At 63.1% G+C, this 57671-nt stretch carries 49 protein-coding genes and 3 pseudogenes (2 of these 52 cut by a window edge); 22 read left to right on the top strand and 30 right to left on the bottom strand.

The window, feature by feature from the left end; genetic code table 11:
- A protein-coding gene (locus tag P9220_RS21260; protein WP_309767455.1) for a Gfo/Idh/MocA family oxidoreductase crosses the window boundary here: on the bottom strand, positions 1-778 show its 5' portion. 161 nt of this gene lie to the left of the window's left edge; the window shows 778 of its 939 coding nt (coding positions 1-778); it begins with the start codon at positions 776-778; its stop codon lies off the left edge, out of view.
- Positions 779-800: 22 nt separating this feature from the next.
- Positions 801-2534: an IlvD/Edd family dehydratase gene (locus P9220_RS21255; protein ID WP_309767453.1), complete on the bottom strand. Its 1734-nt coding sequence runs from the start codon at positions 2532-2534 to the stop codon at positions 801-803.
- A gap of 122 nt (positions 2535-2656) precedes the next feature.
- Between P9220_RS21255 and P9220_RS21250 the strand changes: the two genes are divergently transcribed.
- Positions 2657-3610: a LysR substrate-binding domain-containing protein gene (locus P9220_RS21250; RefSeq protein WP_309768216.1), complete on the top strand. Its 954-nt coding sequence runs from the start codon at positions 2657-2659 to the stop codon at positions 3608-3610.
- Here P9220_RS21250 and ampC read toward each other — a convergent pair.
- Entirely contained in the window at positions 3589-4785 is a 1197-nt protein-coding gene (ampC, locus tag P9220_RS21245; protein ID WP_404980298.1) for a class C beta-lactamase, read from the bottom strand. The two genes, P9220_RS21250 and ampC, sit on opposite strands and share 22 nt — an antisense overlap.
- Positions 4786-4867: 82 nt before the next feature.
- On the bottom strand, positions 4868-5623 hold the full coding sequence (locus tag P9220_RS21240) for a YoaK family protein (protein WP_309767452.1): 756 nt from the start codon (positions 5621-5623) through the stop codon (positions 4868-4870).
- Between the two features lie 146 nt (positions 5624-5769).
- Here P9220_RS21240 and P9220_RS21235 point away from each other — a divergent pair, with 146 nt between their 5' ends.
- Genes P9220_RS21235 through P9220_RS21215 form a run of 5 tightly spaced genes read left to right on the top strand, consistent with a single transcriptional unit; the run spans position 5770 to position 11041 of the window.
- Positions 5770-6237 (top strand): MarR family transcriptional regulator, encoded by a 468-nt coding sequence (locus tag P9220_RS21235; protein ID WP_309767450.1) that lies wholly within the window; start codon positions 5770-5772, stop codon positions 6235-6237.
- Positions 6234-8351, top strand: a complete 2118-nt coding sequence (locus P9220_RS21230) for an FUSC family protein (protein WP_309767449.1) — start codon at positions 6234-6236, stop codon at positions 8349-8351. Before P9220_RS21235 ends, P9220_RS21230 begins: the two co-directional genes overlap by 4 nt.
- 34 nt (positions 8352-8385) lie before the next feature.
- Positions 8386-8595: a DUF1656 domain-containing protein gene (locus tag P9220_RS21225; RefSeq protein WP_309767448.1), complete on the top strand. Its 210-nt coding sequence runs from the start codon at positions 8386-8388 to the stop codon at positions 8593-8595.
- Entirely contained in the window at positions 8592-9575 is a 984-nt protein-coding gene (locus tag P9220_RS21220; protein ID WP_309767447.1) for an HlyD family secretion protein, read from the top strand. The genes P9220_RS21225 and P9220_RS21220 overlap by 4 nt, the downstream gene beginning before the upstream one ends.
- Before the next feature lie 14 nt (positions 9576-9589).
- Positions 9590-11041 carry an efflux transporter outer membrane subunit gene (locus P9220_RS21215; RefSeq protein ID WP_309767446.1) on the top strand — a complete coding sequence of 484 codons (1452 nt, stop codon included), beginning with the start codon at positions 9590-9592 and terminating at the stop codon, positions 11039-11041.
- Between the two features lie 5 nt (positions 11042-11046).
- Here P9220_RS21215 and P9220_RS21210 read toward each other — a convergent pair whose 3' ends face one another.
- Positions 11047-11904, bottom strand: coding sequence for an NmrA family NAD(P)-binding protein (locus P9220_RS21210; protein ID WP_309767445.1), 858 nt, complete (start codon positions 11902-11904; stop codon positions 11047-11049).
- A gap of 92 nt (positions 11905-11996) precedes the next feature.
- Positions 11997-13235, bottom strand: a complete 1239-nt coding sequence (locus tag P9220_RS21205) for a Zn-dependent hydrolase (RefSeq protein ID WP_309767444.1) — start codon at positions 13233-13235, stop codon at positions 11997-11999.
- Positions 13236-13569: 334 nt separating this feature from the next.
- On the opposite strand from P9220_RS21205, the gene P9220_RS21200 reads away from it, so the two are divergent.
- The 4 genes from P9220_RS21200 to P9220_RS21185 are packed head-to-tail and all read left to right on the top strand — an operon-like array spanning position 13570 to position 19043.
- Positions 13570-16269, top strand: a complete 2700-nt coding sequence (locus P9220_RS21200; protein ID WP_309767442.1) for a type VI secretion system tip protein TssI/VgrG — start codon at positions 13570-13572, stop codon at positions 16267-16269.
- 2 nt (positions 16270-16271) lie between these two features.
- Positions 16272-17774 (top strand): hypothetical protein, encoded by a 1503-nt coding sequence (locus tag P9220_RS21195; RefSeq protein ID WP_309767441.1) that lies wholly within the window; start codon positions 16272-16274, stop codon positions 17772-17774.
- Positions 17775-17801: 27 nt separating this feature from the next.
- On the top strand, positions 17802-18782 hold the full coding sequence (locus P9220_RS21190; RefSeq protein ID WP_309767440.1) for a PoNe immunity protein domain-containing protein: 981 nt from the start codon (positions 17802-17804) through the stop codon (positions 18780-18782).
- A 9-nt stretch (positions 18783-18791) separates the two neighbouring features.
- A complete protein-coding gene (locus P9220_RS21185) occupies positions 18792-19043 on the top strand; it encodes a PAAR domain-containing protein (protein WP_309767439.1) in 252 nt (83 codons plus the stop codon).
- Between the two features lie 64 nt (positions 19044-19107).
- Here the strand turns inward: P9220_RS21185 and garD are convergent, their stop codons facing one another.
- Entirely contained in the window at positions 19108-20697 is a 1590-nt protein-coding gene (garD, locus tag P9220_RS21180; protein ID WP_309767438.1) for a galactarate dehydratase, read from the bottom strand.
- Positions 20698-20891: 194 nt separating this feature from the next.
- Between garD and kdgD the strand changes: the two genes are divergently transcribed.
- Positions 20892-21809, top strand: a complete 918-nt coding sequence (gene kdgD / locus P9220_RS21175) for a 5-dehydro-4-deoxyglucarate dehydratase (RefSeq protein WP_309767437.1) — start codon at positions 20892-20894, stop codon at positions 21807-21809.
- 114 nt (positions 21810-21923) lie between these two features.
- Entirely contained in the window at positions 21924-23276 is a 1353-nt protein-coding gene (locus P9220_RS21170; protein ID WP_309767435.1) for an MFS transporter, read from the top strand.
- Positions 23277-23337: 61 nt separating this feature from the next.
- On the opposite strand, the gene P9220_RS21165 is transcribed toward P9220_RS21170, so the two are convergent.
- Positions 23338-23670 (bottom strand): DUF2322 family protein, encoded by a 333-nt coding sequence (locus P9220_RS21165; protein WP_309767434.1) that lies wholly within the window; start codon positions 23668-23670, stop codon positions 23338-23340.
- A gap of 264 nt (positions 23671-23934) precedes the next feature.
- On the opposite strand from P9220_RS21165, the gene P9220_RS21160 reads away from it, so the two are divergent.
- The gene (locus tag P9220_RS21160) at positions 23935-25416 is read left to right on the top strand and encodes a SulP family inorganic anion transporter (protein WP_309767432.1); all 1482 of its coding nucleotides are present in this window, start codon (positions 23935-23937) and stop codon (positions 25414-25416) included.
- 4 nt (positions 25417-25420) lie between these two features.
- Here P9220_RS21160 and P9220_RS21155 read toward each other — a convergent pair whose 3' ends face one another.
- The 3 genes from P9220_RS21155 to P9220_RS21145 all read right to left on the bottom strand — a co-directional run bounded on the left by P9220_RS21155 (position 25421) and on the right by P9220_RS21145 (position 29684).
- On the bottom strand, positions 25421-27694 hold the full coding sequence (locus P9220_RS21155; protein WP_309767431.1) for an EAL domain-containing protein: 2274 nt from the start codon (positions 27692-27694) through the stop codon (positions 25421-25423).
- 87 nt (positions 27695-27781) lie between these two features.
- Positions 27782-28417, bottom strand: coding sequence for a DUF5074 domain-containing protein (locus P9220_RS21150; protein WP_309767430.1), 636 nt, complete (start codon positions 28415-28417; stop codon positions 27782-27784).
- Positions 28418-28463: 46 nt separating this feature from the next.
- Positions 28464-29684 carry a helix-turn-helix domain-containing protein gene (locus P9220_RS21145; RefSeq protein ID WP_309767429.1) on the bottom strand — a complete coding sequence of 407 codons (1221 nt, stop codon included), beginning with the start codon at positions 29682-29684 and terminating at the stop codon, positions 28464-28466.
- Positions 29685-29788: 104 nt separating this feature from the next.
- Here P9220_RS21145 and P9220_RS21140 point away from each other — a divergent pair, with 104 nt between their 5' ends.
- Positions 29789-30550 carry a DUF899 domain-containing protein gene (locus P9220_RS21140; RefSeq protein ID WP_309767428.1) on the top strand — a complete coding sequence of 254 codons (762 nt, stop codon included), beginning with the start codon at positions 29789-29791 and terminating at the stop codon, positions 30548-30550.
- 160 nt (positions 30551-30710) lie between these two features.
- Entirely contained in the window at positions 30711-32249 is a 1539-nt protein-coding gene (locus P9220_RS21135) for a methyl-accepting chemotaxis protein (protein WP_309767426.1), read from the top strand.
- On the opposite strand, the gene P9220_RS21130 is transcribed toward P9220_RS21135, so the two are convergent.
- Genes P9220_RS21130 through P9220_RS21110 form a run of 5 tightly spaced genes read right to left on the bottom strand, consistent with a single transcriptional unit; the run spans position 32230 to position 37342 of the window.
- The gene (locus tag P9220_RS21130) at positions 32230-32925 is read right to left on the bottom strand and encodes a substrate-binding domain-containing protein (protein WP_309767424.1); all 696 of its coding nucleotides are present in this window, start codon (positions 32923-32925) and stop codon (positions 32230-32232) included. The genes P9220_RS21135 and P9220_RS21130 overlap by 20 nt on opposite strands.
- 14 nt (positions 32926-32939) lie before the next feature.
- Positions 32940-33623: a 4-carboxy-4-hydroxy-2-oxoadipate aldolase/oxaloacetate decarboxylase gene (ligK, locus tag P9220_RS21125; RefSeq protein WP_309767423.1), complete on the bottom strand. Its 684-nt coding sequence runs from the start codon at positions 33621-33623 to the stop codon at positions 32940-32942.
- A gap of 2 nt (positions 33624-33625) precedes the next feature.
- Positions 33626-34651, bottom strand: a complete 1026-nt coding sequence (locus P9220_RS21120; RefSeq protein WP_309767421.1) for an amidohydrolase family protein — start codon at positions 34649-34651, stop codon at positions 33626-33628.
- Positions 34652-34663: 12 nt separating this feature from the next.
- Complete coding sequence (locus tag P9220_RS21115) at positions 34664-36013, bottom strand: aromatic acid/H+ symport family MFS transporter (RefSeq protein WP_309767419.1); 1350 nt, start codon at positions 36011-36013, stop codon at positions 34664-34666.
- A 27-nt stretch (positions 36014-36040) separates the two neighbouring features.
- A complete protein-coding gene (locus tag P9220_RS21110) occupies positions 36041-37342 on the bottom strand; it encodes a gallate dioxygenase (protein ID WP_309767418.1) in 1302 nt (433 codons plus the stop codon).
- Between the two features lie 342 nt (positions 37343-37684).
- Here P9220_RS21110 and P9220_RS21105 point away from each other — a divergent pair, with 342 nt between their 5' ends.
- Positions 37685-37990 (top strand): high-potential iron-sulfur protein, encoded by a 306-nt coding sequence (locus tag P9220_RS21105; RefSeq protein WP_309767416.1) that lies wholly within the window; start codon positions 37685-37687, stop codon positions 37988-37990.
- 21 nt (positions 37991-38011) lie between these two features.
- Here the strand turns inward: P9220_RS21105 and P9220_RS21100 are convergent, their stop codons facing one another.
- Positions 38012-38521 (bottom strand): DUF4019 domain-containing protein, encoded by a 510-nt coding sequence (locus tag P9220_RS21100; protein ID WP_309767415.1) that lies wholly within the window; start codon positions 38519-38521, stop codon positions 38012-38014.
- A gap of 120 nt (positions 38522-38641) precedes the next feature.
- Here P9220_RS21100 and P9220_RS21095 point away from each other — a divergent pair, with 120 nt between their 5' ends.
- Entirely contained in the window at positions 38642-39514 is an 873-nt protein-coding gene (locus P9220_RS21095) for an endonuclease/exonuclease/phosphatase family protein (RefSeq protein ID WP_309767414.1), read from the top strand.
- On the opposite strand, the gene P9220_RS21090 is transcribed toward P9220_RS21095, so the two are convergent.
- From P9220_RS21090 to P9220_RS21060, 7 genes and pseudogenes are all read right to left on the bottom strand, one after another.
- Positions 39511-40179 carry a tetratricopeptide repeat protein gene (locus tag P9220_RS21090; protein WP_309767413.1) on the bottom strand — a complete coding sequence of 223 codons (669 nt, stop codon included), beginning with the start codon at positions 40177-40179 and terminating at the stop codon, positions 39511-39513. The genes P9220_RS21095 and P9220_RS21090 overlap by 4 nt on opposite strands.
- Entirely contained in the window at positions 40176-40547 is a 372-nt protein-coding gene (locus P9220_RS21085; RefSeq protein ID WP_309767412.1) for a cytochrome c-type biogenesis protein, read from the bottom strand. The genes P9220_RS21090 and P9220_RS21085 overlap by 4 nt, the downstream gene beginning before the upstream one ends.
- Positions 40540-41079 (bottom strand): DsbE family thiol:disulfide interchange protein, encoded by a 540-nt coding sequence (locus tag P9220_RS21080; protein ID WP_309768214.1) that lies wholly within the window; start codon positions 41077-41079, stop codon positions 40540-40542. Before P9220_RS21080 ends, P9220_RS21085 begins: the two co-directional genes overlap by 8 nt.
- Positions 41080-41082: 3 nt before the next feature.
- Positions 41083-42129, bottom strand: a pseudogene (locus tag P9220_RS21075) (molybdopterin-dependent oxidoreductase); the annotation flags it as partial.
- A complete protein-coding gene (locus P9220_RS21070; protein ID WP_309768213.1) occupies positions 42101-42379 on the bottom strand; it encodes a chaperone NapD in 279 nt (92 codons plus the stop codon). The pseudogene P9220_RS21075 and the gene P9220_RS21070, both read right to left, overlap by 29 nt.
- An 82-nt stretch (positions 42380-42461) precedes the next feature.
- Positions 42462-42620: a periplasmic nitrate reductase, NapE protein gene (napE, locus tag P9220_RS21065; protein ID WP_309767410.1), complete on the bottom strand. Its 159-nt coding sequence runs from the start codon at positions 42618-42620 to the stop codon at positions 42462-42464.
- Positions 42621-43113: 493 nt separating this feature from the next.
- Positions 43114-43812 (bottom strand): nitroreductase, encoded by a 699-nt coding sequence (locus P9220_RS21060; protein ID WP_309767408.1) that lies wholly within the window; start codon positions 43810-43812, stop codon positions 43114-43116.
- 243 nt (positions 43813-44055) lie between these two features.
- Here P9220_RS21060 and P9220_RS21055 point away from each other — a divergent pair, with 243 nt between their 5' ends.
- The 4 genes and pseudogenes from P9220_RS21055 to P9220_RS21040 form a co-directional block, all read left to right on the top strand.
- A complete protein-coding gene (locus tag P9220_RS21055) occupies positions 44056-44676 on the top strand; it encodes a 2Fe-2S iron-sulfur cluster-binding protein (protein WP_309767406.1) in 621 nt (206 codons plus the stop codon).
- A gap of 12 nt (positions 44677-44688) precedes the next feature.
- Positions 44689-45693 (top strand): xanthine dehydrogenase family protein subunit M, encoded by a 1005-nt coding sequence (locus P9220_RS21050; RefSeq protein ID WP_309767404.1) that lies wholly within the window; start codon positions 44689-44691, stop codon positions 45691-45693.
- A 23-nt stretch (positions 45694-45716) separates the two neighbouring features.
- Positions 45717-47954, top strand: coding sequence for a xanthine dehydrogenase family protein molybdopterin-binding subunit (locus P9220_RS21045; RefSeq protein WP_309767403.1), 2238 nt, complete (start codon positions 45717-45719; stop codon positions 47952-47954).
- Between the two features lie 581 nt (positions 47955-48535).
- Positions 48536-48744, top strand: a pseudogene (locus P9220_RS21040) (IS3 family transposase); the annotation flags it as partial.
- 983 nt (positions 48745-49727) lie between these two features.
- Here the strand turns inward: P9220_RS21040 and P9220_RS21035 are convergent.
- The 6 genes and pseudogenes from P9220_RS21035 to tssF form a co-directional block, all read right to left on the bottom strand.
- Positions 49728-49991 (bottom strand): hypothetical protein, encoded by a 264-nt coding sequence (locus P9220_RS21035; RefSeq protein ID WP_309767402.1) that lies wholly within the window; start codon positions 49989-49991, stop codon positions 49728-49730.
- A 403-nt stretch (positions 49992-50394) separates the two neighbouring features.
- Positions 50395-51036: a hypothetical protein gene (locus tag P9220_RS21030; protein WP_309767400.1), complete on the bottom strand. Its 642-nt coding sequence runs from the start codon at positions 51034-51036 to the stop codon at positions 50395-50397.
- Between the two features lie 13 nt (positions 51037-51049).
- The gene (locus P9220_RS21025; protein WP_309767399.1) at positions 51050-51940 is read right to left on the bottom strand and encodes a glycine zipper family protein; all 891 of its coding nucleotides are present in this window, start codon (positions 51938-51940) and stop codon (positions 51050-51052) included.
- Positions 51940-52638, bottom strand: coding sequence for a DUF2345 domain-containing protein (locus tag P9220_RS21020; protein WP_309768212.1), 699 nt, complete (start codon positions 52636-52638; stop codon positions 51940-51942). Before P9220_RS21020 ends, P9220_RS21025 begins: the two co-directional genes overlap by 1 nt.
- 87 nt (positions 52639-52725) lie before the next feature.
- Positions 52726-54630: pseudogene (locus tag P9220_RS21015) on the bottom strand (type VI secretion system Vgr family protein); the annotation flags it as partial.
- Between the two features lie 38 nt (positions 54631-54668).
- Positions 54669-56543, bottom strand: coding sequence for a type VI secretion system baseplate subunit TssF (gene tssF, locus P9220_RS21010; RefSeq protein WP_309767398.1), 1875 nt, complete (start codon positions 56541-56543; stop codon positions 54669-54671).
- A gap of 367 nt (positions 56544-56910) precedes the next feature.
- On the opposite strand from tssF, the gene P9220_RS21005 reads away from it, so the two are divergent.
- A protein-coding gene (locus tag P9220_RS21005; RefSeq protein ID WP_309767396.1) for a malate synthase G crosses the window boundary here: on the top strand, positions 56911-57671 show its 5' portion. 1414 nt of this gene lie beyond the right edge of the window; only the first 761 of its 2175 coding nucleotides appear in the window; its start codon is at positions 56911-56913; the stop codon falls past the right edge of the window.

Genomic DNA, 57671 nt, shown 5'->3' with positions numbered 1-57671 from the left:
CCTCGCCCTCAATCGACAGGCGCTTGCCGCCTTCGCGAATCGACAGGCGGCCCGCATCGGTATCCACGTCGATGGCCCATTCCTCGACCGGGCCGTGACGCCAGTCGAACATCGCGCGCACCGGTGCGCCGTTCGTATCGATGCAATCGAGTTCGGCGGCGATCGGCGTCGCGGTATCGCGCGGAATGGTCAGCGTTGCCGCACGCAAGGCAATCTCGCGCGGGAGGATGCGCGTCACGATCGACAACGCGTTGATGCCCGGATCGAACACGCCCAGCCCGCCCGGCTCCCAGATCCACTGCTGACCCGGATGCCAGCGGCGCACGTCCTCCTTCCAGCGGACTTCGACCGCGCGCACCTTGCCCGCTTCCTTCGACGCGAGCCACGCGCGCGCCGGCTCCACCGCGCTCGCCGCACGCGAATGCCAGCTCGCGAAGAGCGTGCAGCCGTTGGCTCGCGCGATATCGCGCAACGCTTCGACTTCGCTGACGCTCGCGCCGGGCGGCTTTTCGAGCATCACGTGCTTGCCCGCTTTGAGCGCTGCGCGCGCCTGGGCGAAGCGCACTTGCGGCGGCGCGCAAAGCGACACCGCATCGAGCGACGCTTCCCCGGCGAGCAGCGCGTCGATGTCGGCGTAGTTGCGCACGCCATCGACGGTCGCATTGCGGCTCGCGCACGCGACGAGTTCGAAGCCCGGCTGCGCGGCGATCGCCGGAAGATGCTGATCCCGTGCGATCTTGCCGACGCCCACGACGCCCAGCGTATAACGCGATGTCATACCGATGGTCTCCGCGCCCGGGTCAGTGCGAGTGACGCGGCACTTCCGCGCCACGCTTGCCGACGAGGAAGTCCAGGTCGCAGCCCTCGTCCGCCTGCAGCACGTGATCGACATACAGCCGCTGATAGCCGCCATCGCCCCAGACCTTGGGCGGCACGTGGCCCTCCATGCGGCGCGCCAGTTCTTCGTCGCTGATGTCGAGATGCAGCGTGCCGGCGTCGCAATCGAGTTCGATCCAGTCGCCGTCGCGCACCGCGGCAAGCGGCCCGCCCGCCGCCGCTTCGGGCGCGACGTGCAGCACCACGGTGCCGTAAGCGGTGCCGCTCATGCGTGCATCGGAGATGCGGACCATGTCCTTCACGCCTTCGCGCAGGAGCTTCGGCGGCAAGCCCATGTTGCCGACTTCGGCCATGCCCGGATAACCCTTCGGCCCGCAATTCTTCATCACGAGCACGCAGTCCTTGTCGACGTCGAGCGTTTCGTCGACGATGCGTTCCTTGTAGTGCTCGAGGTTCTCGAACACGACCGCCCGCCCGCGGTGCTTCAGCAACTCCGGGCTCGCCGCCGACGGCTTCAGCACCGCGCCGCGCGGCGCGAGATTGCCGCGCAACACGCGAATGCCGCCATCAGCGATCAGCGGATTGCCGAGTTCGCGGATGACTTCATCGTTCGTATTGGGCGCGGTCTTCACGTTCTCCCACAGCGTCTTGCCGTTGACCGTCAGCGCGTCCGGATGCGGCAGCAGGTTCGCTTCGCCCAGACGCCGCAGCACGGCCGGCAGACCGCCCGCGTAATAGAACTCTTCCATGAGGAAGCGGCCCGACGGCATCAGATCGACGATGGTCGGCGTATCGCGACCGATGCGCGTCCAGTCTTCCAGTTCCAGCGGCACGCCGATGCGTCCCGCAATCGCCTTCAGGTGGATGACGGCGTTGGTCGAGCCGCCGATTGCGGCGTTGGTGCGGATCGCGTTCTCGAAGGCTTCGCGCGTGAGAATCTTCGAGAGCGTCAGTCCTTCGAGCGCCATTTCCACGATGCGAATGCCCGACATGTGCGCGAGCACGTAGCGGCGCGCATCGACGGCGGGAATCGCAGCGTTGTGCGGCAACGACGTGCCGAGCGCTTCGGCCATGCACGCCATCGTCGATGCGGTGCCCATCGTGTTGCACGTGCCCGCCGAGCGCGACATGCCCCCTTCCGCCGACAGGAACTGATGCAGGTCGATCTCGCCCGCCTTCAGCGACTCATGCAGTTGCCACACAGCCGTGCCGGAGCCGATGTTCTTGCCGTCGAGCTTGCCGTTCAGCATCGGGCCGCCCGTCACGACGATGGCCGGCGCATCGCAGCTCGCCGCGCCCATCAGAAGCGCGGGCGTGGTCTTGTCGCAGCCGGTGAGCAGCACGACGGCATCGATGGGATTGCCGCGAATGGCTTCTTCCACGTCCATCGCCGCGAGATTGCGCGTGAGCATCGCGGTCGGACGCAGATTCGATTCGCCATTGGAAAACACGGGGAATTCGACAGGAAAGCCGCCGGCCTCATATACGCCGCGCTTCACGTGCTCGGCGATCTTGCGAAAATGCGCGTTGCATGGCGTGAGTTCCGACCAGGTGTTGCAGATGCCGATGACGGGACGGCCATCGAATTCATGATCGGGAATGCCCTGGTTCTTCATCCAGCTTCGATACATGAAGCCGTTCTTGTCGGCGGTGCCGAACCATTGTTGTGAGCGCAGCCTGGGTTTCGATGCCGACATGTATCCGTTCCATTTTCAGAAGTCGATTCGGCGAAGGATAGGAGAGCGCGTGATAATCTGCCAATGAAATGTTCGACCTTCCCCATATACAAATCAGCATTCGTGCAAACCCTTAGATGTTGATGCTGAATTCGAGTCCCTGGTATATCCGCAATCGGCTGAAGACGCGACAGTTGATGCTCGTCGTCGCGCTCGCGGAAGAAGGCAACATTCATCGCGCGGCCACGGTGCTGCACATGACGCAGCCCGCCGCGTCGAAGCTGCTGCGGGAACTGGAAGATGCGCTCGGCGTGACGCTTTTCGAGCGCGAGCCGCGCGGCATGCGTCCCACACGGTACGGCGATGCGATGGTCCGCCATGCGCGTTCCGTGCTCGGCACTCTCGACCAGGCGCAGGAAGAGCTGATCGCATTGAAGTCCGGGCGGCTCGGACACGTGGCCGTCGGCGCGATCACATCGCCCGGCGTGCGGCTCCTGCCCGCCGCGGTCGCCGCCGTGAAGCGCGCCCATGCGGACATTCGCGTGTCCGTCGAGATCGATGCGAGCAACGTGCTGCTCGAACGGCTCGCGCAGGAGAAGCTCGACGTGGTGATCGGCAGGCTTTCCGCGGAGCATGACAAGCTCAGGCTGCGCTACGAGCCGTTGAGCGGGGAGCCGGTGCGCGCGGTCGTGCGCGCCGGGCATCCGTTGCTGCAGAGCGCCGCGCTGACGCTCGCCGACGTCCAGCCGTGCGCGTGGCTCGTGCCGCCTGCGGGCAGCGTGCTTCGGCATCGTTTCGAATTGATGTTCCAGCGTGCGAGTCTCACGCCGCCGTCGAATGTCGTCGAGACAGCGGCGATTCTCTTCATCACGCGCCTCCTGGAGCAAAGCGACATGATCGCCGTGCTCGCCGAGGATGTCGCGCTCTACTATGCGCGTCACGGCGTCACGCAGATGCTGCCGCTGCCGATGGATTGTCAGATGGACGACTTCGGCATCGTCACGCGGGCGGACGGTCTGCTCTCGCCGGCCGCGAGCGTGATGATCGACGCATTGCGAACGACCGCGCTCGACGTCTATCGCGAGGAAAGCCGCTGACGGCTCGCCCCTGCATCGAGCAGGGCGGTGACGATCGCATACGCCGCGGCGACGCGCTCGCTGTTCGGGATGTTCCGGTTGGCCAGCATCACGATTCCGACATGCTCGCCCGGCACGAAGGCAACATACGCACCGAAGCCGTTCGTCGATCCGGTCTTGTTGATCCACACATCGTCGCGAGGCGCTTGCGGCGGCTCCATGCGCTCGACCGGTCGCGCGTCGAGCGCCATCGCCGGGGAGTTACCGTCGAGCAGAACCCGCAATCGTGAAGGATACGGATACTGTTCCCAGATGAGGTCTTGCGTCATCGGTCCGGCCGCGAAGTAGCCGGTGTGGGTCGCAACGATCGCGCGCTGCAGGGTCGCGTCGATGTTCGCGGCGTCGCGCATGTTGGCCCGAACGAATCGCATCATGTCCGTCACCGACGCCTTCACGCCGTACGCTTCCGACGACAGCACGCCCGGGTTCACACGGACCGGCGCGCCGTCCTTCGCATAACCCTGCGCGTAGTCCTTCATGCGGGCGGCCGGCACCTGAATATAGGTGCTCGTCATGCCGAGCGCGGGAAAGAGCCGCTGCTGCATGAGCGTGTCGAAGTCCTGTCGTATCGCCTTTGCGGTGATGACACCCAGCATGCCGATGCCCGGATTCGCGTACGTCCGGTACGTGCCCGCCGGATAGCGCGGCTTCCACGTTTTGAAATACTGCATCAGTTGCGCGTTGTCGTGAACGGCTTCGGGCACCTGCAAGGGCAGGCCGCCGGGCGTGTGCGTCGCGAGGTCGAGAAGCGTCACGTCGTCGCCGAACGGCGTGCCTTGCAACTCGGAAACGTGTTTGCTGACCGGATCGCTCAGTGAAAGAACGCCCTGCAACTGCGCGTATGAAGCAAGCGTCGCGGTGAACGTCTTGCTGACGGAGCCGAGTTCGAAGAGCGTATCGGCTGTGACGGCCTTGCCCGTTTCCTTCGACGCCACGCCGTAGGTGAACACATGCGTCTTCCCGTGAGCGATGACGCCGACCGCCATGCCCGCGATGTCATCGCGCTTCATGAGCGGCGCGATGGTCGTATCGACGATGTGCTCGATGGAATCGGGAGTCGTGCTCTGACTGAACACCGAGAGCGGGCATGCGGAGAGAACGGCTGCTGCGAAAAAGCGCAGCACAGTGGGCTTCATGACCTGAATCCTTCGATTGAATGATCGACGCGAAGGATTCTATGCGACGAGGAATCACGCTTGCAGAAGCACGACGCAACCTTCACTTGCGCCGCCGCACCGCCGACAGATCATCCACCACCGGTACCGATGAAAACAGCAGCAGGAGCACCGCGAGCGGCGCCGTCGCCATGAAGCCGAGATGCGCGAAGCCCACCGCGCCCGCCAAACCGCCCGCCACGAACATGCCGAGCAGCGAACTCAGCAGCGCGAGCCGGGCATGATTCGCGCGCACATAGCGGGCGTCGCCGCGCGGCACGCCACGGTTCCAGTAGAGACTCTTGCCGAGCTCGATCCCGATATCCGTCACGAGCCCCGTCACATGCGTGGTCCGGATTTCCGCCTTCGATATCTTCGTGATCATTGCGTTCTGCAGGCCCATCACGAAGCACAGCAGCGCGACCGTCGCCGGCACGTCCCACACGCGATGCGTCTCCAGGTTCGCGCCGAGCATCCCGAACAGAAGCAGCAGGCAGGCTTCCAGCAGCAACGGTGTCGCGAACACGCTCTGTGCGGCGCGCTGCCGTCCCCAGTTGATGAGCAGCGCGGACGTCACCGCGCCCGACAGGAAGGCGAGCACCGCGCCGATCGCGGAGAACACGAGCGCGATCTGACCGAGCACGAGGTTATCCGCGACCGACGACACCAGCCCGGACATATGCGACGTGTACTGCCCCACCGCCAGAAAACCGCCCGCGTTAGCCGCCCCGGCCACGAACGCCAGCGCGCAGCCGAGCCGGCGATTGGCGGAATCCGTGCGGGTCGGAGACGTGAGACCCCTGAGGTAACTGATCGGCATGGCTGGCGCTGCGGGTGGTCGAATCGGCAACATAACACGAGATATTTTCGATGCGCGGCGCAGCGCCGAACGCAGGACGAACACACTCGGGAAATCCCCAATCGATAGTACGCTAACGAAGGAAACAGCCGCTATAATCCCGGCCCATGACTCCCATCGATCTCCTGCGCCGTTCCGTCAGCAGTACGCTCGTACTGGCGGCGCGCCGCTGGCGGCGCACGAGCCACGGCGTCCTCGCTTCATACAGCGTATCGGAGGCGTGCGCGGTGCCCCTGCTCGCCGCGAACCGGCTCGGGCAAGCGGTGCGTCAGGTCACGCTCGCCGAGCATATCGGCATCGAAGGGCCATCGCTCGTGCGCCTGCTCGACCAGTTATGCGCGGCGGGCCTCGTGCGGCGCGACGAAGATCCTCAGGACAAGCGCGCCAAGAGCATCTCGCTCACCGACGAAGGCCGCGCCGTCACCGCACACATGGAAGAGCGGCTCGTTTCACTGCGCGAACAGCTTCTGAAGGACGTGAGCCGCGAAGACCTGGAAACGACGCTGCGGGTGCTCAGCGTGTTCAATGCATCGGTCGATGCAACCAGCGGCAAGCCTTATACCCCCGCACCATGAATTTCCCGTCCGCACGCGAATGGCTGTTCTCCACGCGGACCTTCGCAGCCGCGATGATCGCGCTTTACATCGCGCTTGCACTCGAATTGCCGCGTCCTTACTGGGCGATGGCCACCTGCTATATCGTCTCCAATCCGTTCGTCGGCGCGACGCGATCGAAGGCGCTGTATCGCGCGCTCGGCACGGTGATCGGCGCGGCGGGCGCGGTGCTGATCGTGCCGCCTTTCGTCGAATCGCCGTTTCTGTTCAGCGTGCTCGTTGCGTTATGGACGGGCACGCTGCTGCTTCTTTCGATGTTCGACCGCACCGCGCGCAGCTACGTGTTTCTGCTCGCGGGCTATACGCTGCCGCTGATCGCGCTGCCCGCCGTCACGAACCCGACCGCCGTGTTCGATCTCGCGATCGCGCGCACCGAAGAGATCACGCTCGGCATCGTGGTGGCGAGCATAGTCGGCACGGTGTTCTTTCCGAGCCGTCTCGCGCCGACGCTGATCGAGCGCACCGACGCGTGGTTCCGCGACGCCGCCTTCTATGCAAGCGAAACGCTCTCGGGGCGGCTGGCGGGCGCGCCCGTTTCCGCCGCGCGCCAACGGCTTGCGGCCACGGTCAACGGCCTTGAGATGCTGCTGAGCCAGCTGACCTACGATCACACGCGCCCCGATATCGTGCGCCGCGCGCGGGCGCTGCAAGGGCGCATGCAAATCTTTCTGCCGCTCATCTCTTCCCTCGCCGATCCGCTCATCGAACTGATCGCGCGGCGCGGCAGGCATCCGGAAGGCCTCGAAGCGCTGCTCGCCGACGTCGCCAAATGGACGTCGCTGCCCGCCCCGAAAGAACACGATCCCGCCGAATCCGACCGCGAACCGGATGCGTTCCGCGAGCGCATTGCGGCGATGCGGCCATCGGCTGAAGCGCTCGCGAGCGAAGACGGCGCGCTGTTGTCGAGCGCGTTGTGGCGGCTCGGTCAGGTCATCGACGTATGGCGCGACATTCGCACGCTGCGCGCCGCGATCCTGCACGACGAACATCGCTGGCGTCCGCGCTTCCGTCACTGGCGCCTCGGCGGCACCGCGCGTTTCTTCGACCTCGGCATGATGCTTTTTTCGACGGCGGTCGCGGTCGGCGCGATCATCGTCGCGTGCGTGCTGTGGATCGAATCGGGCTGGGCCGATGGCGCGAGCGGCGTGGCGCTCGCCGCCGTGGCGTGCTGCTTCTTCGCCGCGCTCGACGAGCCCGCGCCGCAAGTGTTCAAGTTCTTTCTCGCGACGTGCATCAGCGTCGCGCTGGCCGGGCTGTATGTGTTCGCGGTGCTGCCGCACGTGCACGACTTCGCGATGCTCGTCGTGATCTTCTCGGCGCCGTTCATCATCATCGGCACATTGATCCCGCGCCCGCGCTTCACGCTCATCACCATGCTCGTCGCAGTCAACACGGCGACGTTTCTCAGCATCCAGAGCGCTTACGAAGCCAATATCTTCGTCTTTCTCAACGGCAACCTCGCGGGGCTCGCGGGGCTTCTCTTCGCGTTCGTCTGGACACGCATCACGCGGCCGTTCGGCTCCGAACTCGCGGTTGCGCGCCTCACGCGTTCGGCATGGCGCGATATCGTCGTCAGCGCATCGACGGCGACGATTTCGGATCAGCGCGACCTGTACTCGCGCATGCTCGACCGCCTGATGCAGGTGCTGCCGCGACACGCGAGCACGGACTCGCACCGGCATCCGTCCATTGAGAGCTTCCGGGACTTTCGCGTCGCTCTGAATGCGCTCGATCTGCGCCGCGCGCGCCGCAAGCTCACCGCCGACGTGCAGTCGTCCATCGACGATGTGCTCGCAGGCGTTCACGCGTACTTTCAGTCATGCATCGACCGGCGCGATCGTCTGCCGGTGCCGGCCACGCTCGTGCGAACCATCGATGCCGCGGTCGCGCGCGTGACGGCGCATACCATCGAAGAAGCCGGCAGGCATCGCGAAGCCGCGCTGCCAGGGGAACGCCTCTTGCGCGATACGCTGCACGCGCTCATCGGCGTGCGTCTGTCGCTGCATCCGCCCGCGGCCGGAAGCCAGGCGGACCCGAACGCACACGGCGATGCGCCGCGCGAAGAGCCGGCATGATGCTCACTAAACTCTTGTCACTGAACAGGTTCGCATGATCGGCGAAATCGACATTCTCGGCGTCTTCGTGCCCGCCGTGCTCGTGCTGATGTTCATCGCCTATCTGCTGAATCTGGCGATCCGCACCGTGCTCGCGCGCGCGGGCTTCTATCGCTTCGTGTGGCATCGCTCCGTTTTCGATCTCGGCATCTATGTGCTGGTGCTGGGGTTTGTCGTCGTCGTTTCGCATCGGCTCATCACGTGAAAAAAACCTGGTTCTCCGTCGGGCAGATCCTGCTCACGCTCATCGTCGTCGCCATTGCAGCCGTCGTGCTGTGGAAGCTGGTCGATTACTACATGTTCGCGCCGTGGACACGCGATGGCCACGTCCGCGCCGATGTCATCCAGGTCGCGCCCGACGTGTCGGGCCTCATCACCGATGTGAAGGTAGCCGACAACCAGCAGGTCAAACGCGGGGACGTGCTTTTCGTAATCGATCAGGCGCGCTACACGCTCGCGCTGCGCAACGCCGAAGCGACCGCGCAGCAGCGCCGCGCGACGCTCGATCAGGCGCGTCGCGAAGACGCGCGCAACCGTTCGCTCGGCAATCTCGTCGCGCGTGAAGTGGTGGAAGAAACGCAGGCGCGGGTTCAGCAGGCCACCGCCGCGCTCGCCGATGCGCAAGTCGCCATCGATACCGCGCGTCTCAATCTGCAGCGCACGGAGATCGTGAGTCCCGTCGACGGCTATCTGAACGATCGGGCGCCGCGTGCGGGCGAGTTCGTATCGGCGGGGCGCGCGGTGCTGTCGGTGGTCGATCTGCATTCCTTCCGCGTCGATGGCTATTTCGAAGAAACGAAGCTGCATGGCATCGACATCGGCCAGCCGGTCGACATCAAGGTGATGGGCGAGCCGAACATCCTGCGCGGTCATGTGCAGAGCATCGTCGCGGCGATCGAGGACCGCGATCGTCAGCAAAGCCCGAGTCTCTTGCCGAACGTGAACCCCGCGTTCAGCTGGGTGCGGCTCGCGCAGCGTATTCCGGTGCGCGTCACGCTCGATGAGATTCCCGCCGATTTCCGCATGATCGCGGGCCGCACCGCCACCGTGTCCGTTCGCGGCATCGGTCCGTCGATCGGGCGTCGTGCGCCGGCGGGCAACGTGCCGGCATCGGCGACGGCGCCTCAATCGCCGGTGCCTGCGCATAGGCCGGCCGGCGCAACTGCTTCGGGCGCATCGCAATGAAAAGCGTCGCACGCATGAAGACGCGATGCCTCGGCCTGACGCTGATGGCGTCGATGCTCGCGCTCGGCGGCTGCATGACCGTCGGCCCCGACTACAAGGTGCCCGAAGGCGCGGCCGTCAACGCGCCGTATGCGAACGCGGCGATCGAAGGCGCCGCCGATGCGCCCGTCACGCAAGGCGCCGCGCCCTCGAAATGGTGGCGTCTCTACGACGATCCCGCGCTCGATCAACTCGTCAGCGAAGCGCTCGCATCGAACGCGGACTTGCGTGTGGCTGCGGCGAATCTCGCGCGTTCCCGCGCCGAAGTCGAGTTCGCGAACCGGCAAGGCGGCTTCTCGGGCAAAAGCTCGGCCGCGTTCCAGCGCGCGCAGGAATCGGCGGAGCAGTACTTGCTGATGGAGAAGCTCCCCGTTGTAAACGAAGGCGCGCTGGAATTGAGCGTCTCTTACGAATTCGATCTCTTCGGCAAGCTGAAGCGTGGCATCGAGGCCGCCGTCGCCGACGACGAGGCGGTCGAAGCCGCCGCCGATCTCGCACGCATCACGGTCGTCGCCGATGTCGTGCGCGCGTACGTCGAATCCTGTTCGGCGGCGGAAGAGCTGGCTATCGCACAGAAGTCGCTGGAACTGCAGCGCGAACGCGTGCGGCTGACGACGCGGCTGCGCAATGCGGGGCGCGGCAATCAGTCGGAAGTCACGCGCGGACAGACGCAGTCCGAAACGCTCGCCGCCGATATCCCGCGTTACGTCGCGCGCCGTCGCGTGGCGCAGTATCGGCTGGCGATGCTGCTCGCGCGTGCGCCGTCCGCGCTGCCGCCCGCCGCGCTCGCGTGCAAGAGGCTGCCGAAGCTGCGGCAGCCGATCCCCGTCGGCGATGGCGCCGCGCTGCTCAAACGCCGTCCCGATGTGCGGCAGGCCGAGCGGCAACTGGCGGCGTCGACGGCGCGCATCGGCGTGGCGACGGCGGCGCTGTATCCGTCGGTCAGCTTCGGCGCGTCGGTGGGATCGGTCGGTATCGCGGAAGACCTGCTGGGCGCGACGACGAATCGCTGGGCGTTCGGGCCGCTCATCAACTGGAGCTTCCCGATCAACGGCCAGCGCGCCCGCGTGCAGCAGGCGGAAGCGGCATCGGGCGGCGCGCTCGCGCACTTCGACGGCGTGGTGCTGAACGCGCTGCGCGAAACGCAGAGCAGTCTCGCGACGTATGCATCCGATACGACGCGCGCCGACACCCTGCGCACGGCGTATCGCTCGGCGGTGCAATCGGCGGACGAGACGCATCGGCTGTATTCGGCGGGCCGTGAATCGTTCATTGCCGATCTCGATGCGACTCGCACGCTCACGAGCGTCGCCGCGCAAGTTGCGGCGGCCGAGGGCCAGGTCGCGGTGGATCAGGTGAACCTGTTCCTCGCGCTGGGCGGCGGCTGGGAGCGTGACGAGAACGTAGCCGAAGCTGCAGGAAAGTAATCGCCTCAGGCCACGAGCTTGCGGATCACCGATTCCAGCGATTCATCGCCCTTGATGATTTCGCCGTGCGGCTTCTCGAAGTCGATCCAGCCTTCGTTGAAGCCGTCGAGCATGCGGATGCGCGGCATCGGATGCTTCATGCCTTGCTTGTCGAACAACGCTTGCCAGCTCTCGCGCGGCACGGCGCGTGCGCGCACCGGCTTGCCGAGCGCTGCCGAGAACGCGCGGGCGATATCGTCAGGACTCACGCGTTTCGGGCCTTCGAGTTCGACGATGCGATTGCCCCGCCACGCTTCCGTTAGCAGTCTGGCCGCGACTTTACCGATATCGCTCGTTGCGACCATCGGTATCGCCCGATCGAGCGGCTGCAAAAACGAATGCACGATGCCTTCCTCACGCGCCGATTGCACGTCCCATGCGCTGTTTTCCATGAACCAGCCGGGGCGCAGAAAGGTGACGGGAATCGGCTGACCGGCGAGCGCTTCCTGAAGCATCGTGTGCTGCGTCAGCAGGTTCTCCTGCGCAGCCTGCGCACCGATGGTCGAGAGACACACAATGCTGCGTGGTTGTGCGCGGGCGAGCGCCGCGACGATTGCATCGATGACTTCGCGGGCTTCCGGGAAACCCGGCGCGGGGTCGAACATCGGCGGCAGCAGAATGAAGACGCCTTGTGCGCCTTCGAAGGCTTGCGCGAGCGCGCCGGCATCGGTCATCGCGGCGATGGCGACTTCGCAGCCGCGTGCGGACCAGGCGTCGCCCTTTCTCGCATCGCGCACGACGGCGCGCACGGGTTCTCCCGCTTCGAGCAGTGCATTGGCGAGCGCGCCGCCAACTTGTCCGGTGATTCCTGTGATGGCGTACATCGTTGATTCCTCCGTGTGCAGAAGCCTCGCATGGTAGGACGACGCCTTCTCTGGACCAATGCCGCACGCGTCACTTCATTGATGACGCGCGGTCAGGAATCCCGATGCAGTTCGTGCAGGATGCTTGCCGCCGCCCGCGCCGCCACTTCGCAGCCGAGCACGATATGCGCTTCCTCCGTATCTTCGATGAAGTCGTGGCTGACCCCGCCGATGCTCGGCACGAACAGCATGCACGCCGGGAGATGATGCGCGATGACCTGTGCATCGTGCGATGCGCCGCTCGGCATGCGCTCCCACTGGCCCGGCGCGAGCGCTTCGGCGGCATCGGCGAGATGCGCCTGCAATGCGTCGTTCATCATGACGGGTTGCTCGGGCGGCTCGCTCGTCATGATTTCGACGCGCGCGCCGTTCTCTGCGTTGAACGCGTCGATCAAGCCGGCGAGCGCGCGTTCCATCGCATGGAGTCGGGCGGCGTCGGCATCGCGGAATTGCAGGTACATGTCCGCCCGTCCCGGCACGACGCTGAATGAACCCGGATCGAGTTCGATACGGCCGACGGTCCACACCGTGTCGGCATCGGCCAATTGCCTGAAGGCATCGTCCATGCGCGAAATGAACGCGACGAGCGCTGCGCCCGCGTCGCGGCGGATGTGCATCGGCGTCGTGCCGGCGTGATTGCGCTGGCCGGTGAAGCGCAGCGCGAGTTCGCGTATGCCGACGATGGTCGTCACCACGCCGAGCGACTTGCCGCCCGTCTCCAGCCGCCCGCCTTGCTCGATATGCGGTTCGAGGTAGGCGCGGTGCCGCGTCCTGTCGATACGGACGCGCGGTGCGTCGGCGACGCCGGCTTGCGCGAGCGCATCGGCGAGCAAGACGCCTTCGCGACTGCGCGCGCGACGGATCGCTTCGTCCACGTTGTCGCCGACGAAGCTGCGGCTGCCGAGAAAGCCCGAGAACGTGCCTTCTTCGTCGATCCACGATGCGACATCCACGGCTAGATGCTTCGTCGCTTCGCATTCGGCGAGCGCGCGTGCGATCTCGATGCCGTAGATCACGCCCAGTGCGCCATCGAGCCAGCCGCCTGTCGGTTGGGTGTCGGTGTGCGAGCCGATCAGCAGCGCGGGGCCGGCGTTGCGCGAGCGGCCATACACGGTGCCGACGCCATCGATCGATGCGTCGAGGCCCGCATCGCGCATCCGGTCGACGAGCCAGCGGCGGGCAGTCATGTCGATGGGCGATAGCGACAGGCGGACGACGCCGGGACCGGTGGCGCCGAAGGTGCGCAAATGGCGAAGGTCGGCGAGGAGGCGAGCGGGGTTGATTTTGGGCATGGTGGTGGCGCGTGGTCGAGATGCGTAGCTTACAGGGGCGGCAGCGCAGGGGCTGGGGAGGCCTCAGATGGAAGGCTGTGTCGAACGCAGACGGCGCTCTACTGTGAAGGCGCGCCGCTTCAGTGAAATTTCGTCTTGGAGATCCAGTCGGCGAGCAGTGCTGCGGTATCCTCAACATGCCTTAACTCCAAGGCATCCCTGAACTTGCCTCGCATTGAGCGAGGCATTTTTTTCGATGCAAACGGCTTGCATGCGTGCACTAGAGCATCCCCGAACCCTCGGTTTTCGCTGCGACGCACTTCCCGGAGCGGACCACCTGGGAGTGCCGTGCCTCGTGCCAATCCGCCTGCGCGGAACCGATGCCATCGGCGAGCTATTCGAATACGTCATTACGCTCAAAGCAAGCGCGGACTATCGCGGAAGGACCGCCGACATTGCAAGCCTGGACCTGGACAAGCTGCTCGGCGTCGAAGCAACTGTTTTCGTGCAAGTGCGCGGCAAGTACGAGTTCATTCCCGGCATGCCCGGCAACACTGGCGCAGGCAACGTCGGCGGCTATACGCGTGAGATCAGCGGCATCATCTCGACGGCGCGCATCGCAGGCAGTGATGGCCGCTCGATTGTCTATGAGTTGACGCTACGCCCAGCCTTATACTTAGCCACCCAGAACCTCAATTCACGTGGGTTTTATGGTCTCGATGTCATTGAGATCACGCGCGAAGTCATGCACGACTACCCGGTTGAGGTTGTCTATCGCATCGGCGGGCCAGCGGGTAGCGGCAAAGGCTACTATCCAAAGCGCGACTATCAGCGACAAGCATTTGAAAGCGACTACTCTCTGCTGCGTCGGCTATGGGAGGAGTGGGGCATCATATTTTGGTGGGAGCACTCCGACGGCTTCCATCGGCTCGTGTTAGCTGATGGCTATGGCGGATACAGTGAGCACGGTCCTGCGCACGCCACGCTGACCTACAACCCTTCGAAAGCGCGCATCGACGAGGAATACATCGATACCTTGTCGATCACCAACGTTCTCGCCACCGGCGCGGTGACGTTGCGCGACCACGACTATACCGCACCGTCGTGGGGGCGCAACGGACAGAAATCTTCCGGCATGCAAGGTGAGTATGAGCATCCGCGCGATGTAGAGCACCCTCGGCCCGAAATCTACGATTGGGGCAACTTCGTACAGCCGCAGGAAGCCGGAATAAGCCATGAGCGAAACAACCCGCTTGAAGAAGCGCGTTACCTTGCCAGCGTGCGAATGGACTCCATCCGATGCAGGACGCATCGCGGCAAGGGTCACGGTCATCTGACGGGGCTGCTACCGGGTCACACGTTCAAGCTCAAAGGCTACCCGCAAGCGAAGGCAAACGATGAATATGTCGTCGTCTCCTGCACGCTTGATATTCAGGGTATCGATATTGAGGCGAAGGATTCGCCCCCTTTCCGTTGCGATACAGACTCCGAAATCCAGCCGACGAACGAGTATTACCGGCTCGAACAGAAGACACCGAAGCCGCGCATTCACGGACCTGAATACGCCGTCGTCGTCGGCTACAAGGACGCCGAGCAATGGCTCGACGCAATGGGCCGCGCCCTCGTCCAGTTCCGCTGGGATCGTGAAGGCACGTTCGACGAGAAGCGCTCGGTTTGGCTGCGCGTCGCCCTGCCGTGGCAAGGCAACGCACGCGGCGTGGCGATGCCGCTGCGCATCGGCGATGAGGTCATCGTTTCCTACATCAACGGCGACCCGGACTTAGCAATCATCGTCGGCAGTGTGACGAACCGGAACAACGTACCGGCGTGGGACTTGCCGAAGAACAAGGCGCTGTCAGGCATTCGAACGCGCAGCCTGGGCAACGAGCAGGGAACCAATCATCTCGCGCTCGATGACACGAAAGGCGAGCTGCAGGCGCAGCTCTCAAGCGATCAGGGATCATCCATTCTGAGCCTTGGCTTCATCCGCCGCATCTTCGGCAAAGCAGGCCGACAAGAGGCGCGGGGCCAAGGCTTCGAACTGCGCACCGACATGTGGGGCGTGCTGCGCGCTGCCTTGGGAATGCTCGTCACGACCGAGGCCCGCACCGGGGCAAAAGGTCATGCGAAAGACATGGCCGAGACGGTCGCCCGGCTTGCGCAGGCGCGTCAACAACACAAGGACACGGCGCAGCTCGCGCAGCGGCACGGTGCGCAAGAGACGGCCACGCAGGACGACATCAACGCCGCCATCAAAGAGCAAAACGCGGCAGTCAAAGGCGGCGCGCAGGCATCGGAAGTCGGACCCGAGATGACCCGCCCGGACCTGCTTCTTTCCAGCAGTGCGGGGATTGCATCCACTGCCGCCGATGGTACGCACTTCGCAAGCGTCAACGGCCATGCGGTCACGGCGGGCGGCGATGTCAGCTTTTCGTCCGGTCGCTCTTTGCTCGCGTCCGTGCGTGGCGCGATCTCGATGTTCGCCTACCAGCTCGGCATCAAGCTCGTCGCTGCGCGCGGCAAGGTCGAGATTCAGGCATTGAGCAACGAGGCGTCGCTATCCGCGCTGAAGGACATCACTATCACCAGCACCGACGGAAAGATCGTCATCACGGCGTCCAAGGAGGTGTGGATCGGCGCGGGTGGTTCTTACATCCAGATCAACGGCAGCGGCATCGTGAACGGTTCCCCGGGGCCGATTCTTGAGAAAGGCGCATCGTGGGATGTGCCGGGGGCCGACTCGCAGAAGCGCATGCCGGCGCTCAACGGCGTGGTTGGCGAGACGCCGAACTTTATCGAGTTCAATCACGCCTACGACGACCTTGAGCCGGTCAAGAACGCACCTTACACCGTGCATTTCGCGGACGGCACGACCGTCACAGGAAAGTTCGATGCACAAGGCTTCGCCCGCCTAGAAGGCGTGCCGCCCGGCACGGCCAGGGTCGAATGGGGTGAGGACACCCGCCAGTGGAACGCCGAAAGCAAGAAACCGAATAGCCATCTCAGCGCCGCCTCGGACACTGAATCGGCCATTGCTCTTGTCAGGAACCTGTAGTAGTGGTTGCTCGCACTTCAAACACGACTATCCCCATCATTCAGGTCAAGCCGAATCTCAAAGATGCAGTTCGCATGGCGGTAGCCGAGATCAGGCGGTTTCTGGAGATGTGCTACCCCGCGCAGGCCATCACGCAGACCGAGGCCGACAAAGCCATCGCCGGGCTATGGCTGTCGCGCATCAAAGGCTTTCATGATGACGATGACTTTCTGCATCTGACACGTGACTTCATCGCATACCTGTTGAGTGGCGGCGCGCGATCCCAAATCTCCGACCAGCTCGGTTACTACTTCTCGGGTTTCATGCCGAGCTACGGCGCGTCGTGCATCTTCGTGCAGACAGTCGCCGAAGGCGGGACGTGGGACGATGTTCGCGCCTTCATGCACAGTCAGGCATACGGCAATGCTCGTGAGTATGTGGAGTCCTTCGATTGGGACTCGGGCCGGAAGAAAGCCGACGAAGAGGTTAAAGCGTGGGCGGCTATTGTCAGGCAGCAAGATAGCCGCTTGGAAGCCGCAAGCCGCAGCGCGGTCATGTATGCGCAGGCGCAGCCCATGCCGAACACTCCCGTCACGGATTTTCCGGCGAACGATCCGATTTTTCCCAAGCCACCGCCACAGTTGGAGGTGGTTAGAGGCGGAGGCGCAGCGGCTGAAGCGGCGGCAGGTCGCGGACTCGCGACGCTGGCGCTTGAAATAGGCACGATGACGCTGTTAGCCGTCGTACTGATCGCCATACCTGGAAATGCGTTCGAAGAACATTCTGAAGAAGAGGAAATGCGGCGCATACAAGCAAAGTATGCTCCGCAAGGAAAGCTCCCGATACCGGATACTCAGTCTCAGACGCAAGCGCAAACCAATGCGACCAACAACGAATGCAAGGCACAGGCTGAACTGAGGAAGCAGAACGGCGAGGTCTGCGAAAACGATGGCTATACGATCATGGAAGACACCATGAAGTATCGCCGTCTGATCGACCCGCCCAAGGGCAGAGGACTGGATGGGCTATTTGAAAAGGTACCGCCAATGAATCTGCCTCAGCCTTTACCGGATACGGTCGTGAAGCCAAAGCCCGGAACGTTGATGTTCATTCCGAAGGACAAAGCGCCACCGTCGCCCGCTTATGCTTTTACCGCAGCCGCGACGGGAAGTTCAATCGGCGCGACCTACCCCAAGTTCGTGGTGTTCGAAGCCAAGAATATGGAGCAGCGGGTCAACACTGATAACGTCGAAAGCGTCAAGAAGGCGGCGAAGCGAAGGCTAGGTGAGACCTGCGACGGGACCCAGATGAGCGAGCCGTGGACGGAAGAACGAATTCCGCAAGCGCTCAAGCGTGACAGCCGGATGTCACCTGGGGATCAAGCGCGAAAGAGGACGGAAATAGGAATTGAGCGCTATGCACGCTGGATCTTTGTCTGCCTTCCTGGTCCTTTCGGCGGAGAACCATCGAAAGTCTTCGTCTTCATTGACGTTGTAGAGGCGAACCTAGACATCGACCCTAAATAACACGGCATATCACAGTCGAGGCAACCAATGACAATACAAAATACCAGAAGACAAAGATACTTGGACGAGTCCAGTTTTAGCGACAATAGCGAGATCCTGGGTGTTGGAATCACTTTGGCCTTGGAGAACTTGGCAAGGAAAAACCTGATTCCTTCGGCTCCGTCCAGTCTTTGCTGGCAGGCTGCGTCTAACACTCTGCAAATCGTGCTCCTCGATTACACGGCCGGGCGACCTATCTCAGACCTTCGAGCGCAAATGCCCGCGCTCATTGAGCGCTTCGACACCTATCTTGCACAAGAAAAGTCGCCACGTAGCGAAGACCCGCCGCGCAATGTGGCCGATACGCTGGAAATCACGCAGATCGATGCCTATGTCTACGTGCTCTGGCTGCTCGCCCTGTGCAAGTTGCTCAAGCACGAGGAGTTCGCTTCGAAGGTCATGAACTGGGTCGACAAAACCTTCCAGTACAACCGGGGACGTGACAAGCTCTTCGAGAACGTGGTACAGGCGCTAACCGGCAAGCATGTAGGAGGCGCGAACCGGCTGTTTCACGAGAACCCCTACAAGCCACTTGCCGAAGCAACCGATGCATTGCCAGAAGATCGAGCCGCACTCGTTAAGCAGTTCGTCACCAGCTGGTACAAGGGCATGAAAAACACGTACTGGCACGGGGCGCACACAGGTGGCATCTACTTCGGCTACTGGTGCCTCGAAGCCGCCCTCGTGACGATCCTGTTCGACATCGACGACAGCAGCTATCGCGATCACCTGGTCTATCCGAAAGACCTTGTGGACTGGTATCGCGCCAACACTGAGCCGTCGCACAAGAACGCAGCGCCTTTCCGTGCGCCGTTGCGGGCTGAGCCCGGTCAGCCTTGTCCGCGCAGCGGCGAATGGTTCAGCCCATTCCTGAAGAAAACCGTCCATGTGAACAAAGGCGAGCCGATGCCGGGACCGGACAAGGACAAGACCGGAAACAGCGTCATCTGGTATCTGCGCGACGAATAAGGGAACAGCATGTCCATCAAACTGATCCGCTTAGGGGATACGACGGATCACGGCGGGGCCGTCATCACTGCATTGGAAACCATGCGCTATGGTGGTCGCCGGGTCGCGCGCAAGGGGGATGAAGTGGAATGCCCGCTTCATCCCGAGGTGAAGCCGAACGTCATCATCGAGTGTGACGCCAGGATCAGCGATCACGGCGTGCCGGTAGCGCGTGAGGGGCATCACGCACTGTGTGGTTGCCGCCTGATCTCCACCATGTAGCTGCCACCACGCAAAAAAAGCCCCAAACCATCGGGGCTTTTGTCACGGACAACAACCTTGCAGCTCAGGTCACCGGCGCCGGATTGAACAGCACAAGCGCGTTATGCAGCTTCAGCGCTTCGGCCTTCGTCTGCTTCTTCCCGCTCGCGATATCCAGCATCAGCCGGAACAGCTCCCAGCCCACATCGCCGATCGTCGCTTCGCCCGTCGCGATGGTGCCCGCGTTCACATCCATCAAATCGTGCCAGCGGCGCGCCAGATCCGAACGCGTCGCCACCTTGATGACCGGCACTTCCGCCAGGCTATACGGCGTGCCGCGCCCCGTCGTGAACACGTGCAGGTTGATGCCCGCCGCGAGTTGCAGCGTGCCGCAGATGAAATCGCTCGCAGGCGTCGCCGCGTAGATCAGGCCCTTCTGCTTCACCTTCTCGCCCGGCGACAGCACGCCCGATATCGTCGATGAACCGGACTTCACGATCGATCCCATCGCCTTCTCGACGATGTTCGACAGCCCGCCCTTCTTGTTGCCCGGCGTCGTGTTCGCGCTGCGATCCGCGCCGCCGCGCTTCAGATAATCGTCGTACCACTGCATCTCGCGGATGATCGCCGCCGCCACTTCGCCATTCGCGGCCCGCGCCGTGAGCTGCGCGACGCCATCGCGCACTTCGGTCACTTCCGAGAACATGACCGTCGCGCCGGCGCGCACCAGCAGGTCCGTCGCGAAACCCACCGCCGGATTCGCCGTGAGACCCGAGAACGCATCGCTGCCGCCGCACTGCACGCCGACCACCAGATCCGACGCCGGGCAAGTCTCGCGACGGCGATTGTTGAGCCGCTTCAGATGCGTCTCGGCCATGCGCATGATGGAATCGATCATCGACTGGAAGCCGACGTGTCCCTCGTCCTGCAACACGACTGCCGCGCCGTTGTCCTCGCTCTCCATGTCGCCGATATCCGCAATCGCGTCATCGACGGCGGCCGCCGCGATCGGGATCGTGCCCGGCGGCATCAGGCGCTCGGGCTGCAGCTTCTCGCAGCCGAGACTCACCATCATGACTTCGCCGCCGAAGTTCGGATTCAGCGCGATATTGCGCACCGTGCGGATCGGGACCATCGCGTCCGGCGCTTCGATGGCCACGCCGCAACCGTATGTATGGCCGAGGCTCACGACGTCATCGACATTCGGATAACGCGGCAGCAACTCCGCCTTGATGCGGTCGACCGCGTGCTGCACGACATCCGCGACACATTGCACGGTCGTCGTGATCGCCAGGATGTTGCGGGTGCCGACCGTGCCGTCCGCATTCCGATACCCCTCGAACGTGAAGCCTTCGAGCGGCGACGTGTCGGGCGCCTGAATGGTCGCGATCGGCAAGTCGTGCAACTCGGGCGGCGTCGGCATGCGCAGCACGTGTTCGTTGATCCAGCTGCCCTTCGGCAGCGCCTTCAACGCATAGCCGATCACCACGTTATAGCGGATGACCGCCTCGCCTTCCGCGAGATCCTTCAGCGCGACCTTGTGGCCTTGCGGCACGCGCTCCCGCAGCACGAGGCCATCGGAGAAAGTAGCGCCTTCCCCGAGGCCGCCGTCGTTCACGACGATCGCCACGTTGTCCTCGGGATGCACGCGAATATAAAGCGGGGGCTGATTCATTCTGATGATCCTTGGCGCGTTTGAGCCGACTTCTAGAGTTATGTCATCCTACAACATAACGGACGGCCGTTGCTCAGTATTTACCCTTGATTTTACAGCGAAGCTCGCGTTCTGCTTGTCCGTCGCAAAGTCATGTTGTACGATGACCTATAAGCGCTGCATCTGCCGCACGCTCCTCACCGAGACATCAAATCATGACGACACCGCAAGAACTCAAGCAAATCGTTTCCGAAGGCCTGCTTTCGTTCCCCGTGACCGACTTCGACGCGCAAGGCAACTTCCGCGCCGATACCTACGCCGAGCGCCTCGAATGGCTGGCTCCCTACGGCGCGTCGGCGCTCTTCGTGGCGGGCGGCACGGGCGAGTTCTTTTCGCTGACGCAACCTGAATATTCGCAGATCGTCCGCACGGCTACCGAAGTGTGCCGAGGCAAGGTGCCGATTCTTGCCGGTGCGGGCGGCCCGACGCGCACGGCCATCGCCTTCGCGCAGGAAGCCGAGAAGAACGGCGCGCAAGGCATCTTGCTGATGCCGCATTACCTGACCGAAGCATCGCAGGAAGGCATCGCGGCGCACGCCGAGGAAGTCTGCAAGGCCGTGCCGAAGATGGGCGTCATCATCTATAACCGCGCGAATTCCAAGCTCAACGCCGACATGCTCGAGCGACTCGCGGACCGCTGCCCGAACCTGATCGGCTTCAAGGACGGCGTCGGTGAAATCGAGGCGATGGTCACCGTCCGCCGCCGCCTGGGCGACCGCTTCTCGTACCTCGGCGGCCTGCCGACGGCGGAAGTCTATGCCGCCGCCTACGAGGCGCTCGGCGTGCCGGTCTATTCGTCGGCGGTTTTCAACTTCATCCCGAAGACGGCGATGGACTTCTATCGCGCGATCGCCGCGAACGATCACGAGACCACCGGCAAGCTGATCGACGAATTTTTCCTGCCGTACCTCGCGATCCGCAACCGCCGTGCGGGCTATGCGGTGAGCATCGTCAAGGCGGGCGCGAAGCTCGTCGGCCACGACGCAGGTCCGGTGCGCGCGCCGCTGACCGACCTGACCGAAGAAGAGATGGGCCAGCTCGACGCGCTCATCAAGAAGCTCGGCTCGCAATAAGCGCGCTTCGCATCGAGCACCGCAACAGGCGCGCAGACAGTCACGCGCGCCCGCAACGAAAGGGCCGCTCATGCGGCCCTTCGTGCAGGAAGCACTGGAGACGAGGAGAAGTTGATGTCGCTCTACCGCACCGCCAATCCCGCCGACGTCATGAAGCGCACGAAGGTGCGCTACGTCATTCTGTTGCTGATCTTCGCCATTACGACGTTCAACTACGCGGACCGCGCCACCTTGTCGGTGACGGGCGCGGCCATGCGCGCCGAGTTCGGCTTCGACGCTATCCGCATGGGTTATATTTTCTCGGCGTTTAGCTGGGCGTACGTACTATCGCAGGTTCCGGCGGGCTGGCTGCTCGACCGCTTCGGCGCACGCCGCGTGTATGCGGCCAGCATCTTTCTGTGGTCGCTTTTCACGCTGCTGCAAAGTGCGATCGGCTTGCTCGGCAGCGCAGCCGCGGCCGTCACTGCATTGTTCGTCCTGCGCTTCATGATGGGCGCGGCCGAAGCGCCGGCTTTTCCCGCCAACGCGAAGGTCGTGGCAAGCTGGTTCCCGACGAAGGAACGCGGCACGGCATCGGCCATTTTCAATTCGGCGCAATACTTCGCTGCTGTGGTCTTCACGCCATTGATGGCGTGGCTCACGCATGCGTTCGGCTGGCATCATGTGTATATCGTGATGGGCGTGGCCGGCCTGATGCTCGCGATCGTCTGGCTCTCGGTGATGAAGAATCCCGCCGATCATCCGCGCGTCAATCGCAACGAGCTCGACTACATCGAGCAAGGCGGCGGCCTCGTGCGCGGACACCAGCGTGCGCGCAGTGCGGGCAACACCGACAAAGGCAATCCGGTCGGCTGGCCGGTTGTGAAGCAACTGCTCACGAATCGCATGCTGCTCGGCGTGTATCTCGCGCAGTACTGCATCAACGTGCTGACGTACTTCTTCCTCACGTGGTTCCCGATCTATCTCGTGCAGGCGCGTCACATGACGATCCTCCAGGCGGGGCTGATCGCATCCCTGCCCGCCATTTGCGGCTTCACGGGCGGCGTGCTCGGCGGCGTGCTGTCGGACTCGCTGATTCGGCGCGGCTTCTCGCTCACCGTCGCGCGCAAGGCGCCGATCGTCGGCGGCATGCTGCTGTCGTCGTGCATCATCGGCTGCAACTACGTGAACACCGACTGGATCGTAGTCGCGCTGATGTCGCTCGCGTTCTTCGGCAAGGGTATCGGCGCGTTGGGCTGGGCCGTGGTCGGGGATACATCGCCGAAGGAAGCCATCGGTCTCTCGGGCTCGATCTTCAACATGTTCGGCAATATCGCGGGCATCGTGACGCCGATCGTGATCGGCTATCTCGTTGCAAAGACCGGTTCGTTCAACGGGGCGCTCGCGTTCGTCGGCGTCAATGCGTTGATCACCGTGTTCAGCTATCTCGTCATCGTGAAGAAGATCGAGCGGGTGCAGTTGCGATAAGGCTTCTGTAGCCCGATGTCGAAGGCGGCCGCAACGGGCCGCCGTTTTTTTGTCGACAGGTTCAGGCAGCGCCGACTACATCGATCTTCAACGCCTCGCCGCCCGCTGCGATCTCCAGCAGACGATCGACATTCGGATGCGCCCCCGGGCGGTTGCGCGCATCCGACGTATGTTCGGCGAACACCGCGAGGCCATGCTCGGCGGCCTTTGAATCCAGCGTGCCGAATGCCTGCTTCAGATAGTGATCCACCGCAAGCGAGCCCTGCTTGCCCGGCTTGTTCTCGATGCTGGCGAGCACCGCGCCTTCGCCATCGACGAGATCGATGCGCTGGATGCCTTCGATCGGGGGCAGTTGAGCGAGGTTATCCTTGAATACGTTGCCGGGCTGAATCATGAGCACACTCCGCGTTTGACAGGTCGATCAGTGAGGCGGGGTATCTTAAACGATCAGAAGATGTGGGGCTCGTGCCGGCATCCGTGTGACGCGAGAACATGCGGTCGCCTCGCGTCCCGCCATTCATGGTCTTCTGCGCCGTTCCTGTCGGGGGAAACGTTTGCGGCAGCCGCCCGCGCACGGCCTCAGGGTTTGCACCGATCGGTTAAAATCACGCCTCTTCCGCTTTCCCTTCGTTTCGGCCGTCTCGCCGGACTCATCCCTATGAAAACTCATACGCTGCGCGAGGAATGGTTCTCGAACATTCGCGGCGACGTGCTGGCCGGCACCGTCGTCGCGCTTGCGCTCATTCCCGAGGCGCTCGCTTTCTCGATCATCGCGGGCGTCGATCCGAAGGTCGGTCTGTATGCGGCGTCGGTCATCGCAATCGTGTCGGCCATCGCGGGCGGCCGGCCCGGCATGATCTCCGCGGCGACGGGGGCGGTCGCGCTCCTGCTCTCATCGCTCGTGAAGGCGCATGGCGTCGAATACGTGCTCGCTGCGGGCATCCTCGCGGGCATCCTGCAGATCGGCGCGGGCATGCTCCGGCTCGGCGCGCTGATGCGCTTCGTGTCGCGCTCCGTCATCACGGGCTTCGTCAACGCGCTTGCCATCCTGATCTTTCTTGCGCAACTGCCGCAATTGCAGAGCGCGCCGTGGTACGTCTACGCAATGGTCGCCGGCGGCCTCGCGATCATTTACCTGCTGCCGCGCGTGACCAAGGCAGTGCCGTCGCCGCTTGTGTGCATCATCGTGTTGACGGCCATATCGATGGCATTGCACCTGCAATTGGGCACCGTCGGCGACATGGGCGCGTTCCCCGACCGGCTGCCGGTTTTCGGGCTGCCCCAGGTGCCCTTCTCGCTCGACACGCTGCGCATCGTCTTTCCGTATTCCGTGGCGATCGCTATCGTCGGCCTGCTCGAATCGCTGATGACGGCGGCCATCGTCGACGATTACACCGATACGCCGAGCGACAAGGATCGCGAATGCCGTGGCCAGGGCTGCGCGAACATCGCCGCAGGCTTTCTCGGCGGCATGCCCGGTTGCGCGATGATCGGCCAGACGGTCATCAACATGAAGTCGGGCGGACGCGGGCGCTTGTCGACCTTCGTCGCGGGCGCGTTGCTGCTCGTGCTCGTCGTGTTTCTCGGGCCGTGGGTCAAGCAGATTCCGATGGCCGCGCTCGTCGCCGTGATGATCATGGTATCGATCAGCACGTTCAGCTGGCGCTCGATTGCGAACCTGCGCACGCATCCGAAAAGCTCGTCGGTGGTCATGCTTGCAACGGTCGTCGTGGTGGTCGCGACAGGCAATCTCGCGATGGGCGTGTTCGTCGGCGTCTTGTTGAGCGCGCTCTTCTTCACGTCGAAGGTGCGGCAAGTGCTGGTCGTCGATTCGACACTGGACGAAGCGGCGAGCGAGCGGCGTTATGCGGTGCGCGGGCAGGTGTTCTTCGCCTCGTCCGAAGCCTTCGTTTCCGAGTTCGATTTCAAGGAGCCGGTGCGCTCGGTGCGGCTCGATCTTTCGCACGCGCACTTCTGGGACATCACCGCAATCGATGCACTCGACCGCATCGTGAACAAGTTCCGGCGCAACGGCATTGCGGTGGATATCGCGGGGCTGAATCGTGCGAGCGCGACGATGATCGAGAAGTACGCGACGCACGACAAGGCGAGCGCCACGCACTACGAGCCGTCGCACTAAGGACTTACGCCGGACTCCCGGCGCAGGCAACGTCGTCCATGAACGCATCGAGCGCCACGGGCCGCGCGCGCAGGAATCCCTGCATTTTGTCGCAGCGCGCGTCTCTCAGGCGCTCGAGCTGCTCCCCCGTCTCGACGCCTTCGGCGACGACGGTCACGCCGAGCTTGTGTGCAAGATCGATCACGCCTTCGACGACCGTTCGCATCATCGCGTCGGTGGCGATGTTGTCGACGAAAGACTTGTCGAGCTTCAGCACATCCGGCCGGAAACGCGCGAGATAACTCAGGCTCGAATAGCCCGTGCCGAAATCGTCGATGGCGATCCGCACGCCCATTTCGCGTATCTTCGAGAGCACGTCCTGCGCATCGTCGACATTCTCGATTAGTGCGGATTCCGTAATTTCCAGCGTGATGCGGTCGGCACCGATGCCGCTGCGCTTCATCGCGTGCATGAGCACGGAGACGAGACGCGGATCGCGGAACTGCTTCGGCGACACGTTCACCGCGACCGAGCGGACATCGGGCGCCGCGGCGGCGAGCCGTGCAGCCGCCTGCACGGCTTCACGAATGATCCAGTGCCCCGCTTCGACGATCAATCCGCTCTCTTCCAGCACCGGCACGAACTCTCCCGGCGATATGAGCCCCAGTTGCGGATGATTCCAGCGCAACAGCGCTTCGACACCGACGAGCGCGCCGGTATCCACGCGATACTGCGGCTGATAGTGGAGCAGAAACTGATTGGCGCGTATCGCGTCGTGCAATTCGGATTCGAGATGCGCGCGCGCAAGATCGCCCTTCTCGCTTTCGCCGAACACGCGAAACGCATTGCGGCCCGCGCGCTTGGCGGCATACATCGCCATGTCCGCGCTGATGAACAGATGCTCCGGCGTGCGGCCATGCTCGGGATACAGCGCGACGCCCGTCGAGCAGGTCATCGTGACGGTCCGGCAGCCGAGCTTGATAGGCCGATGACAGGCGAGCGCAAGCCGTCTGCATGCGCGCTCGATTCTCGGCTGATCGAACTGGCCCGGCAGGAGCACAGTGAACTCGTCACCGCCGGGACGCGCGGCGACGGCGCCTTCGGGAATGGCATCGGCAATGCGCTGCGCGATGGCCTTGAGCACCGCGTCGCCAGCATCGTGGCCGGCGGTATCGTTGATCGACTTGAAGCGGTCGACATCGATGAACAGATACGCGAACGGTTCGCCGGACGCGCAGCGTTCGACGAGCGCATCCGTCATGGCGTTGCGATTGCGCAGGCCTGTCAGGCTGTCCGTATTCGCAAGCCGATGCAGCTCCTGCAGACGCATGCGCTCCTCGGTCGCATCGACGCATACGCTCACGACGCGCGACACCGCGCCGTCCTCGTTCACCGGATAGATGTCCGCCCGCACCCAGCGCGTGCGATCGCCGGACAGACAAAGACGGAAATAGCTCTGCGAAGGCGCGCCCGTGTTCACGGCTTCGCGCATCTTGTTGCGCAGGCCGGACAGGTCGTCTGTGTGCACACGCTGCATCCACGCGGTCTTTTCGGCTTCGAGCGCAGCCACCGGCATTTCCCACATGCGCTCGAACGCCGAGCTCACATGCAGCAGTTCGCGAAAGTCATGCGTCGTGGTCCAGAAGACCGCATCGACGTGATCTTCCATGTCTTTCTGCACGCGTGCATTGCCGCTCAATTCGTCGATGAGCGCGACTTCCGCCGTGATATCGCGCGACTTGCACAGCACCGACACCACGCGGCCCGCTTCGCCATACACGGGCGCGAAGCTCGACGTCCACCATTTCAGCGAGCCCGTCATCGTGCGGCAGGAGCCTGAGAACGAGGTAGATTCACCCGCTTTCGCGCGCTCGAAGGCGTCGCGCGCATCCGGGCCGTCCCAGAGCGCGAGCCAGTCGACGCCGACCACTTCGCCGGCGCAGTCGGCGCCGATCAGCTTGCGGCCGACATCGGAAATGCATACGACGCGGCCTTCCGGATCGAGCAGCTTCAGGCAGTCTTCCGCAATCGAGAGCAGTCCGTTCGAAAGCTGCTGCGCGACGAAAATCTGCCTGCGCCACTGCAACATCAGATGAATGACGGTGATGACGCCCGCCGCCGCTGCGCCGAGCAGCACGCTCCACGGCAGCGGGAGAAACGGCGTCATCGACAGCACGAGCGCGACGCCCAGCATTGCCAGCGCGAACGCATCGAAGCGGCGCATGCACTCGACATACGGAAATCGCCGGGCGACGGTTTCACCGATGGTCCCGAGAAAATCGCTCGCTCTTTCCTGCACCGCTGTATTCCTTTCCGACGTGACCGCACGTGAAGCGCTTTGCTCCTTAACGGCGCGGATCGAAAAGTCTTGAGTAAGCTGGCGCCGCTATGCCTTCGGCTTGCGCACGGCGCGCACCTTGCCGCTGCGACCGCCGCCGCAGAAGAAGCGGTCGCCCCCGTCGGATTCCAGTCCCGACACGGTCACCCCCTCGGGCATGTCCAGCTGATCGATGACCTCGCCCGTCCGCGCGTCGATGCGCCTCAGCTCGCTCTCGTCGCCCTCCCATGTCGCGTGCCAGAGTTCGCCGTCCACCCACGAGACGCCTGTCACGAAGCGATTCGATTCGATCGTGCGCAAGATGTCGCCGCTTGCCGGATCGATCTGATGGATGCGGCGTTCGCGGTATTGCCCGACCCACAGCGTGCCTTCGCCCCATGCAAGACCCGAATCCGATCCGCCACCAGGCGCGGGAATCGTCGAGAGCACGCGGCCCGTTCGCGGATCGATCTTCTGGATGCGGTCTTCGGCGATCTGATACAGATGCTCGCCATCGAACGCGGTGCCTGCATGAGCCGGCACGTCGATCTTGCGTTGCAGCGCGCCGCCCTGCGGGTCCAGTGCGTTCAGGCTGTCGCCGGCGGCGAACCAGACCGCGTGGCCATCGTAAGTCAGGCCGTGCACCGCTTCGACACCCGGAAAAGGCCCATATTCACGGATGATTTCTGCTTTCGCATGTTTCATGTGTCTGTCCTCGCTCGCCTGCATCGGCTCGATGCATGAGTCGATGCTAGCCGCTCGTGAGATCGGCGGGGAGTAACAAGGCCGTCGTGAATCCCGGCATCGGCGGGGTCATCCAGCGGCGCGCGCGTCCCCGTCCGAACGATTGCACCTTGCCCGCCGACGCCAGCCCTTCCAGCGCGCGCTGCACCGTGCGCTGACTCGCATTGAGCGCGAGTGCGAGCGCGGAACTGGACCACGACTGTCCATCCGCGAGACAGGCGAGAAGCGATGCGTGGTCGTCATCGACCGGGCGCGCGAGCATGGCAACCGCCCGTGCATGACGCGGCGTGAGCGCGTAGCCATCGCGAGTCGCGCGAAGTTCCGCGACCGGGCGCAGCATCGCGCGCAAGCGGCCCATCTCGACACGCAGCCGCACCCGATGCGTCTCGTCCGCGCGCCCGATACGAAAGGCACGGGCGATGAGCGCCTCGCGCGGCGTATCGGAAGGCCACGCTTGCGCGAGCATGCGCGCGAGCACGAAGAGGACGGGACGCCTCGTCAGTGAGACGAGCGCATGAGCATCGCGCACGATGTTGCGGCATGCATCGACGATGAGCGTATCCGACGCGAACAACGTTTCCACGTCATCGAGCGACAAGAGCCGCGTCTCGCCGTGAGCGACGATTCGTGCGGCGGGCGCATCGAGGCTATGCCGCGCGCTTTCGATTTCTGCAACGAGCGCGGGAATGCCGGCAGCGCACGCGGCCTCGCGCGCACGGGCAAGCGCACGGCGCGCGGCTTTCGCTTCCACGCGGCGCATCGCGATCCCCGCCGCCATCAGCTCATGCGATGCGAGCAGCGCAGCCGGCAGCGCGGCGGAATCGATCGCGCCCAGCATGCGTTCCGCTTCGTCGATGCGTCCGATCAGCAACGCCCGCCGCACTTCGAGCGTGCGCGCATGGGTCGCGTTGAGATGATCGCCGTGTGCTTCGAGCATCGCGCGCGCATGGTCGAGCGCCTTCGCGGGCCACGCAAGCTCACGCGACGCAAGCGCGATCTCCGCTTCCGCGACGATGCACCGCGCCCGAGCGACGGCTTCCTTCGCGCCGAATGCACGGGCCGCGCTCTTGATGAGCACTTTCGCACGCGCGAAGTCGCCGAGCTGCGCCATGGCGATGCCGCGCAACGCGAGCGCGGGGGCATCGTTGCGCCACGCGACGCGATTCAGCGCGCCGAGCGGATCACCGGCCGCGAGCGCGCGCGCCGCCGCGGTAATCAACGAGTCCATGCGAATCGCGCCACGCTTGTCACTCCCCGCTTGCCATGCCTCGCAGTAATCTAACACCATGCATCGCGACGATCTTTCACCCGGCGCACGAGGGAGCACGCAACATGACGACGCACATCACCGGAACACGCGGCGACTGGCTTGCCGCGCGGCTCGATTTGCTCAAGGCGGAGAAGGAACTGACACGACGAAGCGACGAACTCGCGCAGCAGCGGCAGCGTTTGCCTTGGGTTCGCGTGGACAAGCGCTATCGCTTCGACACGGAAGCGGGCGACGCCACGCTCGCCGATCTCTTCGGCGGCCGTTCGCAACTGCTCGTTTATCACTTCATGTTCGGGCCCGACTGGAGCGCCGGATGCCCTTCGTGTTCGTCGATTGCGGACAGCTTCGACGGCTTCGCGATTCATCTTGCGCATCACGATGTCGCGCTGTGGGCGGTATCGCGTGCGCCAATCGACAAGCTCGCAGCTTACAAGCGGCGCATGGGATGGACGTTCCCGTGGGCATCCGCACACGACGGCGAGTTCAACTACGACTTCAACGTGTCGTTCACCGAAGCGCAGCAGCGCACGGGCGATATCGAATACAACTATGCACGCGGCGAACACGCGATGGACATGACAGACGCCCCCGAGCCGGTCAAGGCCTTCGCTGCGGATTGCGGCACCGATGCGCCCGGCTTCACGCGGGATCGTCCGGGCATGAGCGCGTTCGCTTTCGAAGACGGCGTCGTCTATCACACGTATTCGGCTTACGCGCGCGGCCTCGATGCGCTATGGGGCATGTATCAATGGCTCGACCGCGCGCCGAAGGGCCGCAACGAAACGGGCAACTGGTGGAAGCGTCACGACGAATACGCGAAATGACGATCGATCGTGCGCTTCCATCCTTAAGTGTTTTCCTCGACTAAAGAGCGCGGCGCGGGCGTCGTTATCTACGGAATCCGATGGATTTCCTCGGCCGCGCGCCTGGCGCAGCATCGCAGCCGGTGCGGGAACGACGCGATGCAGCCACTTTGGGGAAGACATGTTTTCGACTATCAAGGGCCGGCTGGCGTTGGCCATGACGCTGCTGAGCGCGCTTCTGATCGCGGTTGGCCTCATCGGGCTCGTCGGCATGACGCGCTCGAACACGCTGACGCACGAGCTCTTTTCCAATCAGATGCCGAGCGCGGTATCGCTGGGGAATGCCGAAATGTTCGTGGCGCGTGAGCGTCTGTGCTTCGACCGCGCCGCGCTCAACGTCGGCACGAGCGCGGCGGAAGACGCCATTGCACGCGGTCCGCTGATGCGCAAGACCTCCGACGATGCGTGGACCACCTACGCCGCGCTACCGCAACAAGGGGAAGAGAAGGCGCTCGCCGACAAGTTCAACGCGCAGCGCATCGAGATGTACAGGCTGCTCGACCAGGGCTACGCCGACGTGCGCGCGAAAGACGAGCAGAAGATCGTCGCGGACGCCAGCGCCATGCAGGTCGCCTTCAACGAATTCGCGAAGACGGGCGCCGCGCTGCGCAAGCTGCAGTTCGAACAGGCGCAGAGCGCGTTCGCGGCGGGACAGGCGCAGTACGACACATTCCGCATCGCGAGCATGGCTGCCATCCTCCTCGGCGTGGTGGCGGCGCTGTATTCATGGTTCTCGCTGCGTCGACGGATCGCACGTCCGCTCGATGCCGCGCTCACGCAGTTCACCGCGATCGCGTCCGGCGACTTGCGCCGCACGGTGAACGTCACGTCGAACGACGAAATGGGCCAGCTTCTGCGCGGCCTTTCGACGATGCAGTCGAGCCTCGTCGAGACCGTGCGCTCCGTTCGTTCGGGAAGCGAATCGATTGCATCGGCGACGAAGCAGATCGCGGCGGGCAACATCGACCTGTCATCGCGTACGGAAGAACAGGCATCGGCGTTGCAGGAAACGGCGTCGAGCATGGACCAGCTCACGGGCACCGTGAAGCAGAACGCCGACAATGCGCGCCAGGCGAGCATGCTCGCGGCGAACGCATCGGAGATTGCAGGCAAGGGAAGCCATGTCGTGTCTCAAGTGGTCACGACGATGGGTGAGATCAATCAAAGCTCGGCGAAGATCGCGGACATCATCACAATCATCGAAGGCATCGCGTTTCAGACCAACATTCTTGCGTTGAACGCAGCGGTCGAAGCGGCGCGTGCCGGTGAAGAAGGACGCGGCTTCGCAGTCGTCGCGGGCGAAGTGCGGTCGCTTGCGCAACGCTCGTCGGCGGCGGCGAAGGAGATCAAGGAACTGATCGATACATCGGTGGAACGCGTGCAGTCGGGCAGCGCGCTCGTCGATGAAGCGGGCCGCACGATGCATGAAATAAGCGGCGCGGTGCAGCGCGTGACGGACATCATGGGCGAGATCGCAGCGGCATCGGAAGAGCAGAGCAGCGGCATCGATCAGGTTGCACGCGCCGTCACGCAGATGGACGAAGTGACCCAGCAGAACGCGGCGCTCGTGGAAGAAGCGGCGGCTGCAGCGCAATCGCTGGAAGATCAGGCGGCGGCGTTGCGCACGGCTGTCGAGACGTTCAGGCTGCAGGAAGCCTGACAGGCTCCATGCCGTACCGCTGCTTCACCGCATCGGCGTCACGCATGAACGCAAGCAAGGAACGCGCGGCCTGCCCGGCTCGCGCGTTCTCGCACAGCGCGCCTTCGAACACGGTCATCGCCTGAATCGCAGCCGGCATCGGACCGATCACGTCGACGCCATCCACTCCGATCAATTCGCTCATCTGCTGAAAGCCCAGTTCGACGTCGCCGCGCGCGATCAACGCACCGACGCCGACTCCCGGCGGCGCCTGCACGATACGCGATGCGACCGTCTCCGCAATGCCCCAACGTTCGAAAAGCCGCATCAGATGAGCGCCGCTCGGACCCGTCGAATAGCCGATGCTGCGTGCCTCCAGCACGGCGCTGCGCACGGCGGCTTCATTGCCGATCGATGGCCGCGCCGCACCCTTTGCGATCGCGACCGCGATGCCCGATCGCGCGACGCCGACGCGGCTCGCCGCATCGACACGCCCGGCAGCAACCAGCCGGCTTATCGCATTGGCCGCGAGCACGACGATATCGAACGCCTCGCCCTCTTTCACGCGGCGCTCCGCTTCCACGCCGCCCACTGATTCGACCGTTACGCGCTGCGCGTAGGCGTCAGCGAGATCGGTCAGCACGTGACGTGTGGCCATCGACGATATGACGGTGATGGGCGTCTGTGTATGGTTCATCGCATGCGCCCGCTTCAGTCGATGTACCGCAGTCCCGCGCGCGCAAGCGGCTCACGCATGCTGTACATGTCGAGGCCGAGCACGCCGCTCGCGAGCTTCGCGCGCTTCTCTTCCTCGAACGCCTCGCGCGCGATGGCTTTTTCCAGCACCTTTTTCGCCGAGGCGGACGGAACCACGACGACGCCATCGTCGTCCGCGACGATCACATCGCCCGGCGTGACGAGCGCGCCCGCGCACACCACCGGAATGTTGACGGAGCCGAGTGTCGCCTTCACCGTGCCCTTCGCGGAGACCGCCTTGCTCCAAACCGGGAAGTTCATTTCGGTGAGCACGCGCACGTCGCGCACGCCGCCGTCGATGATCAGCGCCCTTGCACCGCGCGCCTTGAAACTCGTCGCGAGGAGGTCGCCGAAGAAGCCATCGGTGTTGTCGGTCGTGCACGCGGCCACGACGATATCGCCCGGCCGAATCTGTTCCGCGGCGACGTGCAGCATCCAGTTGTCGCCGGGTTGCAAGAGGACCGTCACCGCTGTGCCGCTTGCTTGCGCGCCCGCATAGATGGGCCGCATGTAGGTCTTCATGAGGCCGACACGGCCCATCGCTTCGTGGACCGTGGCCGCGCCGAGCGCGCCGAGTCTTGCGGCCGCGTCGCCATCGGCGCGATCGATGTTGCGATACACCACTCCGAGTTCGAACATGTTTATCGTCCCTTTGCCTTGAGCGCCGCATCGAGCCGCGGATAAACACGGCGCGCGTTGCCTTCGTAAATCTTGTAGCGTGCTTCGGGCTGCATCGACGCAGCTTCGATATAGCGCTTCGTGTCGTCGAAATAGTGACCCGTTTCAGGATCGATGCCGCGCACCGCGCCGATCATCTCGCTTGCGAAGAGAATGTTGTCGACGGGGATCACGCGCGTGAGCAGATCGATGCCCGGCTGATGATAGACACAGGTATCGAAAAACACGTTGTCGAGCAGATGGTCCTTCAGCAAGGGCTTTTTCAGCTCCTGCGCGAGCCCCCGGAAACGTCCCCAGTGATAAGGCACCGCGCCGCCGCCATGCGGAATCACGAAGCGCAGCGTCGGAAAATCGCGGAACAGGTCGGAAGTCAGGCACTGCATGAACGCCGTTGTGTCGGCGTTCAGGTAGTGCGCGCCCGTCGTATGAAAACACGCGTTGCAGCTCGTGCTGACGTGAATCATCGCGGGAATGTCGTACTCGACCATCTTCTCGTAGATCGGATACCAGTACCGGTCCGAGAGCGGCGGGCTCGTCCAGTGCCCGCCCGACGGGTCCGGGTTCAGGTTGATCGCGACATTGCCGTATTGCTCCACGCACTTCACGAGTTCGGGAATGCACGTGGACACATCGACGCCAGGGCTTTGCGGCAGCATCGCCGCTGGAATGAAGTGGTCCGGAAACAACTGGCTCACGCGATAGCAAAGCTCGTTGCAGATCGCCGCCCACGTGCTCGACACGTCGAAGTCGCCGATGTGATGCGCCATGAAGCTCGCGCGCGGGCTGAAGATGGTCAGATCGAGTCCGCGCTCGCGCATCAGCCGTAACTGGTTGCTTTCAATGGACTCGCGCAGCTCGTCGTCGCTAATATTCAGTTCCGATACGCGCGGCATCTCGGATGGGTTCGTGATGCCGGCGATCTGCCGGTTGCGCCACGCCTCGAGCGCCTTGGGCGCGGTGGTGTAGTGGCCGTGTATGTCGATAATCATCGTGGCTCCGTACTAATGTGCAGCGGTGGTCTGCGGCGCGGCTTCCTCCGCACGGCCGCGCTGCGCAACGAGAATGGCGATGGCGGCAAGCGTCGCGGGCACGGCGAGCATGGCGAGGATGGCCCCGAACTCCCAACCGAGACCGAGCAGCGCGCCGCCGAACGCCGAACCGAAGATGCTGCCGAAACGGCCCATGCCGAGCATCCAGCTCACCCCGGTGGCACGCGCGACCGTCGGATAGCGGCTCGGCGCGAAGGCGTTGAGGCCGGTCTGCGCGCCGCTCATGCAGAATCCTGCGGCGAACACGAGCAGCGCAAGCGACGACGACAACGCGCCGATCCACGCGAGCCCCAGCACGCATACCGCCCCGCCGAGATACGCGGCGCTGATCACCGGCGCGGGCCGCACACGATCCATGATCCAGCCGACGATGATCGCGCCGATGGTGCCGCCGATCTGGAACATCGCCGTGATATTGGCCGCTGCGGATACGGTCAGGCCCGCGTCCTTCATCAAGGTCGGCAGCCAGCCCGTCAGCAGATAGATCACGAGCAGGCCCATGAAATACGTGACCCACAACGCGGCCGTCAGCACGCCATAGCCGTGGGAGAACAGCACGCCGATAGGCTTCTTCGTCGGCAGCGGCGGCTCGTTCGAGACGAAGGTTTCATCGCCGTTGAAGCGTGCGCCGCATACGCGGCCGAGCACCTTGCCGATTCGCTCCTGCGTCGCGCCGCGCACGGCCAGCAGCCGGGCCGATTCGGGCAGCAGCCAGATTTGCAGCGGGATCAGCGCGAGCGGCAATGCGCCGCCGAAGATCAGCACCGAGCGCCAGCCGTGCACCGGGATCAGCCATCCCGCGACGAAGCCGATCAACGCGGAGCCGAGATTGAAGCCGGTGAACATGATCGTGATGAGCAGCGCGCGCTTGCGTTGCGGCGCGTACTCGGAAAGCAGCGTGGTCGTGTTCGGCATCGCCGCGCCGAGGCCGATGCCCGTCAGCACGCGCAGTATCGCCATGCTCATCGGCGATGTGGTGAACGCGGTCGCGATGGTGAACACGCCGAACAGAAACACCGATGCGATCAGCACGCCCTTGCGTCCGATGCGATCCGATGCCGGCCCCGCCGCGAGCGCGCCGATCACGAGACCGATGGGCGCGGCGCTCATCACGAGGCCGAACGCGGGCCGCGAGATATGCCAGTCCGCGATGATCGACGGCGCGACGAAGCCCATGATGGCGACGTCCATGCCGTCGGCGGTGACGACGAGGAAACACAGCGCCACCAGCAGCCACTGGTAGGCGGAGATGGGCCGCTCGTCGATGAAGCCCTTGATGTCGATGGTTCTACCGCTAGTCATGTCTGTCTCCGTCCCTGTAGGTGTTATTTATTGCTTGCCCTGCTCCGCCTTGTCCCAGTCGAGCTTGTCCGCGCTCTTGCCGGCGACCGAATACAGCGCGCCCGGTGCATTGCGCGTCCGCTGGAATTCTTCGAGCGATTCGCCGCGCATCGCGGCGTAGATATGCAGGTTCGATACGCCCGTCACCGCGCCGAGCTTTTCGAGCATGAAGAAGATGACGCCGTAATGCAGCATCGCGCGCCAGTCGCGGCGGCGGATCATGTCGCGCTCCTCATCGCTCAGGCCCGCAGCTTCAAACGTTGCTTCGGGGTCCTGCCTGAACGCATCACGATGTGCGGGCTCGATCATGCGATGCAGATAATCGTTGATGCGATACGCACGCACCGCCGTCTCGATGCTGAACGGATACGTGCCCTTCAGCTTCTCGACATCGGTCAGTTGTTCGGCCATGCGCTGCCGATGACGCGCGATGATGGCGGGCTTCGTCTCGCTGTCCTCGCCTTCGTAGATGGCGGTCGCGATGCCGGCCATCGAAGGCAGGTAGTAGCTGCGATGTCTGCAGACGACATTCGATGACAGCGCGCCCCGCATCGTCAGCCACATGACGACTTCCGCGCCTTCGTAGCCGCCGAGTTCCGCATATTCCGCGATGGTCATGTCCGCGAGCTGTTCGGGATCGCGCTCGAAGAGATCGAGAAAGCGCGCATCCCATTCGGTGTTGTTGAAGCCGGCGCGCTCGCCGTGCACCTGATGCGAGAGGCCGCCCGTCGCGAGAATGGCGACCTTGATGTCTTCCGGATAGCTTTCGATCGCGCGGCGCAGCGCGAGGCCGAGCTTGTAGAAGCGTCGCGCGCTCGGCACCGGCAGTTGCAGCACGCCCATTTGCAACGGCACTATCTTCACGGGCCATTCGGGCTTGTGCGGGCACAGCATCGACAGTGGCGAGAAGCAGCCGTGATCGAGCGGCTTGTTCTGAAAGAACGACATGTCGAATTCGTCGGTCATCAGCGAGTTGCCGATGTGCGCGGCGAGCGCGGGATGTCCCTTGATCGGCGGCAGATCGCGTGCGCCGCCGCCTTCGTCCGCCACCCGCCATTCCGGGCCGACGCCTAGCGAGAACGCCGAGTAGTGATCGAAGAAGAACGATGTGACGTGATCGTTGTAGATGGTCACGATGACGTCGGGACGCTTCTCTTCGATCCAGTCCGCGAGCGGCGCGAAGTTCTCGAAGATCGGCGCCCACACGGGGTCGTCGCGCTTGTTCTTGTCGAATGCGAAACCGATGGTGGGCGTGTGCGAGGCGGCGATGCCACCGATGATGCGGGCCATGTTCAGATGCTCCGTGAGGTCCGGGCGATGAGGCGCTCGTCGACTGCACGCGGCCCGGTTCGTTGCGAAAACTGAAGGCGAAGATACGGGGAGTCGGGGGGTGCGCGGAACTACGCGTAAACCATGCTTCGGCGTGCAGATGCGTACGCCGGGAGGGGTCGCGCGCCGGCCAGCGGCGGTTTCGCGGCCGGCCTTTCACCTGCGCGCCGGATATTGCCGATAAACAAAACAGATGGCGGAACAAAAAGGACGCAAGCGAAAGCGACCGTGCGCGCATCGAAGTGCAAGAGGGCGTATCGTTTCGCAAGCGTCCCGATAACGACACCCTGCCCATTCCCGCATATGAACACTTCCCGCCGTACCTTCATGATGGTGACCATCGGCACGGGCGCGTCCGTGTGGCTGGCCCGTGCGAACGCGGATGCATCGCACTTGAGCGAAACCGATCCGGCGGCAGCGGCCGTCGGCTACAAGGAGGATGCCGCGAAGGTCGACAAAGCGAAGTATCCGAACTTCGCGGCGGATCAGAACTGCGCGAATTGCTCGCTGTTTCAGGGTAAACCGACTGACGCGTGGGGCGGGTGCACGTTGTTCGGAGACAAGCTGGTCGCGGCCAGGGGGTGGTGTGCTTCGTATACGAATATGTAGGCCGCAGCGCCAGCCTCGTTGTCACCGCACCGCATATCCGACGAATCGCCACCGCCTGTCCGGATCGAGGATGAACGTGACGCTCTCCCGCGACGACTGCCGCGCATCGCTGAACTGGGTTTCGAACGCCACGCTCATGAACGAACCGGCGGGCATGTTGCCGGTGCCGTCGAACTGAAGATGCTTCACGCCCATCGGCATGCGGATGCCCGGCGCACCCAACGCCGCGCGGTCCCGCGTCACCTTGTTCACGAAGTCCTCGCGCGTGATGATCTTTTTCGCAACCGCCGACGCCCCATCCCACACTTCGCCCGGCTTGTTCTGATCGATGAGTTTCACGATCGCGATGGCTGCTTCCGCGATATCCTGATCCAGCTTGTCGAGATTCGCCTGCTGTTCGCGCGTAAGCGACGGCGCGGGTCTCGGCTGCGGCGCGGGCTGCGTCTGCTGCGCTTGTGCAGTACCGCCGGCCGACACGAGCAGAGACATCAAGGACAGCCCGCTCAGCCAAAGTTTCGTGTTCGTATTCATGGTGCCGATTCGAGTGTTTCAGGTACTGTGAATTGTAGGCCGCACTTTTATGAGACAGTCAGAAATACTGAGTTTCTCAAGACCGGTGTCATGCACGATCACGCTCGGAGGAGCACGACTATGCGGCTCGTGAACTGGAACATGCAATGGGGACGCGGCGTGGATGGGCGTGTCGACCTGCCGCGCATCGTCAGCGAGGCGAAGGCGCTGTGCGATTTCGACGTCCTGTGCCTGCAGGAAGTCACGCGCGGTTTTCACGAAGGCGAGGAAGCGGGCGGGCTTGCGGGCCGCCCGAGCGCGGATCAGTTCGCCGAACTGGCGGCGCTGATGCCTGGCGCGACCGTCATCGAAGGCATCGGCTCGGATCTTCCACCGCTCGGCGCAGGCAGCGCGCGCAGGCAGTTCGGCAACGCCATCGTCAGCCGTCTGCCGGTGCGGCAGGTCCTGCGCCAATCGCTTCCCTGGCCTGCCGATCCCCCCAAGCCCTCGATGCTGCGCGTCGCGCTCGAAGCGGTCGTCGAAACGGACGTAGGCCCGCTTCGGGTCATCAGCACGCATCTCGAGTTCTATTCCGAAGTGCAGCGTCTCGCGCAAGTGGCGCGGCTGCGCGAAGTGCATCAGGAGGCGTGCGATCATGCGCGCCGGCCCTCGAAGACGGAGAAGCAGGCGAGCCCGTTCGCCGATACCGCGCGGCCCGTGTCGGCGATCGTCTGCGGCGACTTCAATAGCGCATACGAAGGCGCCGCGTATCGCGCGATGCTCGAGCCCATCGCCGATGCGCCCTCCTTCGTCGATGCCTGGACGTGCGCGCATCCGAACGAGCCGCGTGCCGCGACTGTCGGCCTTTACGATCACGAGCAATGGGCGGATGGTCCGTTCGCGTGCGACTTCATCTTCGTCACCGACGATCTGAAGCCGCGCATTGCGGGATGCGAGGCGGATCAGAACAGCCGGTCATCGGATCATCAGCCCATGTGGCTGGAGTTGCGCTAGCGGCGCTTGCGCATCGTGAGCAGCGTCTCGTCGATGTTTTTCTGCGCCTGCCTCGCGATTTCCGGCTCCGCGCCCGATACATCGCGCAACGCTTCCCAGTGACGTATCGCCAGTGGATAGTCCCGGCGGTCGAACGCCGCCGATGCCGCCAGCGCCAGCGCCTTCGGATGACCGGGATCGATCGCGAGCGCCGCGTCGATGTTCGTCAGCGGTTCGCCGGACAGGTCGCCGCCCCTGGCGCTGGCGAGCGCGTCGGCGTAGTCGGCGAGCAGGTCGGGATCGCGTGGCGTGAGCGCCAGCGCCCTGCGATATGCGGCGGCGGCATCGGCGGGACGTTCCAGCACGGCGTACGAGCGCGCGAGCATCGTCCATCCTTTCGCATCGTCGGGTGTGCGACTCATTCGCGCAGCGAGGCGGCTCACCATCACCTCTATCGAACCGGGCGATTCGCCATGCTTGTCGATACCGGCCGTATCGCCGGAATAGACGGCGAGCGCGGCCGGATTGCCGATGTGCATGTACATGGTCATGGCCGCCGAAGGCAAGAGCGCGATCAGCAAGGCCGCGAGCGCAGCATGCGCCCGCTCGCGTCCGAGCAACGGCGTGACGACGCAGCCGAGCGCGGCGAGCACCATCACGGCGGCAATCAGCCAGAACGCGATCATTGCGCCCGCCTTGCGCGGCGTATCGACAGCGCCAGCGCAATCGCGCCGGCCAGCAGCGCGAGCAACGGCCCGAACCACAAAGCCCACGTCGCCGGCTTCATCGGCGGACGATACAGCACGAAGTCGCCATACCGGCGCACCATGTAGTCGCGAATCTCTTCATCGGATGCGCCGGATCGGGCCTGCTCACGGATACGCTCGCGCAAGTCGGCCGCAAGCGGCGCGGCGGAATCGGCAAGGCTCTGGTTCTGGCAGACGACACAACGAAAGCTCTCGGCGAGTTGCCTCAGGCGATCATCATCGTTTGCGCGGGCGGCCGATACGGCCATCCAGAGGCATACGCAAACAAGGACCGTTATCCTAATCATCGACGGATACCTTCTGCAGTTTTCCGACGAGCGGCAGTATCACTTCATCGAGCGATGTCCGCGTGAGCGGCCCCGCCTGCCGGTAGCGCACGACGCCCGCGCGATCGATCACGAAGGTCTCCGGCACGCCATACACGCCATAGTCGATGCCCGTGCGCCCGTCGCGGTCCACCAGCGATAGCACGTATGGATTGCCCGCTTCTTCGAGCCATCGCAGCGCCGGCTCGCGTTCGTCCTCGTAGTTCAGTCCGTAGACCGGCGCGACGCCGCTGCCCGCAAGTTTCATCAAGACCGGATGCTCGTCACGGCAAGACTCGCACCACGACGCCCACACGTTGAGCACCCAGACCTGGCCGCGCATCGAACGCGAGGACATCGTCCGATGCGCGGCATCGAGCCTCGGCAGCTCGAACGCGGGCGCAGGCTTGCCGATCAGCGCAGAGGGCAGCCTGCGCGGGTCGTTTCGCAAGCCCGCCGCCAGCAGCGCGACGAGGGGCACGAGCACGAGCAACGGGATCAGAAAGCGCTTCATCGATACGCCCGACAGCTTGCTCACATAGGCCGCGTCGTACTTCGACACGAACTTCGCGAAATCGTCGAAGGTGATGGGCTGCGATCCGTTCGCATCGCCCGCATTCTTCGCGGCCCTCTGCAGCGGATGATCGGGCCGCAAGCCATAGCCAATGTCCGTATTGCCGCGCCTGAAGTTGACGTGCTTGTCGACGAACTCGCGATTCACCTTGCCGCTCTTGATGATGACGTTCGCGATGTAATTCATGATCGCGAGGTCGGTTTGCGGCGTGAAGACGATCGTCTCGTCGGCGAGATCGAACGAACGGTGCTCGAACGTCGAGAGCGTCACCACGCGCACGTTCGGATCGGCGAGGCGCCGCGCCGTCACGCGCGACCACAAGACGGGATGCATCTCCGCCATGTTCGATCCCCACAGCACGAAGGCATCGGTTTCCTCGATGTCGTCGTAGCAGCCCATCGGCTCGTCCATGCCGAAGGTCCGCATGAAGCCTGTCACCGCCGACGCCATGCAGTGCCGCGCGTTCGGATCGATGTTGTTGCTGCGAAAGCCGGCCTTCATCAGCTTGACGGCGGCATAGCCTTCCCAGATCGTCCATTGGCCGGAACCGAACATGCCGATGGCCGTCGGTCCTTTGTCCTTGAGCACGCGCTTGAATTGCCTCGCCATTTCATCGAACGCACGGTCCCACGTGACAGGCGCGAATTCGCCCTGCTTGTCGAACTTGCCATCCTTCATGCGCAGGAGCGGCGTCGTCAGGCGATCCTGTCCGTACATGATCTTCGACAGGAAGTAGCCTTTCACGCAGTTGAGACCGCGATTGACTTCGGCTTGCGGATCGGCCTGAGTGGCGACCACGCGGTTTCCCTTGACGCCCACGAGCACGCCGCAACCGGTGCCGCAGAATCGGCATGGCGCTTTAGACCAGGCGAGGTCGTCGGCATCGGCGGCGACGGCCATGCCTTCGATTCCCGGCAGCGTGATGCCTGCCGAAGCAGCGGCGGTCGCGGTGGCCGTCTGTTTAATGAATGCGCGACGAGTCAGTTTCACTGGAGTCGTCCTCGTTGAGCGAATCGGCCGCCTCGTGATGCTGATAGACGAGTGCGATGCTCACGACATCCGGTATGGCCTGCGCCGCGCTCAACTGCTCCGCGACGCACGACGCTCTGTCGCCTTCCAGCGTGACGACGAGCTTGCCGTCGGCGCTCGCGCCGTGAACCTGCGTGCCGGGGATTGCCTGAAGCGCGCGCGTCACCCGATGAATGGCATCGCCATGCACATAAACGACGACGCCCGCGATGTGTATTTGGCTGTCGAATCATTATCGCGAAACAAGCGCATGGATTCATGCTCCGTCTGTCGATCAATGCGAAACGATGCCGCTAATGATGCGGCGGTCCGCCGACCAGCATTTGATAGAACCACACGATGAAACCATAGCTAGCGATCAGCATGACCGTCAGCACCGGCACCATGACGACGGTCAGGAACAGAAAGCTGCGCAACTCTTCGGTCTTGCGGAGTTCGTTGTTATCGCTCATGACACGGACCCGGGACGCGCGACGAAACTGCATGATCAGACTAAAGGGATGCACTCATGTTGGGACATGAATCGGCCATCTTCAAGTTCAACTTCGATAACAAAGCGCACGACGAACGCAACGTTGCGAGACGCGCCGCCAAAAATGGAAGCCGGCAGAAAGCGAATCGCCCTCTCGTTCCCGTTCTTCGACAAGGGCGAAAGCTCTGTACTTCCTTAACTTATCGCGGCGTAGTCCCGGGCGGGATCGCGGTTCATCGTGCTATGACCTTATCCCGCTGCGCGATCGCTTAAGTCTCGATTAAGGAAAGGGCCGTAGTCTCGTTGCTGACCGACCCACCCTCCTTCCGGCCGCGCAAGCGGCCATTTTTTTGAGCGCCGCGATGCGAATGCTCTTGCGCCTCTTGCTGGTTCTGCTCGCGCTCGTCGTCTTTTCGGCTATCGGCGTGCTCATCCTGTCGCTGCTTGCACGCGTGTTGACGACGCATTGACACTCACGCGCCGAGAAAGCGCACCACGTTCGGCAAGGACTCGCGCTCGCTCGCAAGACGGTTCTCGGCCTGGGACCAGTCCGCATAGCCGAGGCTCATGCCGCACACCACCGTCTCGTTCTCCGGCAGTTGCAACTGCTCCGCGATGATGCGGTGATAGCGATTGAACGCCGCCTGCGGACATGTATCGAGGCCGAAGGAACGCGCCATCAGCATGACGTTCTGAATGAACATGCCGTAGTCGAGCCACGACCCCCGCTCCATGATGCGATCCGTGGTGAAAATGATGCCGACGGGCGCGCCGAAGAACTCGAAGTTGCGGCCCATCTGCGCGTGCATCCCTGGTTTGTCGTCGCGCGTGATGCCAAGCAGCGTATAAAGCCCGATGCCGAGCGCGCGCCTTCTTTCGAGGTACGGCGAGGTCCAGGTGCGCGGGTAATACGCGAATTCTTCTTGGTGCTCGCGGTCGGCGTCCGGATTGTTGAAAACGGCGAGAATCGACCGGGAGAGCGCGTCCTTCGCATCGCCGGTCAGCACGTAGACCTTCCACGGCTGAATGTTGCTGCCCGATGGCGCGCGGCATGCGCTCGCGAGTATGGCTTCGAGCGTCGCCCGTTCGACCGGATCGGCGAGGAACGCGCGAATGGAACGGCGGGTTGCGATGGCATCGGCGACAGAAAGGCTTGGGTTCATCGTCAGCATGGAGAAATAGGCAAGGCATCCACGCTAACACGCGGGCGCGCCCGGTGCGGGCCGCGTCGCGATCCGTGAAAGATCGGCGTCGTCTGCTTATACTGGCTGAGTGTCTTCCCAGCGCATCCTTCCTCGTTCCTCGATCGGAAGCGACTGTGCAAGCTGCAACGCTTCAACGCATCTTCGCCTCTCTATGCCCCGCCGCACCCGCAACCCTGCGCTGCGCGATGCGCCATTCAAGGAGATTGCCCGATGCAACACCCCGTCCCCCAATCGAAACCCGCGCGCGCCGATACACCGACAATCAGCCGGCTCGCCGCGGACCCGCAGGCAACGCACGAAGCGAACGGCAACGGACACGCCGCCGCCGAAGTGCTCGCGCCGCCCGCCGCAAAGACAAACGACGCGACTGCCGACATCACGCTGACCATCAATGGCCGGAGCCATACGCTGTCGCTCGATCCGCGCACGACGCTGCTCGATGCGCTGCGCGAGCACGTTCATCTCACCGGCACGAAGAAGGGCTGCGATCACGGGCAGTGCGGCGCGTGCACCGTTCACGTGAACGGACGTCGCGTCAATTCGTGTCTATGCTTCGCCGCCGCGCACGATGGCGATTCGATCACGACGATCGAGGGCATCGGCGAACCGGACGCGCTTCATCCGATGCAGGCGGCGTTCGTCGAATGCGATGGTTTTCAGTGCGGCTATTGCACCGCCGGGCAACTGATGTCCGCGGTCGCGCTGCTCGACGAACCCGTCGGCCCCAGCGACGACGACGTGCGCGAAGCGATGAGCGGCAACCTGTGCCGCTGCGGCGCGTATCAGAACATCGTCACGGCGATCCAGTCCGTGCGCGGCAAGCAGGACTGACGGGAGCGCGACATGGACATGTTTCAGCTTTCCCGCGCGCGCGACCTGCCCGACGCCATCGGGGCGGGCGCTGCGGCCCATACCGCGCAGCAAGGCGCCGAAGTGCGCTTTCTCGCGGGCGGCACCACGCTCGTCGACCTGATGAAGCTCAACGTCGAACGTCCCGTGCGCGTCGTCGATATCAACCGCCTGCCGCTGGGCGCCATCGAAGCCACGGACGATGGCGGCGTGCGAATCGGCGCGACTTCGCGCAATTCGGATGTCGCGCATCATCCGCTGATCCGCGAGCGTTACGCGGTGCTGTCGCAGGCGCTGCTGTCGGGTGCGTCCGTGCAGCTGCGCAACATGGCGACGACCGGCGGCAATCTGCTGCAGCGCACACGCTGCGTCTATTTCCGCGATACCGCGTCGCCGTGCAACAAGCGCGAGCCCGGCGCGGGCTGCTCCGCGATAGGCGGCGCGAATCGCATGATGGCGATTCTCGGCACGAGCGAATCGTGCATCGCGAGCAATCCGTCGGACATGAACGTGGCGCTCGCCGCGCTCGAAGCCACCATTCACGTGGAAGGCAGGAGCGGCAAGCGCGCCATCGCGTTCGAGGACTTTCATCTGCTGCCCGGCGCGACGCCGGATCGCGAGCACGTGCTCGAAGCCGGCGATCTCGTCACGCACGTGACGCTGCCGCCGCCCGTCGATGGCGCGCGCTCCGTGTATCTCAAGCTGCGCGACCGCGCGTCGTATGAGTTCGCACTGGCGTCGGCGGCAATCGTCCTCGGCGTGAAGGACGGACGCATCGCGCATGTTCGCGTGGGACTCGGCGGTGTCGCGACGAAGCCGTGGCGATCGCGCGAAGCCGAGAACGAACTGCAGAACGCCGCGCCCGATGAAGCCGCGTTCCGGCGCGCCGCCGACGCCGCGCTCGCCGATGCGAAGCCGCAAAGCGAGAACGGCTTCAAGGTGGAACTCGCGAAGCGCTGCATCGTGCATGCGCTGAAGCTCGCCACGCAGGCATCCTGAACCGACGACCGGAGAACGCATTCATGTCCACCGCGCCCGACGTATCACCGTCCGTCAACGGCATCATCGGACGGCCGCACTCGCGCATCGACGGACCGCTCAAGGTCAGCGGCCGCGCGACTTACACATCCGACGTCGATCTGCCCGGCATGTTGTACGCGGTGCCGGTGTGCAGCACCATCGCGAGCGGCAGGGTCACGTCGCTCGAATTCGCCGCCGCGCAGGCGATGCCGGGCGTCAGGCTCGTCTTGCATCGCGGCAATATCGGGCGGCTGTATCGCATTCCCGGCAATTCGTTCGAAGAAGGCTACGTCGACGAGCAGCGTCCGCCCTTCGAGGACGACGTGATCCGCTACTACGGGCAGTACGTCGCGTGCGTGATCGCGGACACGTTCGAGGCGGCGAGCGCGGCAGCGGCGGCGATCAAGGTCGGCTATGAGGTCGCGCCGCACGATGTGAGCGCAACGCTCGTGTCCGAGCGCGAGCCGAAGGTTCAGAGCGAACGCGGCGATCCCGAGGGCGCATTCGACGGCGCGGCAGTGAAGATCGACGAGACCTACGTGACGCCGACGGAAACGCACAATCCGATCGAACTGCACGCGACGGTCGCGCACTGGGACGGCGACGCCTACACGTTCTACGAGACGAGCCAGGCGGTGTCGAATCATCGCGGGACGCTCGTGCAGATGCTCGGCGTCCCGAAAGAGAAAGTGCGCGTGATTTCGCGCTATCTCGGTTCGGGCTTCGGCGGCAAGCTGTGGATGTGGCCGCACTCGCTGCTCGCCGCCGCCGCGACGCGCCAGACCGGGCGGCCGGTGAAGCTCGTGCTGAGCCGCAGGATGATGTTCCAGAACGTGGGGCATCGTCCGGTGACGCAGCAGCGCGTGCGGCTCGCCGCATCGCCGGATGGCAAGCTCGTCTCGCTGCGGCACGACTTCCTGAATCACGCCGCGCTCGCGGACGAATACACCGAAGACTGCGGCGAAGCGACGCCGCACATGTACAGCACGGCGAATCTGCGCGTGACGGGCGGCTCGGTGAAACGCAATGTCGGCTCGCCCACGTCGATGCGCGGGCCTGGCGCGGTGCCGGGCCTCTATGCGCTGGAATCGGCGATGAACGAGCTTGCGCTCGCGTTGCGGCTCGATCCGGTCCGGTTGCGGCTCGCCAACGAGCCGAGTGTCGACGAAAGCAGCGGACTGCCGTTCTCGTCGCGGCATCTGGTCGAATGCCTGAAAATCGGCGCGGAGAAGTTCGGCTGGTCGCGGCGCACGCCGGACGTCGGCTCCATGACGCGCGATGGCCTCACGCTCGGCTGGGGCGTCGGCGCGTGCAGCTGGCCAGGCTTGCGCTTCTCGGCGGACGCGAGCGTCGATCTGCGTGTGGACGGCACGGGGCGCGTCGTGTGCGGCACGCAGGATATCGGCACGGGCACGTACACCATTCTGGCGCAGCTCGTCGCGGAGCAGACGGGCATTCCGCTCGACCGCATCGAAGTCGGCCTCGGCGATACGGCGTTGCCGGTCGGACCGATATCGGGCGGATCGGCGGCGACGGCATCGGTGGTGCCGGCGGTGCTGGACGCGACGCGGGCAGCCGTCGACATCGTGCTGTCGCGGGCGGGCGCGGCGGAAGGATCGCCGTTCACGGGCGTGAAGCCGGAGGAACTCGTGTTGAGCGGCGGGCGGGTGCATCGCAAGGGGGAGGCGGCGGAGAACGGCGTGCCGTACACGCGCATTCTCGAGGCGGCCAAGATGCATGCGGCGTCGGGCAGCGCGAGCGCGAAGGGCGGCTTCAACGATCCGCTCAAGAAGGACTGGTCGATTCACTCCTACGGCGCGCACTTCGCCGAAGTCACGTGGGAACCGGCGACGGCGCGTCTGCGCGTGAGCCGCGTCGTGACGGTGATCGACGGCGGCAAGATTCTGAACCCGCGTGCGGCGCGCAGTCAGATCGAGGGCGCGGTGGTGATGGGCGTCGGCATGGCGCTTTTTGAGCACACTTCTTACGACCAACGCTCGGGCGCGCCGGTGAACAGCAGTCTCGCGGATTACGTGATCGCGACGAACGCGGATACGCCGAAGCTCGATGTGACGTTTCTCGATTATCCCGATACGGTGTTCAACGAACTCGGGGCGCGTGGAATTGCGGAGATCGGGCTGGCGGGGATTGCGGCTGCGATTACCGATGCGGTGCATCACGCGACTGGGGTCAGGGTCAGGAAGTTGCCGGTGATGATCGAGGATTTGGTGGGGGGGTGAGCGGGCGTGTTGCGGCCGCTTGCCCAATAGCGGCCGCTCTTGTGACATTTCCACGCGTCGGTGTGATCCTATGGGCGGACTTCCGTGGCAAACGAAATGACGAGTTAGAAGCAAGCGGCGATGGCAATCGCGCGGTCACCTTGCCAATGTCGTAACTCAGTCAGCGATCAGTTGCATGCGTCCGACGAGCGAAATCACGGCGGAAGACAATTTCTTCCGATGCGTTAAAGCGTCGCTGTATATTTGAAGTCATTCCTCTGGTTCGCATAGATCCTAGATTCCAAGCGCCGGTGATCGCCACTTCTTTGCTTCGAACCTGAAAGACGCAAACAAGTCCGAGAACAGCTTGATATTTTATTCTCCCTCGATGTAGGTCCCAGTGGTAAAGCAAATAGGTCGCCGATTGCGACGCATTTCCTGAGACGAGGATAATCGCACTGAACTGCCGTAATCGACGCATGGTGGCGTTGGTCGAATGGTCGAGCACTCATAGACCGTAAGTTCACCGCCGGGCAGCGCAACTCGACTTTTTGACCCCCCCGGATTCGGTGGAGGCTCCAACTCTTGAGCGTTCTGGCTAAACGATCAACGGCTTGTACAAGCCGGAACTAATTCATCGTCGCGCGCCGTGGAAAACACGTGAAACCGTCAACTAGCGACGCTGGAATGGGTGACTTGGTTCGATCCGGATCGCTTGATGGAACCACTCGGCTATATCGCACCAGCCGAAGCTGAGGCAAACTATTATCGGCAACTCAGCATCACGGCTGCAGAGCTGGTATCAACTTAAACCAAGCAGCCTCCACAATTCCCGGGGCGTTTCACACTTGATGTGTTCGACAAGGTATTGAGGCTTGCCGGTGAAAGGCTCCTAAGCGAGGGAAGAAGCTATTCGTTTGGTGTCACAACCAACGGATATCTCCTTCCCCACTTGAACATGTCTTTATATCTGTACAGTTGTTCCCAGGTGTTCAACTTTCTTCGCGACACTAAACGTCCACCAAGTATGCTCAAGCTTCAGCCAGACGTTGATCTTAGGCGCCCCTAAACCGCTACGGCACAGGGCGCCGTTGCCCGCTATTCCCTTACAGCCTGATCTATCGGCTCGAACCTGAACGATGAGAACAACCTCGTGAGACGCTCGATACTCATCTTTCGCTTCGAGTAAGATCCCAACGGATAAAGGTAATAAACAACCGACTGCGAAGCATTTCTAGAGACGAAGATGATCTCATCTGCTCGTGGAAAGGTACTTTCTTGAACGTCATCTAGAAGTTCACCTGTGCACGCTATTCGTCTGGCATGCGCGGTTGGTTCTGCTGAGACTCGTTCTCGCGGGCACCAGAATAAACGAATCCAACATTGCAAATGTCTTCTGTGAGACTGCAGTGTCTGCCACATCCACATAGTCGATTCCTTTTGGAACGGAGTAGGATAACCGACAGTCGCTACGAATGATCGTTGAAGATGCTCCGAGCGAGGTACCGCAAAACCAATAACGAATACAACGCAGACGCATGAAGCTTTTTCCGATTCGACCTCACGTGGCACGAAGTACTTTCACCGGGTTATGACGCCTTCGCCTAACGACATGTGTGCGTTAACGCCGATGGACGATTTCATGAGTAACGAAACACTTCTCTGTCATACTCCTAGACTTTTCCTTGTACGCGAGGGACGATTGCATCCTCGAACAACCGCGTTACCCTCGGGTTCCGCACGAAGGCGAGCACAGGGATGAGCGAACAAACGTCGTACCCGCGACGCGACGCCTTACCGTTCGCACCTGTCACGTATCAACTCAACGTTGCGTAGGCGTTGCTTTGCAAGGCTGAGCGTCAGTTCGCCACTAATCCAGCCCGGTATATCGGCCAAGGGTCTGGCCAGATCTTTCTCCATCCGAGATGTGTGGTCGAGATAGCTTTCCGCCAACTGCGCGCAAGCAGGGCCATTGCGCTGGCTTATCGTTGCTACAAGTATTTTGATCCTCTCGTCCGCCTCTGCGACGCCTTCGTCGTAACATTGCTGAACGAGCATTCCGCATCCTCCTTCGCAACGTAAGCGATCTTGCTCAGTGCGGTTCATGCACGAAGTATAAGCGTCAATACTAGATGTCTTCGCCGGCGTATTGAGACTTGCGATTGCAAGGAAACACACCACTGCACACTTGGCCAATTTGAACATTATGGTTCTCATACAGGGCTTAGCAAGGTAACCTGGCAAGCTCGAAACAGGTCCGTCTCCAATCAGTCTCGGTATTCTGATGCCGGCACACGCCAACCCTTGAACGCGCCGTAACGCTTGTAGTTTTCCTCGAAGGTCAACTGAATCACTTCGCGTCCATACCAAGGCGCGCACCTAGTCCTAGGACCGCCGCCTTCAACTGTACTGCTTGGATAGTACTCAACCGGCGTCAGCACACGACGTTTTTAGGCGGCGGTCAGACGGATGGCTCGTCGTCAGTTGGCTCGTCGTAAAACAGATCCATGATTCGCCGCCACTCGACGTTAGCCGCATACCTCGCTAAATAGTCACTTCTTTCGACTCGGCTGAGTCCTTCGAAGAAAGGTGAAAAGAAAGAGTCATCATAATAGCCCTCCGCTCCCTGCATCGATCCCGGCCTCCAGTATGGTAAGGCCTCGTCAAATATTAGCCAAGGCGGAGGAACCGCCAATTTAAGATCGATAATTCTCAGAATGAAACCAATGCTGTTCGTAACGATTCTAAGGACCTTATTCTTAAACTCATCAGCGATCGCGATAATCAGACTCTCGTCTCCACGGAGAGATCGATATTCGTGAACTTGTTCACCATTAAACTCGCGGTTTTCGCATAAGAGAAAATATCGCCCAATGAGCGATGAAACCGCTCTCTCATTGCGTGCTTCTATCAAAATCGACAGATAAGCAGCTTCGACTCCAATATCAGTTATATACGCTAATCGAGGATAAGTGGAGTCACCAGAAAATCGCTCAGCTATAGGCCGATTAAAAATGGCCTTTAGCTCCTTGACTGAGTATCCGAGGACTTGCTCCCTACGACCGGCACCAAACAACGACGCGATTCTTTTTCGAATAATCATAACGGGTTCCAGATTATTGAGGAAGGTTGTGCATAATCCAGTCGGCGGCGAAATATCCCGCGACACCGAAGACGATCCCGCCTACAGCACCGGTAATCAGAGCGCCTGGCCCTGTCTCAATCCCGCACGCTGCGCCTACCGCCGCCCCAATCCTCGCCCCGGCCATAGCAGATCCCCACCCGCCGGACTGCCTGACAATTTCAGTCCGGATCGGCTTAATGCTGTCCTGTCGAATCGATTCGTCTGCAGCCTGTTCGAGATCGTAGGCGGTGAAACCAATTGCAAAAATTCGCGAGACTTTCAGAACTCTAACGATGTTTCTTGTCACGGCATAGGAGGTTGGCGTGAAGACGGCCTTCGCCGGCACACTCCCTTTGAGTAGAACCTCTTTGTCTATGTCTCTTACCCATTCGATAATTTGGTCGACCTTCTTTGCGCGGTGAGGTATCGTCTCCTTGTATTTTTGCAAGGCCGCTACTATTTCGTCGGTTGACACGATTTTCGCCCCAGCGGCTTTGGCTTTTTCGATGTCGATGAAAATCGTCTTTCCGGTAAAACGTGGGGAGCCGTTCGGGAATGTGGAGCTTGCAGAAACGTAGTCGGACGGATATTGTCGACTACTGTAGACGTGTTGCGCCACCGACGCACTCGAATTGGGATCTGCCGGACGAATACCGAATTTCTCAGGCCAGACGTCATGTTTCAGTTGGAACTCTGGCAAGTTCTTCGCCAACAAGTAGGGATCGGTTGGCGATGCATAGACTTTCCTCACCAAAATACCATCCCTGCCGATTTCTTCAACCACGAAGAAGAAGTGGACAACGGCGGGCATGTCATGTCCGTCTACATCGTGATGCGAATCCACTATCGTATTGGTCGCTGCGTCGAAGCTCAGACTACTCATCACCACTGCTCCAACGCGAGTACACCGGTTAAGACTGTCAACTTCTGTGCTCCCATTGTGTAAACCCTCTCGCAGCAACCATCTTGATCAGTCAGTCCTCTATATGTATTGCCGGCTTCATCCTTGATGAAATAAGGTACGTTGGCCAAAGGATTACCGTCCTCTCTTTTGATTCTTATCTGTTGATCGTAACCGGTGGACAATACAGGCAGTATTCCTGACACTGACGACGGCCCCGGCACATCCCACGACGCGCCTTTCTCGAGAATCGGCCCGGGCGACCCATTCACGATTCCACTGCCGTTGATCTGGATATACGAGCCACCCGCGCCGATCCACACCTCCTTCGACGCCGTAATGACAACTTTCCCGTCCGTGCTGCTGATCGTAATGTCCTTCAATGCTGCCAGCGCCATCTGGTCGCTTTGCGCCTGCACGTCCACCCGCCCCTTCGCCGCAATCAGCTTGATCCCCAAGTGATACGCGAACATCGAAATTGCCCCGCCAACCGATGCGAACAACGACCGCCCCAGCGACACGCTCATGTCGCGCCCCGCCGTCACCGCGTGATCCTGTCCGCTCGCCAGATGCGTGTTCTCGGCCGCCGTCGTCGCAATCCCCGCACTGCTCGCCAGCACCATGTCGGGCCGCGTCATCTCGGGCGACGGCTTGTCGTGCGCCTTCGCCCCGCCCTTGATCGCCTCGTTCTGCGCCTTGATGGCGTGTGCAGCATCGCCCTGGCTCGCCTCGGCCGTCTGCGCGCGATGCTGTTTCGCCAGCTGCGCCAGCTCTTCATGCTGCGCACGCGCCTGCGTGAGCCGCGCGACGGTCTCGCCCATGTCCTTCACAGGCGCGCTCGCCCCGGCGCGATGCTCGGTCGTCACCAGCAAGCCATCGCTTGCGCGCACGACCCCGTGCGCCCCGGTCGCCAACTCGAAGCCCTCACCCCGCGCCTCAGCGCGCCCCTTATGTCCGTCGATGCGCGTGTTATGTCCGAGCACCAGCCGCGACTGCGCATGGTCGCTCGCCACCTGCACCTGCAGCTTGCCCGGCGAATCGTCGGTCAGCACGCTGTTGGCCGATTGTCCTTCGAGGTCGCGGCTCCTCCATCCCGACAACGTGCTATTGCGCGGCAACGCCCACGGCAGTTGATGAAACTCCGTCGTATGCGCCGCGATCACATACGGCCTGTCCGGATCGCTATCGAAGTAACCGATCTGCACCATCTGCCCCACGCGCGGCGTCCACAACGTGCCGTAGCCCGGCCCCTGCCACGCTGAGGCCACCTGCAGCCAGCAACTCGCCGTATCGTTCTGCGCATTGACGCGATCCCACACGAAGCGCGCCTTCACGCGACCGTACGCGTCAGTCAGTATCTTGTCCTTGTCATCGATACCGACCACCATCGCCATCTCGCCATACGCGCGTGGCTTGGCCGCGCTCTGCGGCGTGCGATAGAACGTGTCGGCAGGCACCGCGGTGAACTTCGTCTCGCACGTGTAACGACGCTCGCGCACATCGCGGCTCGTCACCGTATCGTTATTGACGATCTCCAGTTCCGTCGATACCACCAGGTACTCGCCATCGCCCGGCGTGAGCGGATAGCCCCGCAGCGTGAACACGTAACCCGTCATCAGGCCGCGCAGGTTGCCCTGGCCGCGGGCCAACAGGCTCTGCGCCCGATGCGCCTCCACCTTCACCTGCGCCAGATGCTCGGCTTCGAACATCGCGTCGTTGGGCCGCCCCGAGACGCCCAGGTGCGAGGCGAGCGGTTGGGCGTAGTCGCCCTACGCATACTCCTCGGCGTTGTCGAAGGCGCGTTCGCTATGCTCGGTGCGCTGCGCCTTGAGCTTCACGACCGACTGCGTATAGTCGTAGTCCACCACCGCCACTTTGCCCGTGGTGATGCTTCGCGTGACGTTGAACGCGTGTATGTGCTCTTCATCGATGCGCTGACCGCCGCGATCCAGATAGCGCAGCGTCTGATAAGCCGGGCCATGCGCCTTGAACGCACCGGGCGAATCGCACAGCACGAGCGTTGCGCCATCGACGAAATACGTGATGCCCCATTCCTGCCATAGTCGATCGAGAAAGTCGTAGTCCGACTCCCACCACTGCCGCTGATACTCCCGCGCGGGATAGCCGCGCTTGCCAAGGAACGGGCCCGCCAGCCGAAACTCGAACGCGACGCCCAGCCGGTTGAGGATTTCCGCCGAGATTTGCTTGATATCCTGGTTCTGGTACGTGCGGCTGTCGCGATTGAGCGTGCCGGTCCACAGCGCCGGACGAAGTTTGAAACGATAGAACGCACGGCGATCGTCCGCGCCCACGGCCTGCGCCTGCGCGATCACGCCGGTGATCTGCCGAATGTCCGCGCCGATGTTGCGCCCGAGCGCGCCGAGCGCGCCACTCGTGCCCGTGGCGCCTTGCACCCACGTGCCGTTGCCTTCGATCGCAATCGACAGCGTGACTTCAGTGCCGACGATCTTGTCCAGATCGACCAGCGCCTGCGCGGCGTACAGCGGCAGGCGCGCATCGTCGAGCGTGCTCGCCTCGATGTCGTACTCATAGAGCTTGCCGAGCTCCTCCTTGCCCGCGACGCGCGAAACCACGAGCAAGGGCGCATCGAGCCACTGCGGCAGCGCGGTGCCCGTGAGCGCCAGTGTGCGCGGCTGATCCAGCCAGTTCATGCAGATACTCCGTTCTTGTTGTTTTGAATTCGTGATGCTCAGGCCACGCCACGCGTGCCCATGCGCGGCGGCCATTGCGTGATGCGTCCGCGTTGCGTCGATTCGAGCACGGTGGTCGTGTAGCAATGGGAGGAGACGTGACGCGCGAGATAGCGCTCCACCACGAGACCGAGGGCATACGGGCTGGTATCGCCCAGACCCTGCTCATCGACCGTGAGCGTGCATTCGATCGCCCGCCCGTACGGCTGATCGAGTTCCGGTGACAGCAGGCACACCACCGGCCGCGTTGCCGTATCGACGATGGCGTCGATCGGGCGGCACGGTGAAGCATCGTCATCGAGATACAGGCGCAACAGACGACGCAAACCTTCGCCGGGTGTCGATGCGTTGAGCGTATCGAAGCCGAGATTGAGTTGCCCGTAGAGCTGCCACGCACGCATGCCCACGGCCATCGCCGGCCTGGGCGCGGTAGGCGCGCGTATCAGACCGATGCCTGCAATCGGCAGCGCGCGGCCCGGATCGACATCGTTACGGCCGTTACGGGACATCACGCACGGCAGGTCGCGATTCGTGAGCCACGCGTCGAGCGTGACGAACTTCGTGCCTTCGTTCAGCGGCTGTCCGCCTTGATCGGTCAGCGTCAGTAGCGTGCGCGTTTCGGTGAACGGGCGACGGGTCTCGTACTGGCGTTCGTCGTCGTCGCTCTGCTTGAGCACGCGCCGCAAGGCGAAACAGCGCGCGTCGCGCGAACGATCGTCGCGGTATGCCGCGTGATGGTCGTGAAACGCCACCGGCGGCGAGCCCTTGTCGACTTGACCGCGCACGGCCTGCACCGAATGCATTTCATAGTCGCGCGGCCGCTCCGGCACCGGCGTGATGAGGTGCTCGGCGTGAGCGGGATCAATCGAAAGCCGGGCCGTGGTTCGGGGAAACAGATTGATCAGTGGCGTGCAGTAGAGCGCGAAGTCCGCCATGCTCGTTTGCTCGGCCATCGCGCCGAACGGCCGGCTCAGCAAGACGACGATCTCGGCTTCGGGGCCATGAATCGATGAGAACGGCCTGGCGAGGCCGGTCAGCGTGAAGAAGCCAAAGCGCGCTGGAAACGCAAACCACTCCTGGAGCAAGTTGTGTCCATGGAACTTGTGCGGCACGCGTGGCAGAAGACTGTGCTCGGGTTCCAGCCCCTCATGAACCACGGCATCGCGTGTCACGCAATGCAGCCGCCCGTTCGCGAATGCACCCGGCGCGGCGATGACCGTCGAGATGCTTGCCGTATGCAGCAATTCGAACAGTCTGGATGCGGCGCCTTCATCGCCCGACAGATACACCGGCAGGCGGTCCAGCCCGCTCAAGCTCGAGATCGGCACGCCGCCCATCGTGCGCAAGGTCAGGCGCAGTGCGCCCAGCACGGGCCGATTGTCGGGTACATAGCGATAGAGCATCGGAATGTCGGGCGGCGGCGCATTGATGGCCCGCACCCGCGCGATGTCCAGTGGAAATATCCGCACGTCCTGGCTGCTGCGAAACTCGCAGGCGGTCTGTTCTTCATCGGAGACGAACGAACTGAACGCCGTCCCGCGCGGCAGCAGAATGCCGTCACTGCTATGGCCGTCGTCCTCCCTGGGGTAGGCTCGCGCCAGCGTCATCGACGGCGTCGGCGTGATGTAGTTCGGGTACGTCACGGCCAGGAGCGGCTGAATGAAGGCGGGAAACGCATCCTCCAGTTGCAGGACGCCGCGCGCCATGACAAACGCGAATGACTGGAGCAGTCTCTGTACGAAAGGATCGGCGATCTCCGTATCGCTGATTCCTAGCCGCCGGGCGATTTTGGGGTGATCCCGCCCATACTCGTGAGTGAGCGCGTGGATGTATCGCAGTTCATCGCCGTAACGATCGAGAAATCGCGGATCCATATGCACCAATCACCGTCGTGAACGCTAGAAACACCTTGCTGAGCGGAACACGCGAGCGTGTTGCGTCTTGAAAGCATCCGGCATGAGTATGTAATAGGGGTAGGAACATTGAAAGAGGAGAATTCCGAGTTTCTGAGCCGCGCCAGGCGGTTCGAGCTTCATCTGATTGACAGTCAGCAAGCGAGACTGCCCCGGCTGACCGGCTGCCAACGCTGGACGGCGCATACTTCTGTAACGACTGCCTCGCGCCCACACGTTTCACGGGCACATCGCTTGCAGCCGGTCAACATTCGATCCCCTGCCATTCCGCGCTACCATACCCCCCAGCCCCGCATCCCTTACGTACCAGCAATCAGCCGGAGTGCCCATGAACGAAATGACTCAACAGCACGGCCTCAAAGTCGCATCGAGCCTCGCGAAGTTCGTCGAGGAAGAAGCCATTCCCGGCACGGGTGTCAACGCCGCATCCTTCTGGCAAGGATTCGATGCCCTCGTGCACGACCTCGCGCCGAAGAATCGCGCGCTGCTCGCCGAGCGAGACCGCCTGCAGTCGGAGCTCGACAACTGGCATCGCAGCAATCCCGGCCCCGTGCGCGATCTGCGCGCGTATCGCAAGTTCCTGGCGGACATCGGCTATATCGTTCCCGCGCCCGCGCAAGTCCAGGCGACCACCGCCAACGTGGACCGCGAAATCGCCGAACAAGCCGGCCCGCAGCTCGTCGTGCCGTTGTCGAATCTCCGCTATGCGCTCAACGCCGCGAACGCGCGCTGGGGCAGCCTCTACGACGCGCTCTACGGCACCGACGCCATCGACGACAGCGACGGCGCCGAGCGCACCGCCGAGTTCAATCCGAAGCGCGGCGCGAAAGTCATCGCGTATGCACGCGCATTCCTCGACGACAACGCGCCCCTCGCTCACGGCTCGCATGCCGATGCCACGAAGTACAGCGTCGAGCAGGGGCAACTCGTCGTCACGCTCAAAGACGGCCGAAGCAGCCTCGCCAATCCCGAACAATTCGCGGGCTTCCAGGGCAACGCCAGCGCGCCGAGCGCCATCCTGTTGAAGCACAACGATCTGCACTTCGAGATTCAGATCGACGCGAACCATTCCATCGGCAAGACGGACGC

Origin of the sequence: Caballeronia sp. LZ016 (genome assembly GCF_031450805.1) — a bacterium.
Classification (GTDB): Bacteria; Pseudomonadota; Gammaproteobacteria; order Burkholderiales; family Burkholderiaceae; genus Caballeronia.
Note: the sequence above shows the minus strand (reverse complement) of the source record. Positions and strands in the feature narration are given on the sequence as shown.

Coding starts and splice junctions, on each gene's coding strand:
- P9220_RS21255 (WP_309767453.1), bottom strand. CDS start 2,534: ATGTCGGCATCGAAACCCAGGCTGCGCTCACAACAATGGTTCGGCACC.
- P9220_RS21250 (WP_309768216.1), top strand. CDS start 2,657: ATGCTGAATTCGAGTCCCTGGTATATCCGCAATCGGCTGAAGACGCGA.
- ampC (WP_404980298.1), bottom strand. CDS start 4,785: ATGAAGCCCACTGTGCTGCGCTTTTTCGCAGCAGCCGTTCTCTCCGCA.
- P9220_RS21240 (WP_309767452.1), bottom strand. CDS start 5,623: ATGCCGATCAGTTACCTCAGGGGTCTCACGTCTCCGACCCGCACGGAT.
- P9220_RS21235 (WP_309767450.1), top strand. CDS start 5,770: ATGACTCCCATCGATCTCCTGCGCCGTTCCGTCAGCAGTACGCTCGTA.
- P9220_RS21230 (WP_309767449.1), top strand. CDS start 6,234: ATGAATTTCCCGTCCGCACGCGAATGGCTGTTCTCCACGCGGACCTTC.
- P9220_RS21225 (WP_309767448.1), top strand. CDS start 8,386: ATGATCGGCGAAATCGACATTCTCGGCGTCTTCGTGCCCGCCGTGCTC.
- P9220_RS21215 (WP_309767446.1), top strand. CDS start 9,590: ATGAAGACGCGATGCCTCGGCCTGACGCTGATGGCGTCGATGCTCGCG.
- P9220_RS21210 (WP_309767445.1), bottom strand. CDS start 11,904: ATGTACGCCATCACAGGAATCACCGGACAAGTTGGCGGCGCGCTCGCC.
- P9220_RS21205 (WP_309767444.1), bottom strand. CDS start 13,235: ATGCCCAAAATCAACCCCGCTCGCCTCCTCGCCGACCTTCGCCATTTG.
- P9220_RS21190 (WP_309767440.1), top strand. CDS start 17,802: ATGACAATACAAAATACCAGAAGACAAAGATACTTGGACGAGTCCAGT.
- P9220_RS21185 (WP_309767439.1), top strand. CDS start 18,792: ATGTCCATCAAACTGATCCGCTTAGGGGATACGACGGATCACGGCGGG.
- garD (WP_309767438.1), bottom strand. CDS start 20,697: ATGAATCAGCCCCCGCTTTATATTCGCGTGCATCCCGAGGACAACGTG.
- kdgD (WP_309767437.1), top strand. CDS start 20,892: ATGACGACACCGCAAGAACTCAAGCAAATCGTTTCCGAAGGCCTGCTT.
- P9220_RS21170 (WP_309767435.1), top strand. CDS start 21,924: ATGTCGCTCTACCGCACCGCCAATCCCGCCGACGTCATGAAGCGCACG.
- P9220_RS21165 (WP_309767434.1), bottom strand. CDS start 23,670: ATGATTCAGCCCGGCAACGTATTCAAGGATAACCTCGCTCAACTGCCC.
- P9220_RS21160 (WP_309767432.1), top strand. CDS start 23,935: ATGAAAACTCATACGCTGCGCGAGGAATGGTTCTCGAACATTCGCGGC.
- P9220_RS21150 (WP_309767430.1), bottom strand. CDS start 28,417: ATGAAACATGCGAAAGCAGAAATCATCCGTGAATATGGGCCTTTTCCG.
- P9220_RS21145 (WP_309767429.1), bottom strand. CDS start 29,684: ATGGACTCGTTGATTACCGCGGCGGCGCGCGCGCTCGCGGCCGGTGAT.
- P9220_RS21140 (WP_309767428.1), top strand. CDS start 29,789: ATGACGACGCACATCACCGGAACACGCGGCGACTGGCTTGCCGCGCGG.
- P9220_RS21135 (WP_309767426.1), top strand. CDS start 30,711: ATGTTTTCGACTATCAAGGGCCGGCTGGCGTTGGCCATGACGCTGCTG.
- P9220_RS21130 (WP_309767424.1), bottom strand. CDS start 32,925: ATGAACCATACACAGACGCCCATCACCGTCATATCGTCGATGGCCACA.
- ligK (WP_309767423.1), bottom strand. CDS start 33,623: ATGTTCGAACTCGGAGTGGTGTATCGCAACATCGATCGCGCCGATGGC.
- P9220_RS21120 (WP_309767421.1), bottom strand. CDS start 34,651: ATGATTATCGACATACACGGCCACTACACCACCGCGCCCAAGGCGCTC.
- P9220_RS21115 (WP_309767419.1), bottom strand. CDS start 36,013: ATGACTAGCGGTAGAACCATCGACATCAAGGGCTTCATCGACGAGCGG.
- P9220_RS21110 (WP_309767418.1), bottom strand. CDS start 37,342: ATGGCCCGCATCATCGGTGGCATCGCCGCCTCGCACACGCCCACCATC.
- P9220_RS21105 (WP_309767416.1), top strand. CDS start 37,685: ATGAACACTTCCCGCCGTACCTTCATGATGGTGACCATCGGCACGGGC.
- P9220_RS21100 (WP_309767415.1), bottom strand. CDS start 38,521: ATGAATACGAACACGAAACTTTGGCTGAGCGGGCTGTCCTTGATGTCT.
- P9220_RS21095 (WP_309767414.1), top strand. CDS start 38,642: ATGCGGCTCGTGAACTGGAACATGCAATGGGGACGCGGCGTGGATGGG.
- P9220_RS21090 (WP_309767413.1), bottom strand. CDS start 40,179: ATGATCGCGTTCTGGCTGATTGCCGCCGTGATGGTGCTCGCCGCGCTC.
- P9220_RS21085 (WP_309767412.1), bottom strand. CDS start 40,547: ATGATTAGGATAACGGTCCTTGTTTGCGTATGCCTCTGGATGGCCGTA.
- P9220_RS21080 (WP_309768214.1), bottom strand. CDS start 41,079: ATGAAGCGCTTTCTGATCCCGTTGCTCGTGCTCGTGCCCCTCGTCGCG.
- napE (WP_309767410.1), bottom strand. CDS start 42,620: ATGAGCGATAACAACGAACTCCGCAAGACCGAAGAGTTGCGCAGCTTT.
- P9220_RS21060 (WP_309767408.1), bottom strand. CDS start 43,812: ATGCTGACGATGAACCCAAGCCTTTCTGTCGCCGATGCCATCGCAACC.
- P9220_RS21055 (WP_309767406.1), top strand. CDS start 44,056: ATGCAACACCCCGTCCCCCAATCGAAACCCGCGCGCGCCGATACACCG.
- P9220_RS21050 (WP_309767404.1), top strand. CDS start 44,689: ATGGACATGTTTCAGCTTTCCCGCGCGCGCGACCTGCCCGACGCCATC.
- P9220_RS21045 (WP_309767403.1), top strand. CDS start 45,717: ATGTCCACCGCGCCCGACGTATCACCGTCCGTCAACGGCATCATCGGA.
- P9220_RS21035 (WP_309767402.1), bottom strand. CDS start 49,991: ATGCTCGTTCAGCAATGTTACGACGAAGGCGTCGCAGAGGCGGACGAG.
- P9220_RS21030 (WP_309767400.1), bottom strand. CDS start 51,036: ATGATTATTCGAAAAAGAATCGCGTCGTTGTTTGGTGCCGGTCGTAGG.
- P9220_RS21025 (WP_309767399.1), bottom strand. CDS start 51,940: ATGAGTAGTCTGAGCTTCGACGCAGCGACCAATACGATAGTGGATTCG.
- tssF (WP_309767398.1), bottom strand. CDS start 56,543: ATGGATCCGCGATTTCTCGATCGTTACGGCGATGAACTGCGATACATC.